The organism is Candidatus Accumulibacter propinquus (genome assembly GCF_056856495.1).
The window spans coordinates 1,665,215-1,722,885 of the sequence record NZ_JBSEHC010000003.1 but is presented as its reverse complement, the minus strand read 5'-3'; the positions used below and the strand labels follow the sequence as shown (position 1 = coordinate 1,722,885).

Here is a 57,671-nt window from a genome sequence, read left to right as displayed (position 1 = left end):
AAACGCCAGTACCGGGGAATCCCTCTGTGGCTGCATCATAGGAGTCGCGCCGCATCGTCAAAATTGATTTTTGGCGTCGATGGCACTTCGCCGCGGGCGACACTTGCCACCACAAACGCCCGCCGCACAGCCTGTGCACCCGCCAGATTGGCGATGGCAAAATCGACCTCTGCCGCCGGATCAGTACTTGCTTTGTCGGCAACGACGTTCATCGTGTTGAGCCGCAACTGCTTCTGTTCGACGTGCAGATAACGCTCGGGGTGCCCGAGGACCTCGGTCAGGCATGCAAACTCCGCTTCCAGTGCCGACTCGCTGCCACCTATTGCCGCCAGTTGTCGCTCGTTTTCGAGCAGTTCCGTTTCCAGCCGGGCCTGCTCGCTGCGCGCCGCCGGAGGTGCGCCGAACATCGAGCCCAAGCCCGGGCCCTGTTGCTGCAGCAGGCGCAGGCGGGCCCTGATCAGTGCCCGGTTGCCCTCCAGTTCCTGCCTTTCGACGCGTTCCTCGCCAATTTCCGCCAGGGCCTGGGCCAACAGATATTCGAAGGCCTGAGTCCCCACCACACGGCGCAAGCGCGACTCGTCACGGCCGCAGATATGCGCACGATGATCCGAGAAACTGACACTGGTCTGCACCACATCGCGCTGTACCATGTCGCCGTGCAGGGCCATGCCGAACACGCGCTGCTCGTTGTAGGCCATTCCCAGGATCAGGCAAGCCTCGTCCAGCTCCGGGAACTTGTCAAACAAGGTACGCAGGTTGTCCGAACGTCCGAGCACGGCAGGAATATCCGTGGGGGCAACGAAAAACGCTCGCAAGGCGGGGTCTCTGGACCATGTTGCCGGCGACAGGGCGCGCGCGCCGGGCAACGACTGGACCATCGCGCGCAGAAACTCGACGGCCGTCTCGACCGCCGGCGCAAGGCGCCGTTGGCAACCCGGCAGCACGTTCAAACGCGGATTGGTGAGGGTGATCGCCTTGTCTGCAGCCGCGCGAATCATTTCGTCCGAAACCCGATCCGGATCAAACTGAGCCGGACGGTTCTTGAACCAGTCAAGAATGCCCATGTGTCCACCTCCCACGTTAAAGCCCGCACAGCACCCTTCGCGCCAACCCCCATGGTGCCTCCGCGCGACAGATCAGGGCCCTCCGAAGGCCCTGAACGTCGTTTCGCAGCCGTCCCGACGGTTATTGGCGACCAACCGGTCGTGGCGGGCAGTGGCGTGACCTGGATCTTTCCCGATCACCCCAAGGGGTGGCGACGGACTACCGTCTCTCCGCGTTCTGGTCCCGTCGAGACGATGTCGACGGGAATCCCGCACAGTTCCTCGATACGCTCCAGATAAGCACGCGCCGCTGCCGGCAATCCCTGCATCGTACTGACACCGACCGTAGACTCGTCCCAACCCGGCCAGGTTTCCAGCACCGGCTCGCAAGCGGCAACCTCGTCGGCCCCCATCGGCAGCAGGTCGATAGTCTTACCATCCAGCAGATAGGCCCTGCAGATCTTCAACTCCGGCAAACCATCGAGAACGTCGAGCTTGGTGATGCACAGACCGGTGACGCCGTTGATCTGGATCGAACGCTTGAGCGCTGCCGCATCGAGCCAGCCGCAGCGACGCTTGCGCCCGGTAACGGTACCGAATTCACGCCCCTTTTGCGACATCTGATAGCCCGGCAGTCCTGCCGTCTCGATATCGAGTTCACTCGGGAAAGGTCCGCCACCGACGCGCGTACAGTACGCCTTGGTAATTCCCAGCACGTAATGCAGCATCCCCGGACCAATGCCCGAACCGGCTGCGGCCTGACCCGCGACACAGTTCGAGGAGGTGACAAATGGGTACGTGCCGTGATCGATGTCGAGCAGCGCGCCCTGTGCCCCCTCGAACAGCAGACTGTGTCCGGCCTGATTGATCGCATGCAGTGCCGCTGAAACATCGGCCACCAGGGGTTTGATCTCTTCGGCATCGGCCATCGCCCTGGCCAGGACAGAGTCGAAATCGACCGCTTCGGCGCCCAGATAGCGGGTCAGCACGAAGTTGTGGTAGTCGAGGTTTTCCTTCAGCTTGTCGGCAAAACGAGTGGGATAGAACAGATCATAGATGCGCAGCGCCCGCCTCGCCACCTTGTCTTCATAGGCTGGGCCGATGCCCTTGCCGGTGGTGCCGATGCGCAAATCCGAGCACTTCGCTGCCTCGCGGGCGTGATCGAGGGCGGCGTGGTAGGGCAGTATGATCGGACAACCCGGACTGATCCTGAGACGCGAGCGGACATCGATGCCACCCGACTCGAGGACCCTGATCTCGCTGATCAAATGATGAATATCCAGCACGACCCCGTTGCCGATGAAACAGGCAACTCCCTCACGAACGATCCCGGAGGGAACCAGATTGAGTTTGTACACCTTGTCGCCGACCACCAGCGTGTGACCGGCATTGTGACCGCCCTGAAAACGAACGACACCCTTGGCATGATCAGTCAGCCAGTCTACGATCTTGCCCTTACCCTCATCGCCCCATTGGGTGCCCACCACCACGACGTTCCTAGCCATTCCTGTGATCCGTTCCTGTGATTGCCTCAATAAGCCACTGCCCGTCACGTTCAAGCAGTTGGCGGTCACACCGCGGCCCTTCGCTATGCGTTTCGGACGGCAGGAGTTCTACGACGACCTCGCCCCGCGCACGCAATATCGCAATCGTGTCTGCCAGAGGGACGCTGTTTGCCGAACAGGGCGCCAGGATCGCCCCTGGCGCCTTGCCATTTGCCGCAAGACCGGCCAGATCCCGCAGATCCATCGAGAAGCCCGTCGCTGGACGGTCGCGACCGAAGGCTCTGCCAACACCGTCATAACGCCCGCCACGTGCAACGGCACTCGAAAAATCAGTGCAGTAAGCTGCAAAAACGACACCGTTGTGATAATGGTAACCGCGCAGGTCAGCGAGGTCGAAAGATAGCGGCAGATCGGGCAACGACGCCTGCAACTGCCGCAAGGTCTCCAAAGCGGCCGTGACCTGCGGCCAGGCGGGCAAAGCCTTCGTCGCCGCTGCAAGTGTTTCGACGCCGCCGTAGAGCGCGGGCAAACTCAGCAGCGCCGAGCGCAGCGGCTCGTCCATCCTGGCGCAAAGCTCGCGCAGACTCGGCACATCCTTGCCCTGCAGCAACAGCAGCAACGACCCTTCGAGTTCGGCATCAAGGCCTGCCGCCGCCGCCAGTGCGCGAAACACGCCGACATGACCGAGGTCGATACGCGCTGCCGGCACGCCGGCTGCACGCAATGCGCCGGCCATCAGGCGGATGACCTCACCGTCCGCGGCCACTCCGGCATACCCATACAACTCCGCACCGAGCTGCATGGGTTCACGACTCGCCGTCAGTGACGCCGGCAGGGTATGCAGTACGCTGCCGCTATAGCAGAGTCGCGTCACCCCCTGGCGGTTGAGCAGGTGGGCATCGATCCGGGCAACCTGCGGCGTGATATCGGGTCGCACGCCGAGGGTGCGACCCGATACCTGATCGACGAGCTTGAAAGTACGCAATCTCAGGTCATGTCCGGAACCGGTAAGCAGCGACTCAAGGTACTCGAGCAGCGGTGGCATGACCAACTCGTAGCCATGCACCCGGAACAGATCGAGCAACCGGCGGCGCAGGGACTCTATCCTTGCGGCTTCAGCGGGCAGTGCATCGGCGAAGTGTTCGGGCAATAGCCAGTTCATCGGAAAATCATCAACAGCACCAACCCGACCAACATCGACGTCAGGCCGATGAAACGAATCTGCCCATCCGAAAAGCGTATCAAACGCCGGAATGTCTCCCGCCAGGCGCTTGGGGCGACGAACGGCAACAGCCCTTCGAGCACCAGCATCAGGGCAAACGCAAGCAACAGGTGATCGATCATTTGCCGGCTTTGTCGCCGCCACCCCGGCCGATGCTCTTCATGTACTTGAAGAAGTCCGAATTGGGTTCGACGACGATCACGTCGGTCTTGCCCTTGAAGCTGCCGCGATAGGCCTCCAGGCTGCGATAGAAGGCATAGAATTCGGCGTTGCTTTCGAAGGCCTGGGCGTAAATGGCGGTGGCCCTGGCGTCGCCCTCACCCTTCATCTTCTGTGCGTCGCGATAGGCTTCGGCGACGATCACCTCGCGCTGCTTGTCGGCGTCGGCGCGAATCTTCTCGGCATCGGCTGCGCCCTGCGAGCGCAGCTCGTTGGCCACCCGCTTGCGTTCCGCGTCCATGCGGCGATACACCGACTCACTGACGTCATTGGGCAGCTCGACACGCTTGACCCGCACGTCGACAATCTGCACGCCGATCTTGCGGGCGTCAAGGTCAGCCTTCTCGCGCATCTGCTCCATCACCTTGTCGCGCTCGCCCGAAACCACATCGTGCACGGTGCGCTTGCCGAACTCCTCGCGCAGGCCGGCATTCACGGTCTGCGTGAGGCGCGTCTTGGCACGCGATTCGTCGCCGGCCACCGAGATGTAGTACAGCTTCGGATCAATGATCCGCCACTTGGTGAATGAGTCGACCAGCACGTTCTTCTTCTCGGAAGTGATGAAACGTTCCGGCTCGGCGCTATCCAGGGTCAGAATCCGCTTGTCGAAATAACGAACGTTCTGGATCAGCGGCCACTTGAGGTACAGGCCCGGCTCCTCGATGACACTTCGCACCTCACCGAGCTGGAAGACGATCGCGTATTGACGCTGATCAACCGTAAAGATCGTTGCCCCAAGCACCACCAGCACGGCCACGAAAACCGCGGCAAAGACATTCATCCCCGCTCTCATCAGCGTGCCTCCCGATCACGCTGTCGCAGCGTCTCGCGCGAACGCGCCTCGTTCTTCTCGACCACCTGCGGCGGCACCTCGTTCGAGATCGCCGCTGCCGGCCGGGCGGCGACCGGCACCTCGGGGCTACCGGCAGCCGGTGCCGCCGCTACCGCACCAGCGGCCTGCAACAGCTTGTCCAGCGGCAGATAGAGCAAGTTCCCCTGCCCCTTGGTATCGACCAGCACCTTGCTGGTATTCGAATAGACCTGCTGCATGGTTTCGAGATACATGCGACTGCGTGTCACTTCAGGCGCCTTGGCGTATTCGGTATAGATCTGCTTGAAACGACTGGCGTCACCCTCGGAAGTGGCGATCACTCGTTTCTTGTAGCCCTCGGCCTCCTCGATCAGGCGCGCGGCCGTGCCGCGTGCTTTCGGGATCACATCGTTGGCGTACGCCTGCCCCTCGTTCTTCTGGCGCTCGCGATCCTGCGAGGCCTTGACGGCGTCGTCGAACGCCGCCTGCACCTGTTCCGGCGGCTGTGCGTTCTGCATCGTGACCTTGGAGATCAGAATGCCGGTCTTGTAACGATCGAGAATATCCTGCATCAGCTTCGAGGCATCGACCGCGATCTGCTCCCGACCTTCGTAGAGTACGAAGTCCATCTTGTTCTTGCCGACGATCTGGCGAATCGCCGTCTCGGCGACCTGCATCACGGCGTCGTCCGGATGCCGGTTATTGAAGATGTATTCCACCGGATCCTTGAGGATGTACTGCACGGCAAACTGGATGTTGATGATGTTCTCGTCATCAGTCAGCATCAGCGCTTCCTTGAGGACCTTGTTCTTCTCGCTGCCGCGATAACCGATCTCCAGGGTACGCACACCGGAGACGTTGACCAGTTCGTGAGCCTGGATCGGGTATGGCAGTCGCCAGCGCAAACCCGAGTCGGTGCTCTCCTTGTAGCGCCCGAACTGGAGCACGAGGCCCACCTGCGAAGCGTCGACGATATAGAAACCACTGGCCAGCCAGACCACGACGACCAACGCCAGCAACAGGCCAATGCCACCACCGAGAAACCTGCTGTTGAACTGTACCGGCGGCCGGTCGCCGCCGCGGTCGCCGCCGCCACCCTTCTTGTCGAAAATGCTGGAGAGTCGACGATTGAGATCGCGCCACAACTGTTCGAGGTCAGGCGGCCCCTGATTGGGCCGTCTGCCACCGCCGTCATCGTTGCCGCGATTGCCCCATTGTGGGTCATTGAGCGACATAAGTACTCCAAGGCTTGAAATCATGGGGAGCAATCTGAATCAAAAACCATATCGTTATCCGGCGAATCCACCGCGCCCGACGAGCGTTCGCGCAGGTTGGCTGTCTTCGCCAGAGCCATCTCGGCCAGGGCCTCGCGCAGCAGGGGCAAACCATCACCACACCTGGCGCTCAGTCGAACGCGCGAGATTCTACCATACTCGTCCCGCTCGACTGCCGGCGGCAGGCCGGTAAGATCGAGCTTGTTGAGGACCACAAGCTGCGGAACCGCTGCTGCGCCGATCTCGGCCAACACCTTGTTGACGTCAGCGACCTGATCCGCGCGCGCCGAACTCGCCGAATCGACGACGTGCAGCAGCACGTCCGCCTCGGCCGTGGCTTCGAGCGTGGCATGGAAGGCGGCCACCAGCGAATGCGGCAGATCGCGGATGAAACCCACGGTATCGGAAAGCACGATATGGCCGGCATCCGGCAGCCACAACTTGCGCGTGGTGGTATCCAGGGTCGCGAACAACTGGTCGGCAGCAAAAACGCCGGCATGGGTCAAGGCGTTGAAAAGCGTCGACTTGCCGGCATTGGTGTAACCCACCAGCGAAACGTTCAGCAACTCCCCGCGTCCACGCGCCTTGCGCTGCACGCCGCGCTGGCGTTCGAGTCGGCTCAGGCGCGCTTTCAGCAACTTGACACGGATACCCAGCAGGCGGCGGTCGGTCTCGAGCTGTGTCTCCCCGGGCCCTCGCAGGCCGATACCGCCCTTCTGCCGTTCGAGGTGCGTCCAGCCGCGAACCAACCGCGTGGCCAGGTGTTCGAGTTGCGCCAGTTCGACCTGCAGCTTGCCCTCGGAACTCTGCGCCCGCTGCGCAAAGATGTCGAGGATCAAACTGGTTCGGTCTATCACCCGACACTGCAATGCCCGCTCCAGATTGCGCTCCTGGCCGGCGCTCAATTCGTGGTTGAAGATCACCAGATCCGCCTCGTGCGCAGCGACCTCGGCGGCCACTTCCTGCACCTTGCCTTTGCCGGCGAACGTCGCGGCATCAGGGCTGTGGCGGCGCCCCTGGACCACGGCGCAGATTTCCGCTCCAGCCGATCCGGTCAGCAGACGCACCTCTTCAAGCTGCTCGTTGAGATCCTGGCATCCGAAGTCGAGCTGCACGATCACGGCGCGCTCCTCGTAGGACACGCGCTCAGCCATGTCGATGAACTAGGAGAAGTTGCAGCAAGCTGGCGCAGTCAGGGTCGGGCAGCCAGCGATGCCTGACGCGCGGCGGACCTGCAGCATCGCCACGCGCGAGAAACCAACGATGCGCATCATCCCTCGCCGCCGACTTCCTGTTGTATTGTGACCGGACGCGATGGCACCACCGTCGAGATGGCGTGTTTGTATACCATCTGGGTGACAGAGTTCTTGAGCAGCACGACATACTGGTCGAATGAGTCGATCTGACCCTGGAGCTTGATGCCGTTCACCAGATAGATCGACACCGGCACGCGCTCGCGCCGCAACGTATTGAGAAACGGGTCTTGTAAGAGTTGCCCTTTGTTGGTCATCCGTCAAACTCCATCATTGGTTATGTTTTTGCCATGAAAGTCGCGTCATTGGCTCCCGCGCCTCCCCTCGCTCGACTGCTGGGGAGAGGCAATGGGCGAAGAAAACGGTCATGCCTTTCATCACCGGCTGCGCCTGGACCGCCATGACCGTCTGGATCCCTGAGGATAATTGATTTTTCTGTCGTGTGCCACATCAAGGCAGCAGATCGCGCGCCAGTCGAACAGAAGTAACGCATTATTTACGCTTGGTGAACCTTTGGTTTGGTATTCACGCCTGGATTTCGAACGCACCGAGTCGGTCCGCCGGGATCGACCCATCGACATGCGATAATCAGCGCTGGCCAACACGCATCACTGGTCTGCACATCATCGCGTCGATCGGATGCGGCCCCGTCGCTGGTTCCGGGCCCTCTTCCGCATCAGCGAAGGGATTTTTCATGGGTCGCGGCTGCGACCTCAACGCCGACCACAAGCCCCCGGAATGTTTCGGCTCACACTCTCCAACCGCTTCGAGTTCCTTCTCGAACATCTCCTCGAACGTCTCGCGAGCGAGAACTGCTCCCCGTTGACCGCGCAACAGGTGATCATTCCGAGTGCCGCGGTCAGGCGCCGCGTCGAGCTCGCCGGTGCCGACCGCCACGGCATCTTTGCCCATATCGATTTTTCCTATCTTGGGCAATGGCTGTGGACGCAGATCGGCCGACTGGTCGACGTCCAGGACGTGTCGCCGTTTTCGCCGGCGCTGCTGACCTGGCGGGTGTTCGAGATTATTGGCGACGCCTCCTTCACGGGCGAATACGCACGCCTCGCCGGCTACCTGCGCAACGCCGATCCGGTGATGCGTCTCGATCTCGCCGAGCGCAGCGCGCAGTTGATCGAGCACTACATCACCTACCGCCCGCAGTGGCTGGCCGCGTGGTCGGATGGCAAGCGCGCCGGCATCCCGGCGCTGGGCGCGGCAGGCGCCGCGGACGAACTCTGGCAGGCAGCGCTCTGGCGGCGCATCACTGGCGAACTCGGCACCGGCCGGCAACACCCGGCAGCGGTCTTCTTCCAGAGAATCGCACAACTCGGCGCCGATGCCCCGGCACAAGCCGGCCTGCCCGCGCAGGTGAGCATCTTCTGCCTGTCGACCCTGCCACCGTTGTACCTGGACATCCTGCGGCAGTTGTCGCGCTGGATCGACATCCAGGCCTACACGCTCAATCCGTGCCGCGAGTACTGGTTCGAGATTGTCGACCGCAAGCGCCTGAGCTACCTCGCGGCACGCGCCCGTGACGCGCATCACGAGGTCGGCAACGCGCTGCTTGCCGCCTGGGGAAAGCAGACCCAGGCGCAAATCGACCTGCTGCTCTCTGATGCCGGCGCGATCGTCGAGGAAGACAGTCTGTTCCTGCCGGCGGCCGGCCAGCACCTGCTGGCTCGCGTCCAGAATGCCATCCTCGACCTCGATGAACTCGCACCGGGTAGTATCACGCTGGCCGCCGACGACCGCAGCATCGAAGTGCATGTCTGCCACTCGCCGACGCGCGAACTGGAAGTCCTGCATGACCAGTTGTTGGCAGAGCTTGCGGGCGCAGACCCGGTGACCCCGGACCAGATCCTGGTGCTGCTTCCCGACCTCCCTGCGGCGGCACCGTTGATCGACGCGGTGTTTGGCACGGCGCCGGCGGAACGCCGCATTCCTTACCAGATCAAGGGCCTGCCGCAGATCAGGATCAATCCGATCGCCCGCGTGCTCGATCTGCTGCTCGCCATCTGCAGCAGCCGCTTCACCGCCAGCGCCGTCTTCGACCTGCTGCAACAGCCGCCGGTGGCGGCCAGGTTCGCCCTTGGCAACGACGAACTGGCGTGCGTCCGCGACTGGATCCACGACGCCGGTATCCGCTGGGGACTCGATGCCGGTAGCCGAAGCAGCGAAGACCTGCCGCCAACCGACCGCAACAGCTTTGCCGACGGCATGCACCGGTTGTTCCTCGCTTACGCCCTCGGCGATGAACTGCAGGCACGCAACACCGTCATCGCCGGACGCATCGCCGCCGGCAATCCCGCAGGCGGCGACGCCGCCACGCTGGGCCGCGCCTGGCGCTTCCTGGAAGCACTGCGGGAACAGCGTGACGAGTGGTCGCAAGCGCGCGACGCCAGCGCCTGGCAGCGCTCGCTCGGTGACGCACTGGACCGCTTCACCCGCGCCGACGACGATTTGGTCGACGATCTGCGCGCGCTGCAGGCGACGATCGGGGAACTGCACCACAACATGCTGCGCGGCGGCAGTCGCTCGCCGCTGCCGCTGGCGGTGGTCCACCGGGCCCTGACCGCCTTGCTCGACGACCCCAGTCGCGGCGGCGTCCCTGGCGGCGGCATCACCTTTGCCTCGCTGAGCAGCCTGCGCGCCCTGCCCTATCGGATGGTCTGCGTGCTCGGAATGAGCGATGGCGCATTTCCGAGCGTCAACCCGCAGGCCGAGTTCGACCTGATGGCCCTGCGGCCGCAGCCGGGCGACCGGCAACGCCGCCTTGACGAGCGCAACCTGTTTCTCGACCTGCTGCTCGCTGCCCGGCAACGCCTGTATCTGAGCTACAGCGGGCGCAACATTCGTGACAACAGCATCATTCCGGCGTCGGTGCTGCTCGCCGAATTGCTCGATTACGTCACTACCGCCTGTGCGCAGGACCCTGCTGATCCCGCCAGCGTGCGTGCCGTGCGGCGCCGGCTGACGGTCGAGCATCCGCTGCAGGCCTTCTCCCCGGACTACTTCCTGGACGACGGCGATGTCCGCCGCCGCAGCTTCAACGCCGAGTACTGCCAGGCCCTGCGGAATGCGCTGACCACGCCCGCCGCTCTGCCCGCGCAACCCTGGTCAGAGGATCCGGACAGTGACGATGAAAGCTTCCGCGACCCCAGCCCTGTTTTCTTTACCCAGGCACTGGTACCGCCCGCGGCGGAATGGCGTCAGGTCAACATCGATCAGCTGCTGCAGTTTTTCAGTAACCCTTGCCGAACCCTGCTCGTCAGGCGGCTGAACGTGGCGCTGACGGTCGCTGCGCAGGAATTGCAGGACGACGAGCCCTTTCTGCCCGACTACCCGGGTCGACAGGCGTTCTGCCGGCGCCTCCTGCCCAGCGTGCTGGCCGGTGCAGCAGAAAGCGAACTCCTGCACCTCGGCCTGGCGGGCAACGAGTTCCCCTCCGGTCCGCTGGGCGAGCGGCTGATCGCCGAAGAGGTGACGCAACTGAGGAGCTTCGCCGCGGCACTCGGCCGACAACTCACAGTCGCCCCCTTGCCGGCAGTACAGGGCCATTTCGATTACCCGCTGGCCGATGGAACCTGGCAATTCAGCGGCGTGTTCGGCGACCTGCGCCCGGACGGACTGCTGCGTTATCGCTACGACGACGTGCGCGCGACCGACTACCTCGCCGGCTGGATCAACCACCTGTTCCTTTGCGCCGTCGCACCTGCCGGCGTCCAGCGGCAAACCACCTGGCACTCGCGCGACGGCAGCTACCGCCTGGCCCCCTGTGAACCGGTGGCCGCCCGTGCACACCTCGGCCGGCTGATGGAATTTTACCGACATGGCCTGTCGGCGCCGCTTCACTTCTTCCCGAAAAGCGCCTGGGCGTACGTCAAGCATCGGAACAGTCTTGCCGAGGCGCGTGCCCGCTGGACCAACAACCGCAATCCGGCCTGGGGCGAGGCCGCCGATCCGGCATACCGGCTGGCGCTGCGCGGCCTCGCCGATCCGCTTGACGGCGATTTCGAACACTGCGCGAGCACCATCCTCGGTCCCATGCTCGATTACCTCGAAGACCCCCGGTCATGAACACGCCGACAGCGTCCAGCACAGACGAAGCGAGCGACCTCGACGTATTCGCCTGCCCACTCGACGGCCGGCATCTGATCGAAGCGTCCGCCGGCACCGGCAAGACCTGGAACATCTGTGGCCTGTACCTGCGCCTGCTGCTCGAAGGCGAGTTCACCGTCCAACAGATCCTGGTGGTCACGTTTACCAATGCCGCTACCGCCGAGTTGCGCGAGCGTATCCGCAGCCGGATCGTCGATGTCCTCGGCTTTCTGCAGCGCGACATCGCCGCGAGTGACCCGTTCGCCGCCCGTCTGGTCGCTGCCGTCGAGAGCCATGGCGGAGGGGATCGTGAGCGCATGCGCGCCTGCCTCGACGCGGCGCTGCACACCTTCGACGAGGCCGCGGTATTCACCATTCACGGCTTCTGTCAACGCGCGCTGTCGGATACCCCGTTTGCCGCCGGGCAGCCGTTCAAGCTCGAATTGCTGCACGATGACCAGCCGCTGCGGCTGCAGGCTGTCAGCGATTTCTGGCGACGACACGTCGCCGGCGGGCGAATCTCGCCAATGCTCGCCAACCACCTGTGCACCGGCATGGATTCGCCGGAAAGCTGGGCCAGGCTGCTCGCGCGCCGGCTGGCCAAGTCGCACGCGCGCCTCATCTGGCCGGAAGGCATGTGCAGCGACCCGCAACAACTCGACGACAATGCCCTGACCAGCGCCTTCGAACTGGCGCGGCGGCTATGGGGAGGCGATGGCGCCCGGCCCACCGCAAACTTGCTGGAGGGTCTGGCGGCGCTGAACGCCAACTCGTACAAGGAGGAAAGTATCCGGGTGGCGGCCAGGAGCTGGAACAGCTGGCTCGCCGGCGACGATGCCCTGCACGCTCCCGATCCTGAGGACAGCAAGGCACGACTGTTTTCGGCCGAGTTCATCGCCGGCAAGACCAAAAAAAACCAGACGCCGCCGGTGCATCCTTTCTTCGACGCCGCCGCTGCACTGCTGGCGGCGCACGCTTCGGCAACACGAGCGCTGCGGCTCGCGCGGCTGTGCCTGCTGCGGCAGATGTTCGACGAAGCCGGCGCCGGCTTGCGCGAACAGAAACGCCGCCAGCGTCTGCTGTCCTTCGACGACATACTCAACGACGTCGAAGTCGCTTTGACGTCGGGCAAAGCCCCCTGGCTCGCCGGATCACTGCGCAGCCGTTATCCGGTAGCGCTGATCGACGAGTTCCAGGATACCGACCCCGTGCAGTTCGCCATTTTCAACGCCATCTACGGCAGCACGGCTGAACTGCCCGGCGGCCCACTGTTCCTCGTCGGTGATCCCAAGCAGGCCATCTACAGCTTCCGCAACGCCGACCTGCAGACCTACCTCGCCGCGCGACGCCAGACGGGCAGACCCTACACGCTGCGCCATAACCAGCGTTCGAGCCCGGCCCTGATCGAAGCCTGCAATCGCCTGTTCGCGATCAATCCCGAGGCCTTCATCCTCGAAGGGCTGCGCTACGTCCCGGTGACCCTCGGCGACAAGCCGCGTGAGCCGTTGATCGACAGCGGCGACGAGAGCGCGGCGGCGCTGCGCATCTGGCAACTGCCCGGCGACGGCCAACACCTGCTGCGCGCGCAAGCGCTGCATGCGGTCGTGCGGGCGACCGCCGGCGAGGTCGCGCGCCTCCTGCGCGCGGCGCAGGCTGGTCTGATCACGATCGGCGAGCGAGCATTGGCCCCAGGCGACATCGCCATCCTGGTCAGGAGTCACGCCCAGGGCCGCCGGACCAGGGATGCCCTGCTGCAATTCGGCGTCGGCTGCGTCGAACTGTCGCAGCAAAACATCTTCCATACTCCCGACGCCGACGATCTCGAACGTGTGCTGCTGGCCATTCTCGAACCCGGTCGGCCACCGCTGCTCTTCAGTGCCTTGGCGACCGGGCTGATGGGCTTCGATGCCGACGCCGTCGCGACGCTGGCAGGACAGGAAACACGCCTGCTGCAGACCATGTCTCGTTTCAGCGCCTACCGCGAGAGCTGGCTACGGCGCGGCTTCGGCGTCATGTTCCGCAGTTGGCTGGACAACGAGTCGGTTGCCTGCCGCCTGCTCGCGCGCGCTGACGGCGAGCGACGGCTGACCAATCTGCTCCACTTGGGCGAATTGCTGCAGCAGGCCGACGCCGAGTATCCGGCGCCGGATGCGCTGCTGCGCTGGTTGACCAGCAAACGCCGTGCGGATGGCGCCGATGAGGTCGCCCAGTTGCGGCTCGAGTCCGACCGCAACCTGGTACAGATCGTCACCATCCACAAGGCCAAGGGCCTCGAGTATGGCATCGTGTTCTGCCCCTTTCTATGGGATGGACACCCGTCGGCCGCGACCGACCTCGAAGGCTGCGAGTATCACGACGACAGCGGCCAGACGGTGATCGACTTCCGGCCCGAGGTCAGCGACGGCGAACGCGCGGCGATCAAGTGGCGGCGGCGGCAGGAGCAGGACGCCGAGTTCATGCGCCTGATCTATGTCGCCCTGACCCGCGCGGTATACCGCTGTTACCTCGTCGCCGGCTGTTACGCGACACAGGCTTTCGGCAATCGTTCGCTGACGCAGAGCAGCCACAGCCTGCTCAACTGGCTCGTCGCCGGCAGCGGAATCAGCCACGGCGCGTGGCACGGCCAGCGGCGGACGGCTGAGGAAATCGAGGTGGCCTGGCGCGCCCTGGCCGAGGCGGCTGGCCCGATCCTGTCGCTGAGCGACCTGCCCGCAGCAGTCGGAGTGCCATTCACCGCCGCCATCCCCCCGGTCGAGAGTCTCCGGGCGCTCACCCCACCGGTGAGGATGCCTGTCGGCTGGCGCCTCGGCAGCTTCAGCAGCCTGCAACAGGGCGCCGACAGCGAAGGCTCGGCCAGCGACCACGACGGCCACAGCGCCATAGCGCTGCGCCCGGCCGGGCGCAGCGTCACCCCGCCGCCCGACATCGCCGCCGACGATATCCTGCGCTTCCCACGCGGGCCAGCCGCCGGCGACTGCGTACATGCGCTTTTCGAGAGCATTGACTTCACCGACTCCAGGGAGTGGCCCGGCAGCATCGAACAGGTGCTGCAGACGCACCCGCTAACGCTGCCCGGGCAGCCGGCAGCCGACGCGGCCAGCCGTCTGGCGCGCATGCTGCGCAGCATGCTCGACGATGTGCTGGCGACGCCGCTGCCAGGCGGCATCGTCCTGCGCCGCATCGCTCGCCGGCAACGCCTGGTGGAACTCGGCTTCACCCTGCCCAGCGCAGGAATCACGCCGCAGGCGCTCAACAACTGGCTGCAGGCACACGGCTACCGCATGCCGGGACTCGCCTTCCCGCCGCTGGCAGGCTACCTCAGGGGTTTCATCGACCTGGTCTTCTGCCACGCGGATCGTTTTCACGTGCTCGACTGGAAATCCAACCATCTCGGTTACACGCCAGCCGACTATGGCCACACGCCAATGGCGGTGGCCATGAGCGAACACGGCTACCACCTGCAATACCTGCTGTACTGCGTCGCGGTGCACCGCTACCTGCGGCGCCGGCTCGTCGACTACGACTACGATCGCCATTTCGGCGGCGTTTACTACCTGTTCGTGCGCGGTGTCCGTCCCGAATGGCTGTACCCTGCCGCGGAGGGCCAGCCAGGCGCCTGTGGAGTCCATTTTCATCGGCCACTCAAGAGCAGCATCGTCTCCCTGGACGCGCTGCTTGGCGGCGACCCGGACGGAGATACCCGATGAACGCACGCCCCGCGGCAGCAGAACCATGGGCGGCGAGCGAAGCCGCCGGCGACCTCGCCAACGGCTTCGCCAGGCACATCGTCGAATGGGCCGAGCACGCCCGCGCGCCAGCCGACAGCCTGGCGGTACTGGCTGCCGCCGCACGCCACGCCAGCCTGGCGACGCAGGACGGCCATGTCTGCGCCCGACTGGAGGATCTCGCCACAGACTTTCCCGATTGCCCGGCCGACGAGTTGTCGCGGCGACTGCTCAGCAGTGGGATGGTGGCCACGGCAGTCGAGCCACGCGTCCTGCCGCTGGTTCTCGATCTCGAAGGGCGGCTGTACCTGTACCGCTACTTCGCTTACGAACGCCGCCTGGCCACCTGTCTGAACCGGCGCGCGAAATACGTACCGCCGACGCCGAGCGCCGCCCTGTTTCGCCAACTCGAACGACTTTTCGCCAGCCCTGCACAGCGGCCAGGGGGCCGGCCTGACTGGCAGAAACTCGCCACGGCTCTGGCCTGGCGGAGCAAACTGACGATCATCAGTGGCGGCCCGGGGACCGGCAAGACGACCACCGTCGTCGCACTGCTGGCCTGCCTGTTGAGCGAGAATCCCCAGTTGCGCATCGCCCTCGCCGCGCCAACCGGCAAGGCCGCGGCACGCATGCTCGAAGCCCTGCGCCGACGTGCCGGCGACCTGCCGACAGAACTGCAGGCACTGCTGCCGCGCGAGTCGCACACCCTGCACCGCTTGCTCGGCGTCACGCAGGATGCGGGCCGCTTCCGCCACCATGCCGAAAACCCGCTGCCGGTCGACGCGCTGGTCGTCGACGAGGCCTCGATGCTCGACCTGGCGCTGGCCTGCCATTTGGTCGACGCGATGCCGCCCGATGCCCGCCTGATCCTGCTCGGTGACAAAGACCAGTTGGCGGCAGTCGAGGCGGGTGCGGTATTTGCCGAGATCTCGGCCGACCCGACCTTGAGCAGTGCGTGCGCCGCCGAACTGGCGGCACTGACCGCGACACCGCTGCCGCAGATTCGGCCAGCGGCGCCGGTTACCGAGACGCCGCTCCGGGATTGTGTGGTCTGGCTCTCCGAAAGCCATCGCTTTGCGACGACATCCGGTATCGGCAGACTGGCCGCCGAGGTCAATGCCGGCCGTGCTGCCGAAGTCTGCGCAGGCCTGGCCAGTGCCGAGGATCCCTCGATCGACTGGTTGCCGGACTCCATCGCGGAGCAGACTACCCGGATTCGGGAGGCGATCCTGGACGGCTACCGTCCGTATGTCGAGGCACTCGCCCGCGACCATGACGACCCTGCCGCAAAGTGTCGCGAGATCTTTGCCGCTTTCGATCGCTTCCGCGTGCTCTGCGCGCTGCGCGATACGGCGCGCGGCGTCGACGCCGTCAACAAAATGGTCGAACAATCGCTGCAGGCCCTGGCCGGAATCCCGCTGGCGCCCGTCCGTTCGGTGTGGTACGCCGGCCGGCCGGTGATGGTCCTCAAGAACGATTACGTACTCCGGCTGTTCAACGGCGACATCGGCATCTGTCTGCCCGACGCAACCGGCGAACTCCTGGTCTGGTTCCCCGAGCAGGGTTCCTTTCGGCCGATCGCACCCATCCGCCTGCCCGAGCACGATACGGCTTTCGCCATCACCGTGCACAAGTCACAGGGCTCCGAATTCGAGTCGGTGCTGTTGCTGCTCCCAGAGAAACCACACCGCGTACTCACCCGCGAACTCCTGTACACTGGCCTTACGCGGGCATCGAAAAAGGTCGGTGTCGTCGGCAGTGGCGAGGTCCTGGCGGCGGCCTGCGCCAACCCGACCCAACGCCATTCAGGTCTGATTGCACGGCTGCGCGAGAGCGCCGGGAGCTAGCTCCACGAAACCCGCAGGCATGCCCGCCCGGGCAATGGCATAATAGGAACGGACTTGCACAGGGGAAACCGATGAACACCGGATCACTGGCCACTACCGACTGGAGCGCTGTGGCCCTGTTCGTCGTCGTCGCGGGAGCGATGCTGTGGGGACTCGTCTTCTTTCTGCGACAGAACCGAAGCGACCTCGACAGCCTGCAGGAAACGCTTCGATCAGAGCGCGATGAAGACGATGCGGAGGAGAAACCCCGATGAGGCCGGCGTCCCGCCATCGCCGCCGTCCGCAAGGACGGCGCTTGGCCGACAACGCGACCGGGCAAGGATGGCCACGCATTCGGCCCTTGCGCGGCGTCCCGGCCCGCACGGCGAGCAGTGTCTACTGAGGTGGCTGGTTCCCGCGCAACACCGTGAAACGGTTGGCGATCTGCATCGACCACTTGTCGAACGCGTCCCGAGCATACGACCAGCTCTGGAATGAGCTCATGTAGCCCTTGATCCAGGTATCCGTGGCGCCCGCTGCACCGGCATCGACATCGGCGGCATACTTCCGCCCGATCTGAGTATCGGCGCATTCAGCAAGTACCACATTGCTGGAGCCATCGAGAAACTGGAGTTCGATGCCGGTCTCGCCGAGATACGGCGTCGAACCGGCCGGCCGACCCGATGCCGGCCCCGAAGCCGCCTCCGCCACAAAACCGTAGGGCACCGCCGTGCCGACCAGACTCCGGCTGACCTGCGTCGGAACCAGGTTGCTGAGTTCGATGCGCAACACCAGGACCCCGGGTCCGGGCTGACCGACCACCTGCATCTGCGGCTTCAGGGCCTTGACCAGCGAGCTATGGAAGTAATCGACGAGCGTCTTGAGATCGGTCGGATCCACCGACGCCTGCTGATCAGACTTGAGGGTCACCATGATCCGATTGATCAGCACCTTGTCATAGCGCCGCATGTCGAGCTCAGGGTTCCGCCAGCACAACGCGCCGTCGCCACCGGGGGCACGCGTCAGCCGGCTGTAGTCGCTGAGAAAACCGGTATGAGTGATCCGTGTCGGATCGCTGACGGTAACGTTGGTCCCCGCTCCCATCATGTCGGCACATCCGACCAGCAACAACGCCCCGGCCATGCCGCAGATGCCGATGAGGTGACGGGCAAGTGCCCCTGGCGTACCGACACGCATGGCAGTTGTGCCGTCAAATCCATCGTCGCGTTTCCTTGTCGCAGTCATTCTCGCCCCTTTCTGGTTGGAAAGGCGCATTGTACGCCGTTGCTAAATTTGCGCCGCATTCAGTGTTCGCCCGCACCAGAAGCGGCCGCCGGGTCAACGTGCCACATGCTGCGTGGCAGCAGGATCACCATTTCGCTGCCTTGCTCCGGCACGCTGAACACCTGCAGATGCCCCTCATAAAGATGGGTCAGGCCGTGCACCACCGCGAGCCCCATCCCCGAACCAGCTCCCACTTCTCTGGTCGTGAAGAACGGCTCGAAAATGCGGTCGCGGATCGCCTCCGGGATACCACGCCCCTGGTCGCTGACCGAGAGACGCAGGAACTCACCGGAAAACTCCCCATGGCAGGAGGCACATACGGCTGCCGTCTGCTGGCAGACGAGCCGCGCCGAAATCACCACTGCGCCCGGACCTTCCATCGCGTCGCGGGCGTTCAGGCAGAGATTGACCAGCAGGCGATGCAGGTGGGAACGATCGACATCGAGCAACGGCAGGTCATCGTCAATGTCGGTACGCAGGGTCACCGAATTGGGCAGGGATGGGGCGAGCAGAGCCAGCACTTCGCCCGCCACCGCGGCCACTGACACCACGGCCAGCTTGAGCGCGCCACCGCGCGAGAAGACCAGCAATTGCTGCACCAGGGCTCGGGCTCGCTCGCCGGCGGCTTCGATCTCCTCGAAATACGACACCAGGCGCTCGGCACCACCAGTAGCCCGCAGCACGGTCTTGCCCAGCCCCGAAAAGCCGAGAATCGCCACCAGGATGTTGTTGAAGTCATGCGCGACGCCACCGGCCATCACCCCCAGCACATCCATGCGCGCAACCCGCCCCAGACGGGTCTTCAGCTCGTCCTGGAGGCGCTCGGCCTCGACCCGCGCCGAGACATCCTCCTGGATGGAAACAAAATGTGTCATTTGTCCCGCCCGATCATACACGGGCGAAATCGAAACCGCCTCGTGGATCAGGCTACCGTCACGCCGGCGGTTGGCCAACTCGCCACGCCAGGCTTTGCCGGCGAGAATCGTCGACCACATCGCCTGATAAGTCGAGATCGGGGTCAATCCCGACCCAAGGAGCCGTGGGTTGGCGCCCAACAGTTCCGCGCTGCTGTAACCATAGGCCTCGCAGGCTGCCGGATTGACGTATTCGATGATGCCATCAATGTCGGTGATCAACACCGCCGCAGCTGATTGCTCCACCGCCCGCGAGAGCTGGCGCAACTCGGCTTCGTTGCGGCGCGCAGCGCCGACATCGACGCAGGCAATCACCACCCCTCCAGATTCCCGACCACATTCAGTCGCCAACTCGCCACCGGCGGCCGCGCGGCCGCGCGGGCAAGCGGCGATAGGCACGGCGCTCACCGACAACCAGTGTCCCCCTGTCGGCATCTCCACGAGCAAATCCTGATCGAACACCGCGACACCACTCGCCAGAGCGCGTACCCAGGCATACTGTTCCCTGGGCATGACGCTGCCGTCGGAGCGCCGGACGGTCCAGACTGGCGAATCCGAACTGTCGGGGAACGGCTGCTCGCGGCTCACACCCAGCAATCGCTCGGCGGTGGCATTGCAGTCAACGATGCGGCCCGTCTGGTCCAGCACCGATATGCCGATCGGAACCACGTCGAAAATCGCTTTCAGGTAAGCTTCGCTGGCCAGTGCCGCAGCCTCGGCTTGCCAGCGCTCGGTCACGTCCTGATTGATGCCCACAACGCGTACCGTCGACCCGTCCGCTGGAAGAAGTGGCCGCGCCAGCGCGCTGATCATGCGGATCTGCCCGTCGCCGCGACGAATGCGAAAATCGCCACGGAACTGCTTGCGCTCGCGAATCGCCGCTTGCAACGCCGCTTCCACCGCCGGCAGATCCTCCGGGAGGACCGCTCCCCTCCACTCGTCGTAGGTCGTCACCGGTGGCAGGGTGTCGACGCCGTACAGCGCGTACATCGACGCATCCCAATGCACACGCCTACCGGCGGGTTCGTACTCCCAGATGCCCAACCCTGCCGTATCGGCCGCCAGGCGAAGACGCTCGGTGGCCGCCCGCAGCTCGGCGGTGCGCGCAGCGCGCAGGGCATCGAGGCGTCGCCGGCGTTGCTGTACCGCCTGCAGGGCAACCACCGACGACAGCAGCGTGGCCAGAAACAAACCACCATGCCAGGCCTCTTCGCGACGCCACTGGGCATGCACCAGCGCCCGCTCTCTGGCAACGGCCAGCAGGAGATCGGCATCGGCAGCGCTGCTGTCGGCGTGCAACGCATGTACCGCGACCACCAGGTCTTCGCCACGCGCAGGAGTCGCGCGATTCAACAACGAAACCCGCTGCCCACTTTCACGATGCAGGGCGAACAGGGATGCCGCTGCGGTGACGTCCCATGCCTGGGCATTGTGGGGTGCCGCCACATACGGCCTGCCGTCAGCGTGGGCCAGCAACAGCCGGACGTCCGGCGCGTAGCGCCCGGACTCCATCAGAGACCCGATGAAATCGCCATCCAGAACTGCCGCGACAACTCCGGCGAAGCCCCCACGACTATCGACGATCGCTCTCGAAACACCCAGGCGATACGGCGCGTGCCCGTTGTCGGCCTCGGCATCAAGTTCCAGCCATCGGGCACCGGGTTGCTCGCGTGCGCCAATGAAGAATTTTCGTGCGCCAAAATCCTGACCAATCAGATCCGCCCGGCTGGCGGCGACCACCCGCCCTTCTGCGTCGAGGACCAGCAAGGTGTGAATACCATCGAGCACACTGGCCAACGCCTGCAAGCGGGACACACGCTCAGCACCGCCGCGCCAGTAGCCGACATCGCCGGCCACGGCCGCCAAAGCGTGCTCGGCGGCGCCCAGCCGGTGACCGATGGCGTCGCCCAGGGTCATCGCAATGGCCTGCAGGCGATCGCTTTCCTCCTGCGCCAGGCGCTGGTAGGGCAGCCACAGAGACCACCAGACCATGGCGCCCCCCAGGAGCAGCAGCGCGGCACTCAGCAGCAGCCACTCGAAGCCGAAGCGACGCGCTGGCGACAACGACGACGCCGGCATCAGGCGAGCGCCGGCTGGGCGACGTGCCCTTGCCGGCTGGTGCTGCCGAGCGCCCCGGAAGGGTGGCAGGTACTGAATGGCTCCATCGACTGCTCCATGGTTTCGAGCACGCCGGCGTACGCTGGATGACGTTCCGGCCGTGGCATCGCGATTTTCCCGTCATTCTCCGTATTTTTACCGATCACCGGTAGAATATGCTGTTGCGGATTGTCGGCACTGGCCGAACCGGCTTGAAGGAAGCGTATGGCCTTACCCACGAACCAGAGCGTTTGCATCGTCGATGACGACGTACAGGTTCGCCGTTTCCTGGTTGAGGTGCTGGCCAGCATCGGCCTCGCTGCCGAGGAGTATCCCTCCGGAGAGGACTTCATGCGCCGCTGGCGAGCCGGGAATACCGGCTGCGTGCTGCTCGACATCCGCATGCCACGCGTTACCGGGCCCGAGGTGCACGACTGGTTGCGGCAGCGAAATCCCGAGGTACCGGTGATCTTTCTCTCCGGCTATGCCGACGTGCCAACGGCCGTACGCGCCATGCGGCTCGGCGCTTTCGACTTTCTGGAAAAGCCTTTCAATGTGCAACAGCTCCTTGAACGGGTCAACGCCGCCTTGCAGCTTGCCGACGAAAGACGTAACGCCACTACCGGACTCGCCTCCGAAGACGACTGGCGACAGGCGCTGACTCCGCGCGAACTGGAAATCCTCGGTGCCATCGTCGATGGCAAACGCAACAAGGTCATTGCCGCTGACCTAGGCATCAGCGAGCGCACAGTCGAAACCCACCGCGCCCACATCATGGCCAAGGCCGGCGCCGGCAGCGTCATCGAACTGGTGGGGATGGTCATCGGCAGGAAATAGGCCACCCAGCGCGCCTCAAGCCACACCCAGCCCCTGTTCCGCGAACCCCGCGGCCGTCCGTCCTCAGTATTTCCACGTAGAGACACGTGGATTACCGGATAGCGCCATGCCATCCGGGCCGCTACTCTCTCTCCTGTCAGATTGTCATCTGTGCAATTAGCGTGCCGGCCGGCGCGATGCATGCCGAACAGGAGAAGTCTCAACATGGCAAAAACAATTTTTCTGGTCGATGATTCGGCGACCATTCTACTCAGTGTTTCGAGCATTCTCGGCAAGGCGGGATTCGCCGTCGAAAAGGCTTCCAATGCCGACGAGGCGCTCAGGAAGTTCAAGGCCGGGGTCAAGGTCGATCTGCTGATCACCGACCTCAACATGCCCGGAATGAACGGCATCGAACTCATCAAACAGGTGCGCACGCTCGCTGCCTACCGCTTCCTGCCGATTCTCTTTCTGACCACCGAATCGCAGCAGAGCCGCAAGCTGGAAGCGAAAGCCGCCGGCGCCTCGGGCTGGATCGTCAAGCCTGCCACTGCCGACGACCTGCTCAACACCATCAAGCTGGTTATTCGCTAGGACGACCTCATGGCCACCGCACTCCGCCAGCCGTACCAGCAGTATCGCCAGCGCACGCTGATCACCGGCATCGCCGCGGCAGTCGTCCTGGTCATCGTGATCTTCCTGGTACATGATTTCTTCGACGAATTCCTGGAGTCCCGTTTCGGACTCGGCGACCGCAGTGCCGACACCCTGATCACGCTGTTCGGTCTGCTGCTCTTCGTCGCCATTCAACATACCGTCTCGCGCGTCCTCTACCATGATGTGCATATGGGCATCGAAACCGGTCTCAAGGACGTACGCCAGCGTTGTCCGTCGAACAAGGTCTGCCAGCGCGTGGCGATGCCCGAACTGCGGGAAATTCCGCGCTTCAACAAGGTCCTCGTCGGGCAATTGCGCAGCGTCGTCGAGCAGACCGAAAAAGCCGCCTACGACGTCACTTCGCGCCTGCAAACCATCGACGAGGTGGTCACCGACCTCAATCATTTCGTCGCCGGCGCGGCCGCCGAGTCGGAAACGATGGCCCTCGATTCCGAAGCCAAGATCGGCGGCAATCGCCAGTTGATCAGCAAGCTCGAAGCCTTCATCGCCCAGCGCATTACCGAAACACAGCAGGACCAGGCGCGTAGCGCCGAGGCGGTGCGCGAAGCCAAGTCCTTGCAGACCCTGGTCGACCTGATCAAGCACATCGCCGGACAGACCAATCTGCTGGCGCTCAACGCGGCGATCGAGGCCGCGCGCGCCGGCGAGGCGGGGCGCGGTTTCGCAGTGGTCGCCGACGAAGTCCGCAAGCTGTCGCACGAAACCGAAAACGCGGTCAAGAAAATCAACGACGGCATCATTGCCGTCGCCAATATCATCGAGACGCAGTTCAGGGACAAGCTGGCGCACTCGCACATCAACGAGGAGCGCGACAGCCTCGAATGCTTTGCGCAGCAACTCGCCTCGCTCGGCGCCAGCTACGAGAGCCTCACCGCACGCGAGCGCACCATTCTCGAAACGATTACCGCCAGCAGCGGCAAACTCGGCACCATGTTCATGGATACGCTGGCCAGCGTGCAATTCCAGGACGTCACACGCCAGCAGATCGAACACGTCATCAGCGGCATTGAGCGGGTCGACAGCCACGCCAGTTCTCTGGCCGGAGTGCTCGAGCGCGCCGAGGACGTCCGCCGCGAGGATGCCGTCGAACCGCTGGCCGCGCAGATCGAGCAGGTTTACTCGACCTATGTGATGGCGCAGCAGCGTGACGCCCATACGCAGGCGATGGCAGGTTCAAACGCCGCGCCGCGCGGACCAGCTGCCACCAAGGCCAAGGGGCGAGCGGCAGCCCACACCGCGCCACCGGCAGCCCCCAAAAAGCCGTCGAACGTCGAACTCTTCTGACCTGCCGCCTCAACCCACCCACAGGTGTCACGATGAACGCTACTACCGCCAACCGCCTCGCCATTCGTGAGGACATGACTATTTATCAGGCACAGGCGCAGAAGGAACAGTTGCTGGCCGCCCTGGCGGCCACCGAGGACCTCGAACTCGACCTCTCGGGAGTCGGCGAAATGGACACCGCCGGCCTGCAACTGCTGCTGCTGCTCAAACGCGAAGTCCTGCAGCAGGGCAAGCAACTGAAGATCATCAGCCATAGCCCGAGCGTCCAGCGCCTCTTCGACTTCTGCAATCTGGTCGGCGTCTTCGGCGACCCGATGCTGATCTCCGCGAAACCCTGAACCCAACGCCAGCGAGGAAGTCCGATGGACGAACTGACCAGCACCTTCGTCAATGAAAGCCGCGACCAGTTGATCGCGATGGAAGACGGCCTGCTGCGACTCGAACAGAACCCCGACGACGCCGACAACCTCGGTGCCATCTTCCGCGCCGCGCATACCATCAAGGGCGGCTCCGGGGTCGTCGAGTGCCACTTCATCGAAGCCTTCACGCACAAGGTCGAGAACGTTCTCGACAAGCTGCGCAACGGCGAGATCCCGGTCAGCGGTGAGTTGTCGACGGTGATGCTCGAATGTTGCGATCACCTCGGCGCCTTGCTCGATGTGCTCGCCGCCGGCTCGCCGCACCCCGACCCAGAGGTGCAGGCGCGTGGCGATGCGCTGTTGGCGACGCTGACCGAGCAGTTCCTCGGCGGCAGCGCCAGGGAAGACGCGCTCCCGGTCGAGCACAGCAGCGAACTGGAGGCGTCCGGTGGCGGCGTCGTCAATACCGACGCCTGGCATATTTCGGTCCGCTTTGGCCCCGGCGTGCTGCGGAAGGGCATGGACCCCCTGTCCTTCCTCAATTTCCTCGCCTCACTCGGAGAGATCACGGCGATCAACACGCTCGCCGACGCCATGCCGGCGGCGGCGGAGATGGACCCCGAATCCTGCTACCTCGGTTTCGAGATCCACTTCCAGACGCGGGCCTCCAAAGCCCAGATCGAGCAGGTCTTCGAGTTCGTCCGTGACGAGTGCACGCTGTACATCCTGCCGCCGCACTCGAAGATCAATGAATACATCACACTGATCAACGAGTCACCCGAAGGCCCGATGCGCCTGGGCGAGATCCTGGTCCGCTCGGGAGCCCTGACGCAGGCCGAGCTCGAAGAGGGTCTCGCCGTACAGAGCCGTAGCGCCGGCGTGGAAGTCGAGGGCACCAGCCCGGCGCAGACACCGATCGGCGAGATCCTGGTCGAGCAGAAGGTGGTGCACAAGGAACTTGTCGAGGCCGCGGCCAGCCGCCAGAGCGTGCTCAGCGACAAGAAGGCGCTCGATGCGCGCATGATCCGTGTGCAGGCCGACAAACTCGACCAGTTGATCGATCTGGTCGGCGAGATGGTGATCGCCGGTGCCGGCGCCAACCTGCTCGCGCAGCGCAGCGGCCAGTCGGACCTGATGGAATCGACCTCGGTACTGCTGCGCCTGGTCGAGGACATCCGTGATTCGGCGCTGCAACTGCGCATGGTGCAGATCGGCGAGACCTTCAACCGCTTCAACCGGGTGGTGCGCGACAACGCGCGCGAGATGGGCAAGGCCATCGACCTGGTGATCACCGGCGCCGAGACCGAACTCGACAAGTCGGTCGTCGAGAAGCTCGGCGATCCGCTGATGCACCTGGTGCGCAACGCCATCGACCACGGCATCGAGTCGGCCGAAGTGCGCGCCGCCCGCGGCAAACCCGAAAACGGGACGCTGCAGCTCAACGCCTACCACGACTCGGGCAGCATCGTCATCGAGGTCATCGACGATGGCGGCGGGCTGCCCCGGGACAAGATTCGTCAGAAGGCGATCGACAAGGGGCTGATCGACGCCGCGGCCACGCTTTCCGACCACGAAATCATCAACCTGATCTTCGAGGCCGGCTTCTCGACTGCCGACCAGGTGACCAACATCTCCGGTCGCGGCGTCGGCATGGATGTCGTCAAACGCAACATCCAGAGCCTGCGCGGCAGCGTCGAGGTGCTCACCGCCGAGGGCGAAGGCTCGACCTTCACCATCCGCCTGCCGCTGACGCTGGCGATCATCGATGGCTTCCTGACCGGTGTCGGCAAGGCGTCCTACGTCGTGCCGCTGGATTCGGTCGTCGAATGCATCGAACTCGCCAACGTTCCGGAACAGCGCAACTACCTCAACCTGCGCGGCGAGGTTCTGCCTTTCGTCCGGCTACGCGAGTTGTTCGGCATCGGCGGCGAAATCCCCAGCCGTCAGAACGTGGTCATCGTCCAGTACGCCGGCGAGAAGGCCGGCCTGGTCGTCGATGCCCTGCTCGGCGAATTCCAGACGGTGATCAAGCCGCTCGGCGTCCTCTTCAAACACCTGCGCGGCATCGGCGGGTCCACCATCCTCGGCACCGGCGAAGTGGCCCTGATCCTCGACGTGCCGGCGCTCGTCGAGCGCGCCATCAGCGTCGAGGGCGAGCGGCTGGCGCCCGGCGCAGCGGCAACAAACGCCCGCACCGGAGGCGCGCATGAAAGCGTATCGATTCACTGAGCGCCACCGTGAGCAGGATGCGCAGCGCCATGCACCGCCGTGACTCCGACCAGACAGCTCCGCGCCTTGCCAGCCTTTTAGCAGCTCTTTACCAGATCTTCGCCCCTTACCTCAAGAGGTCACCCCATGCTTTCCAATCTCAAGATCGGCATCCGCCTCGGCATTGGCTTCGCCATTGCTCTGTTGCTGCTGCTCGTGGTCACGATCATCGGCATCGCCCGCGTCGGTGAACTGCAGACCGACATCAACGACCTGGTCAAGGACAAGAACGTCAAGACCAAGCTGGCGAACGACATCATCGACAACGTCAATTCGGTCGGCCGCTTTCACCGCAACATGCTGATCGTCAGGAACGAGGAAGCGACGAACCGGGAAATGGCCCGGATCGTTGAAACGCGCGAGGGGGTCACCAAGGGCTTCGAGGCCCTCGACAAGTTCAGCTACAGCGACAAGGGCAAGGCTGCCCTCGACGCCTGCAAGAACGCACGCAAGACCTTCGTCGCCGCCTCGGGCAAGCTTGAGGAGCAGATCAAGGCCAAACAATGGGACGAGGCGCTGAAACACTTCGACGGCGCCTACCGTCCGGCCTTCACCGACTACACCAAAGTTGTCAGTGCGTTCATCGACTTCCAGACGGATCTGGCCGAAAAGGCCGGCGCCGATGCCGAGGCACTGGCCACTTCGACGCGCACGCTGCTGATCGGCCTGGCCGTCGCCGCAGTGCTGATCCTCGTGGTGCTCGCCTTCCTGATCACCCGCTCGATCACCGGTCCGACCAGCAAGCTGGTTGCCGCCACCAACAAGATGGCCACCGGCGACTTCAACTTTCAGCTCGACATCGACAGCAAGGATGAAGTCGGCCAACTGGCGAAGGGGGTCGAAGCGGTCCAGGCAGCGGTGCAGCGCATGATCAACGACGCCGACCTGCTGGCCCGGGCCGCCGTCGATGGCAAGCTGGCGACGCGCGCCGATGCCACGAAGCATCAAGGGGACTTCCAGAAGGTGGTCACCGGGGTCAACAACACCCTCGACGCGGTCATCAACCCGCTCAACGTCACTGCCCGCTACGTGGACGACATCGCCAAGGGCGTCATCCCGCCGGTCATCACCGACAGCTACAACGGTGACTTCAACATCATCAAGAACAACCTCAACAACATGGTCAGGATGATGAGCGATCTGCTCACCCAGACCGACATCATCATCCGGGGCGCCGCCAACGGCGAACTCGACAAGCGCGCCAACGCCGATCTCTTCGTCGGTGGCTGGAACCAGCTCGTCAGGGGAGTCAATGAAGCGATTACCAACATCGTCGATCCGATGAACGTCACCGCCGACTACGTCGACAAGGTCGCCAAGGGAATCATCCCGCCGGTGATCACCACCGAGTACAAGGGCCAGTACAACATCATCAAGAACAACCTCAACAACATGGTCAGGATGATGAGCGACCTGCTCACCCAGACCGACATCATCATCCGGGGCGCCGCCGACGGACAACTCGACAAGCGCGCCAACGCCGACCTCTTCGTCGGTGGCTGGAACCAGCTCGTCAAGGGCGTCAATGAAGCGATCACCAACATCGTCGATCCGATGAACGTCACCGCCGACTACGTCGACAAGGTCGCCAAGGGAATCATCCCGCCGGTGATCACCACCGAGTACAAGGGCCAGTACAACATCATCAAGAACAACCTCAACAACATGGTCAGGATGATGAGCGACCTGCTCGCCCAGACCGACATCATCATCAGGGCGGCGGCCGAGGGACAACTCGGCAAGCGCGCCAACGCCGATCTCTTCGTCGGTGGCTGGAACCAGCTCGTCAAGGGGGTCAATGAAGCGATCACCAACATCGTCAACCCGCTCAACGTCACCGCCAATTACGTCGACCGCATCTCCAAGGGCGACATCCCGCCGAAGATCACCGACAGCTACAGCGGCGATTACAACATCATCAAGAACAACCTCAACGCTTGCGTCGACGCGGTCAATGCGCTCGTCACCGACGCCGCGATGCTGTCGACGGCAGCCGTCGCCGGCAAGCTCGAAACGCGCGCCGACGCCAGTCGCCACCAGGGCGATTTCCGCAAGGTCGTCGCCGGCGTCAATGACACCCTCGACAACGTCGTCGACCCGATCAACGAAGTGCGACGGATCATGGGAGCGATGGCCGGCGGCGACCTCACGCAGACCATCACCACTTCCTACCAGGGCGATTTCGACGAGTTGAAGAACGCCATCAACCAGACCGTGGCCAAGCTCGTCGAAACCATCGGGGAAGTACGCACCGCCGCCGACAATCTCTCGAATGCCTCGGGCCAGATTTCGGCCACCGCCCAGTCGCTGTCGCAGTCGTCCAGCGAACAGGCCGCTTCGGTCGAGGAAACGACTTCGAGCATGGAGCAGATGAGCGCCTCGATCATGCAGAACACCGAAAACGCCAAGGTCACCGACGGCATGGCTTCGGCGGCAGCCCGGCAGGCCGTCGAAGGTGGCGAGGCGGTCGCCAAGACCGTCGAGGCGATGAAGAGCATCGCCGACAAGATCGGCATCATCGACGACATCGCCTACCAGACCAATCTGCTGGCCTTGAACGCAGCGATCGAAGCCGCGCGCGCCGGTGAGCACGGCAAGGGCTTCGCCGTCGTCGCCGCCGAAGTCCGCAAGCTCGCCGAACGTTCGCAGGTCGCCGCCCAGGAAATCGGCAACGTCGCCAAGGATTCGGTCAAACTCGCCGAGCGCGCCGGCTCTCTGCTCACCGAAATGGTACCGTCGATCAAGAAGACCTCCGACCTCGTCCAGGAAATCACTTCCGCCTCGCAGGAACAGAGCTCCGGCGTCGGCCAGATCAACGGCGCGATGGGCCAACTCAACCAGGCAACGCAGCAGAACGCCTCGGCGTCCGAAGAACTCGCCGCCACCGCCGAAGAAATGGGCAGTCAGGCGGAGCAACTGCAACAGTTGATGACCTTCTTCGAACTCGCCGACAGCGGTCACGCCAAGGCGCAGGTCAGGAAGGTCGGCGGCCCGGCGGCCCGGCGACCGGCGGCCACGGCCACGCCACGCGCCAAGGGATCGGCACGCGTGCCGGCAACGGCGTCTGCCGACCACGATTTCGAGCGCTTCTGAACGGGGACGGTGATGACACAGATCGCTCAAGCCCGGCCCGCCGGCGGCGCCGTCAATGCGGTGGCCAGGAAAGCGGCGGCCGCCCTGCAGGCGCAACAGGCGGCCGCCGAAGGCCCGCAGCAATACCTCACCTTCCTGCTCGGAAGCGAGATGTTCGCGGTCGGCATCCTCAACGTCAAGGAGATCATCGAATACGGCAATCTCACCGCGATTCCGATGATGCCACCCTTCATCCGTGGGGTCATCAACCTGCGCGGTTGCGTGGTGCCGGTGATCGACCTTGCGGCCCGCTTCGGACATGCCCAGAGCCAGGTCGGCAAGCGCAGCTGCATCGTCATCGTCGAAGTCGGCGAGAACGATTTCAGACACGACATTGGCATCATGGTCGATGCGGTATCGGAAGTGATCGAGATTCCACGCAGCGAAATCGAACCGGCGCCGTCCTTCGGTGCCCGCATCCGCGCCGACTTCATCGACGGCATGGGCAAGGTTGCCGGCAAGTTCGTCATCCTGCTGAACATCGCCCGCGTCCTGTCGACCGACGAAATCGTGCTCCTTGCAGGAATCGCTGCAGAATCCGGAGCCCCTCCATGAACGCCGTTCATCGATTCTGAAACCGACTACTGGAGAGTGCAATCGTGTTCAAGAACCTGGGTATAGGCACCCGCCTCGGCGTCGGTTTCGCCATCGTTCTCGTGCTGATGGTGGTTCAGGCGGTGATCTCCTACAGCCGCATGGCGACACTCCAAACCGAGATAGACGACATGGTGCGCGACAAGTTTCCGAAGACCGTCTGGGCCAACGAAATCGTCGACAACGTGAACGTCATCGCGCGCGCCTTGCGTAATGTGCTGTTGTTGAAGAACCCGGATGCTGCCAGCAAGGAACTCGACAGGGTCATCGAGGCGCGCAGGAACATCAACGAACTGCTGGCCAGGCTCGACAAGAGCATCACCTCCGAAAGAGGCCGCAAGCTGATTTCGGACTCGCTTGCCAAACGCCAGGAATATGTCGCGCGGACCGACACGTTTATCGAGATGGCGAAAGCCGACAAGGCTGACGAAGCGACACACTTCCTGCTCAGTGACGTGCGCAAGACGCAAACCGCCTACATGTCCTCCATCGAGACGCTGATCGACTTTCAGGCCGAACTGATGAACAAGGCTGGAGAGCAAGCGGACAAGACCGCCGAGCAGGCCGCGACGCTGATCCTCACCCTGGCCATCGCCGCGCTCGTCCTTGGCGCCGCCTTCGCGCTCTGGATCACCCGCTCGATCACGCAACCGGTCAATGCGGCCGTAGCCGCCGCCAATGCGCTCGCCGAAGGCGACCTGACGGTGAGGATCGACGTCCAGGGCAAGGACGAAGTCGGGCAGTTGATGGCGGCGATGCAGGCGATGGTCGGCAAGCTCGGCGAGATCATCGGCGAGGTCCGCTCCACTGCCGACAACCTCTCGAACGCCTCCGGCCAGGTCTCGGCCACCGCCCAGTCGCTGTCACAGTCGTCCAGTGAGCAGGCGGCTTCGGTCGAGGAAACGACTTCGAGCATGGAACAGATGAGCGCCTCGATCCTGCAGAACACCGAGAACGCCAAGGTCACCGACGGCATGGCCTCGACCGCCGCCCGGCAGGCCGTCGAAGGCGGCGACGCGGTCGCCAAGACCGTCGAAGCGATGAAGAGCATCGCCGACAAGATCGGCATCATCGACGACATCGCCTACCAGACCAACCTGCTGGCACTCAACGCGGCGATCGAAGCCGCGCGCGCCGGCGAGCACGGCAAGGGCTTCGCCGTCGTCGCCGCCGAAGTCCGCAAGCTTGCCGAACGTTCGCAGGTCGCCGCGCAGGAGATCAGCAGCGTCGCCAGGGATTCGGTCAGGCTCGCCGAGCGCGCCGGTGCCCTGCTCGGCGAAATGGTGCCGTCGATCAAGAAGACTTCCGACCTCGTCCAGGAAATTGCTTCGTCCTCGCAGGAACAGTCCTCGGGCGTCGGCCAGATCAACGGCGCGATGGGCCAACTCAACCAGGCGACGCAGCAGAACGCCTCGGCATCCGAGGAACTCGCCGCGACCGCCGAGGAAATGGGCGGGCAGGCGCAGCAACTGCAGGATCTGATGACTTTCTTCCACCTCGCCGATGCTGATCATGGCAGCGCGCCAGTCAGAGCGAAGGGCGGCAGCGCCGCCACTCGCCGGGAAGCGCCTGCCGCTGTACCGCGCACGCCGGCGCCGCGGCAGAGCGCCGGCAGGGCGACTGTCAGCAACGACTTCGAACGTTTCTGAGCCGGAGCATGTAATGCCCCCCGTTTCCTCAACGCAAGGGTGCACCGGGCTCAGGGGCAATCTGGCCGCTCACGTCCGCCGCGCTCTTGCGTTGACCCTTCTGCCACTCGCCGCGTCGTGCCGATCATGAAGCTGGCTCAGATCTCGATCCGCACCCGTCTGATCCTTTTCGCGCTGCTCGCCCAGGTGATGCTGGCCGCTAGTTCAGGATATTCATTGATCATTCAGCGCGCGGAGATGATCGCCATTCATCGCGACCAGATGCAGGGAATCGTCGATATCGGACAGACGCTGATCATGCACTACGGCGATCTGGCCAGCAGCGGCGAACTGACCAACACCTCCGCGCAGATCGACGCGCGCGAAGCGATCAAGCGGCTGCGCTTCGATGGTGACAACAGCTTGATGATCTACGACACACAATACCGGCTGGTGGAGGATCCGAAGCAGGCACAGGCGACCGGCCAGGATCTCGCCAGCCTCAAGGACAGCCACGGCAAGGCGTTCGTGAAGGAGATAGTCGATCACGCCAAGGCTGGCGAGAAAGTGTTCACCAACTATTTCTCGCTGCAGCCCGGCTACGATGCGCCGACCGAGAAGCTCGCCACCGGTCAGTTGTATGCGCCATGGGGCTGGGTCGTCTCCGGCGGCATCTATATCGACGACATCGACAGCGAAATGTGGCGGCAAACGAGACGGATGGCCATCGGGCTGATCATCGCCATGTTCATCCTGCAATTGATCGCCTGGCGCGTCACACGCTCGATCACGCAGCCGATCGACGAGGCCCTCGCCGCCGCCAACGCGCTCGCCGAAGGAGATCTCGGCGCCCAGGTCGACACTTCCAGCCACGACGAAGTAGGCCAGCTCATGGCAGCGACACAGCGGATGATCGCCACACTCTCGCAGATCATCGGCCAGGTCCGGGCGACGGCCGACAGACTCAGCGATTCCTCGGCGCAAGTCTCGGCAACCGCGCATTCGCTCTCGGAATCGTCTTCCGGACAAGCGATCTCGGTCGAGGAAACCACCACCAGCATGGCCCAGATGAGCGCCGCGATCGTCAGCAACACCGACAACGCCAGGGTCACCCAGGCCATGGCAGCGACCGCCGCCAGCCAGGCGGTCGAAGGCGGCACAGCGGTCTGCAGGACCGTCGAGGCGATGAAGATCATCGCCGAAAAAATCGGCATCATCGACGACATCGCCTACCAGACCAACCTGCTGGCACTCAACGCGGCGATCGAAGCCGCGCGTGCCGGCGAGCACGGCAAGGGTTTTGCCGTCGTCGCTGCCGAAGTCCGCAAGCTCGCCGAACGTTCGCAGGTCGCCGCGCAGGAGATCAGCAGTGTCGCCAGGGATTCGGTCAAGCTCGCCGAGCGCGCCGGTTCTCTGCTCAACGAAATGGTGCCGTCGATCCGCAAGACCGCCGACCTCGTCCAGGAAATCGCTGCGTCCTCGCAGGAACAGTCCTCCGGCGTCGGCCAGATCAACAGTGCGATGGGCCAGCTCAACCAGGCGACACAGCAGAATGCTTCAGCATCCGAGGAACTCGCCGCAACTGCCGAGGAAATGGGCGGGCTGGCGCAGCAACTGCAGGAACTGATGGGCTTCTTCCGTATTGCCGACAGCGACCACGTGGAAGAAGTAATCGGCCAGTTGGACGGTGCCGATCGCCGATCAGCCACTGCCGAGCCGGGCATCAGGAAAGCACAGCGCAACATTCAATTCGAGCGTCTCTGAGTGGAAGCCAAAGATGCCTCTGATCGCGCGAACCCAAGACCGAACTGGTTCTCACCCTTGGCTGACAGGTAAACCCATGCCATCACTTTCGATTCGGAAGACTTTGGTCGTTGCCGGCACGCTCCTGCTGATCCTCTTCAGTGTCGCCATGGGCATCGCATTGAATAGTATCAGCGGTGCCCACCAGGCCTTCTCGCACTATGTGAATCAGGAGCAGGCCCTGCTGACCGCCTACAGCGAAATGTCAGCTCAAGGACTCCAGATGGGCCAGGCGATCCGCAACATCATCCTGGATCCCGCCAATCGCAAGGCCTATGACAACCTCGAACAGGCCAACAAGGATTTCCACGCGGCACTGGAGAGCGCAATTCAACTGTCCAAGGGCTCCACAGCGACCACTGATCTGCTCAAGATCGAAACCTTGGTCAGAGCCCGCGACCAACGACTCAAGGCCATTGTCGAACTGGCTGCAACCGATTCGAAGAGCGCCAGAACGCTCCTGAACAAGGAGGAAACGCCAATCTGGCGCGACCTCAAGCAACAGATACTCGATCAGAAAAAGCGGGTTGGCGAGGGTACGCAAGCGGCTGCCGAACAGGCACTGGCAGCGATGAGTCGTCTGCGCAACATTGCCCTTTTCCTGGCCATTGGCGCTGCCCTGATCGGCGCCACCCTATTTGCCCTGGCCCTGCGCCGCCTCACCCACAGGCTGGGTGGTGACCCCGAAGAAGCAACCGCAATCGCGCAACGTGCCGCGCGCGGAGACTTCACGATAGTTATCCGTACCCGGCACAAGAGCAGCTTGATGGCTGCCATGCAGACCATGATTGACAAACTCGGGGAGATCATCAGCGAAGTGCGCACCGCCGCCGACAGGATCTCGAATGTTGCGGAACAGGTTTCGGCCACCGCCCAGTCGCTGTCGCAGTCATCGAACAACCAGACATCCACGGTCGAGGAAACGACTTCGAGCATGGAGCAAATGGGTGCCTCGATCATGCAGAACACGGCGAACGCCAAGGTCACCGACGGCATGGCTTCGGCGGCAGCCCGGCAGGCCGTCGAAGGTGGCGAGGCGGTCGGCAAGACCGTCGCAGCGATGCAGAGCATCGCCGACAAGATCGGCATCATCGACGACATCGCTTACCAGACCAACCTGCTGGCCTTGAACGCGGCGATCGAAGCTGCGCGCGCCGGCGAGCACGGCAAGGGCTTCGCCGTCGTCGCCGCCGAAGTCCGCAAGCTTGCCGAGCGTTCGCAGGTCGCCGCGCAGGAGATCAGCAGCGTCGCCAGGGATTCGGTCAAGCTCGCCGAGCGCGCCGGTTCCCTGCTCGGCGAAATGGTACCGTCGATCCGCAAGACTTCCGACCTCGTTCAGGAAATCGCCGCGGCCTCGCGGGAACAGTCCTCCGGCGTCGGCCAGATCAACAGGGCGATGGGCCAGCTCAACCAGGCGACGCAGCAGAACGCTTCGGTATCCGAGGAACTTGCCGCGACCGCCGAGGAAATGGGCGGGCAGGCGCAGCAACTGCAGGAGCTGATGGGTTTCTTCCGACTTGCCGACAGCGCTCTCCCGGCGGGTTCGCGATGACGCCATTTGCCATGCCGATCTGGCTACGGCTGACGGTAGCGATCTGGCTGATGCTCGCATTGGCGCTCGGCGGCATGATCGCCTGGGAAACTCGCGTCAATCGCGAGACCATCCTTGCGCAGGCCGGGGACTTCGCCAACAGCATCCACGAAATGACGATGGCCGGTCTGACCGGCATGATGATTACCGGCACGGTGGGACAGCGCGAAGTCTTCCTCGACCAGATCAAGGAACTTTCGGTCATCAAGGATCTGGTGGTCATTCGCAGCCCGGCCGTGATCAGCCAGTTTGGCGATGGTGGCCGCCCTCCTCCTGCACTCGATGAACTGGAGAAGGAGGTGCTGGCCAACCAGCGGGAGATCCTGCGTATTGAGCAGGACGCCCGGCAAGCGCCCTATCTGCGAGCGGTGAAACCGGTCCTGGCCTCGAAGAGCTATCTCGGCAAGGACTGCACGGGCTGCCATCTGGTCGAAGTCGGGACTCCCCTCGGGCTGGTCAGCATGCAGATCTCGCTGGACAAGGTCGATGCCGCGGTCAGCGCCTTCATGTGGAAGAGCGTCGCCATGGCGATCCTGCTCTCATTGCCGCTGATTGCCTGCTTTGCTTTCTTCATTCGTCGCTTCGTGCTCCGGGTTCTGGGGGGCGAGCCGAGCTACGTCGCGAGCGTGGTCAAGGAACTCGCCGGCGGCAATCTGGCGGTCACCGTCGCCACCCCGGCCGGGGACACCACCAGCATGCTGCTGGCCATCAGAAGCCTGATCGGCAAGTTCAGGGAGATCATCGGCGAAGTGCGTACCGCCGCCGACAATCTCTCGAACGCCTCCGGCCAGGTTTCCTCGACCGCACAATCCCTGTCGCAGTCTTCAAGTGAGCAGGCGGCCTCGGTAGAGGAAACCACCGCGAGCATGCAGCAGATGAGCGCCTCGATCGCGCGGAATACCGACAACGCCAGGGTCACCGGCGACATCGCGGCAAGCGCGGCACGGCAGGCCGTCGAAGGCGGCGAGGCGGTCGGCAAGACCGTCGAGGCCATGCAGAGCATCGCCGACAGGATAGCCATCATCGATGACATCGCCTACCAGACCAACCTGCTGGCACTGAACGCGGCCATCGAAGCCGCGCGTGCCGGCGAGCATGGCAAGGGCTTCGCCGTCGTCGCCGCCGAAGTCCGCAAACTTGCCGAGCGCTCGCAGGTCGCCGCCCAGGGAATCGGCAAGCTTGCCAACGATTCGGTCGGACTCGCCGAACGCGCGGGGACCTTGCTGGGTGAAATGCTCCCGCCGATCAGGAAGACCTCCGAGCTGGTCCACGAAATTGCCTCGGTCTCGCAGGAACAGACAGAGGGAGTCGGCCAGATCAACGCCGCGATGGGTCAACTGAACCAGGCGACACAGCAGAACGCCTCGGCATCCGAAGAACTCGCCGCGACCTCGGCGGAAATGGACAGCCAGGCGCGGCAACTGCAGGAACTCATGAGCTTCTTCCGTCTGGCCGACGAAAACCATTTTGCTCTGACTCAAGACACTCATCAACGCAGCATCACTGGAGGTAATACATCGTGTTCAAGAACCTGAAAATCGGCATGCGCCTCGGCCTCGGTTTCGGCATCGTTCTCCTGCTGTTGGCCATACTGTCGGTATTCGCCTACGGCCGCGTACAGATGCTCAACCAAGAGATGGACGACATGGTCAAGGACAAGTTTCCGAAGACGATCTGGGCCAATGACATCATCGAAAACGTGAACGTCGTCGCGCGCGCGGCACGCAACGTCCTGTTGATGAAGAACCCGGACGAGGTGAAAAAGGAATTCGAGCGCATCAACGAGGCGCGGAAGGTTGTCAGCGAACGCTTCGCACAACTCGAAAAGACGGTCACCTCGGAAGCCGGCAAGAAACTGATCGCCGACGCGATCAACCTGCGCAAGGAATTCATCGCCGACCTCGACAAGTTCGTCGACATCGCCAGGAGCGGCAAGACCGAAGAGGCCACCACGCACCTGCTGAGCGAAGTGCGCAAGTCGCAACTCGATTACATGACGTCGATCAACAAGCTGACCGACTTCCAGACCGAGCTGATGAAGCAGGCCGGTGAGCAGGCGGACAAGGCTGCCGACCAGGCCGCGACGTTGATCCTCACGCTGGCGCTGACGGCTTTCGTCATCGGCATCGGCTTCGCGATCTGGGTCACCCGCTCGATCACCCAACCGATCAATGAAGCCGTCGCCGCCGCCAACGCGCTCGCCGAAGGCGACCTGACGGTCAGGATCGACGTCCAGGGTAAGGACGAAGTCGGGCAGTTGATGGCGGCGATGCAGGCGATGGTCAGCAAGCTCGGCGAGATCATCGGCGAGGTCCGTTCCGCTGCCGACAACCTCTCGAACGCCTCCGGCCAGGTCTCGGCCACCGCCCAGTCGCTGTCGCAGTCGTCCAGTGAGCAGGCGGCTTCGGTCGAGGAAACGACTTCGAGCATGGAACAGATGAGCGCTTCGATCCTGCAGAACACCGAGAACGCCAAGGTCACCGACGGCATGGCGTCGACCGCCGCCCGGCAGGCCGTCGAAGGCGGCGACGCGGTCGGCAAGACCGTCGAAGCGATGAAGAGCATCGCCGACAAGATCGGCATCATCGACGACATCGCCTACCAGACCAATCTGCTGGCACTCAACGCGGCGATCGAAGCCGCGCGCGCCGGCGAGCACGGCAAAGGCTTTGCCGTCGTCGCCGCCGAAGTCCGCAAGCTCGCCGAACGTTCGCAGGTCGCCGCGCAGGAGATCAGCAGCGTCGCCAGGGATTCGGTCAAGCTCGCCGAGCGCGCTGGTTCCCTGCTCGGAGAAATGGTACCGTCGATCCGCAAGACTTCCGACCTCGTCCAGGAAATTGCTTCGTCCTCGCAGGAACAGTCCTCGGGCGTCGGCCAGATCAACGGCGCAATGGGCCAACTCAACCAGGCGACACAGCAGAACGCTTCGGCATCCGAGGAACTCGCCGCGACCTCCGAAGAAATGGGCGGGCAGGCACAACAGTTGCAGGAACTGATGACCTTCTTCCGCCTTGCCGACGGCGGTCATGCCGTGGCTGCGCAACGCAAGGCCGTCACTGCCAAGCGCCCGCCAGCAGGCACCAGCACCTCATCGCCACGCACCAAGCGACCGGTGCGCAGCACCGCCGTAGCGGCGTCCGAAAACGACTTCGAACGTTTCTGAACAGGAGTCTTCGATGACCCAGATCGCCCAAACCCGACCCGCAGGAGGCACCGCCAACGCGGTCGCCAGGTCGACGAAAGCCGCCGTCCAGGTAACCCAGGCGGCTGAAGCCCCCCAGCAATACCTCACGTTCCTGCTCGGCGGCGAAATGTTTGCCGTCGGCATTCTCAACGTCAAGGAAATCATCGAGTACGGCAACCTCACCGAGATCCCGATGATGCCGCCCTTCATCCGCGGCGTCATCAATCTGCGCGGCAGCGTCGTCCCGGTGGTCGACCTCTCGGCACGCTTCGGCCACGCCCAGAGCGAAGTCGGCAAACGCAGTTGCATCGTCATCGTCGAAGTCAGCGAGAGCGACTTCCGGCACGACATCGGAATCATGGTCGATGCGGTATCGGAGGTACTGGAGATCCCCGCCAGCGAGATTGAGCCGCCACCATCGTTCGGCGCCAGGATCCGCGCCGACTTCATCCAGGGCATGGGCAAGGTCGCCGGCAAGTTCGTGATCCTGCTGAACATCGCGCGGGTCCTGTCGGTCGAGGAAATCGCCATGCTCGCCAAGGTCAGTAGCGGCGATGGTTCCCCGAGCGTCTGATGCGTCCTGGTCGGCAGCAATGACAGCCAGGTGGGCACACGTGGCGGAACTGACGCCCCCGCTTGCCGAGTACGCCATTGCCGCCGGACAGGAAGTGCAGCAACGCTGATGAACGTCATGCTCACCGCCCACAACCCGCTCGACCGCCAACTCCTTGGCGACCTCGATACCGCTTCGCCGTGGGCTGCGATCCTTGATCAACTGGGTCTGGCGATCGCCGTGCTGAACGCCGATCTGGGCTTTCTGCGCGTCACTCGACAATTCGCCGCGGCAACCGGCGCGACACCCGATTTCTTTCTCGGTCGCCAGTATTTCGAAGTCTTTCCGCAGCCCGCCGTCGAGGCCATTTTTCGGCAGGTGCGCGACTCCGGCGTCGCGCATGTCCACACCGCGCGCCCCTTCCTCCCGAAGCTCAGTCCGATTCTCGGAATCAGCTACTGGAACTGGTCCCTGACCCCGTTCTCCGACGGCGACGGCGCACACCCCCGCCACACCCAATACCTGGTGCTGACGATGCAGGATGTCAGCGCGCCGCTGAACTCGGAGATCCGCGCCCGCCGCGGTGAAGCCGAGCTGAGAACACTGCTCGACCACCTGCCCGGCATGACCTATCGCGCAGCGGCCGACTGGTCGAGCGACATCCTGCTCAATTGCGAAGCCTTGACCGGTTACACCGCGGCCGAAATCAACGCTCTGCCGGAGAAATGGCTGAGCCTGATCCACCCGGACGATGTCGCGTCAGTCGTGGTCGACTGCGAGCGTCTGCGCGGTGGTCCGCAGCAGACCACACTCAGCTACCGCATCATCGACCGCAACGGCAACTCGCGCTGGATCGAGGATCGAAAGATCTCGCTCTTCGCCGGCGACGGCAGCTTTCTGGGCGTCGAAGGCATCGTTGTCGACTCGGCTGCGGCCACGGCTCGCGAACAAGGCCGCGGATTCAGCGACCCGCATTACCGCAGCCTGATCGAAGCCGCGTTTGACGAGCTTACCGCCAGAAAACAGGCCGAAACCAGCCTGCGCGCCAGCGAAAGCCGCTTTCGCCGCCTGTTCGAGTCGATGACCTCCGGATTCGCGCTGCACGAGATCGTTCTTGATGCCGAAGGCAAGCCTTGCGATTACCGCTTCATCGATGTCAACCCGGCATTCGAGGCGATCACCGGACTGGCCAGGGCGGATACCGTCGGACGCTGCGTCCGCGAGTTGCTGCCAAACATCGAGCCGCACTGGATCGAGCGCTATGGCGCCGTTGCCCTGACCGGCGACGGTCAACAGTTCGACGATTTCAGCAGCGACCTCGACCGCCAGTACCGGGTCACCGTTTACCGACCGGAACCGCAGCAGTTCGCCGTGATCGTCGACGACATCACCGCCTTGCGCCGCCAGGAGGAGTCCCTGCGGCAGGCTGCAACGGTATTCGAACAGACCCGCGACGGGGTGGCGATCACCGATGCCTCGGCCCGGATCATTGCCGTCAATCGCGCCTTCAGCAAGATTACCGGCTACAGCAGCGAAGAAGTTGTCGGTCGCAATACCAGCCTCCTCAAATCCGGCCATCATGACACGGCGTTCTACGCCGCCATGTGGTCGCAGTTGACGGGCAAGGGCTTCTGGGAAGGAGAGGTGTGCAACCGCCGCAAGAACGGCGAACACTATCCGCAGTGGCTGACGATCAGCGCCGTGCTCAATGAGCGAAATGAGATCGAACGCTACATCGGCGTGTTTACGGACATCAGCCGCATCCGGAACGCCGAGGCCCATGCCGAGTTCATCGCTTATCACGACGCCCTGACACGCCTGCCCAACCGCAGCCTGCTGAACATCCGCTACCAGCACGCACTCGATCGCGCACGCCGTCACGACCACAAGCTGGCCTTGCTGATCCTCGACCTCGACCTCTTCAGAAATATCAACGACTCGCTGGGACATGAATTCGGCGACCGTCTGCTGGTGGCGATCACCGAACGCTTCAAGTCGCGTCTGCGCGATGAGGACACCCTGGCGCGCCTGCACGGCGACGAGTTCGCGGTGCTGATGGAAGACGTCGAGGTGTCCGCCGACGCCGCCGTCGTCGCGCGCGACCTGCTCAAGGCGCTCGAAGCGCCCTTCCGGATCGGTAGCGCAGAGGACATCTACATCGGGGCCAGCATCGGGATCAGCATCTCTCCAGACGACGGCTGCGACCCGGCGCTGCTGATGCGCAACGCCGACACCGCGGTGAACCTGGCCAAGGCGCAGGGGCGCAAGACCTTCTGCTTCTATACCGAATCGCTGACCACACTGGCGCTCGAACGCATGCGGCTGGAATCCAGCCTGCGCAAAGCCATCGAACTCGAGCATCTGGTCCTGCATTATCAACCACTGATCGAGGCCAGGACCGGCGCGGTGATCGGCTCGGAAGCGCTGGTACGCTGGCCTGACCCGGAACAGGGAATGATTGCGCCGATGCGATTCATTCCGGTGGCCGAGGACTGCGGGCTGATCGCACCGCTTGGTGCCTGGGTTCTGCTGACTGCCTGTCGGCAGATGAAAGCCTGGCTCGATGCCGGGCGACCCTTGCGGACCATCGCCGTCAATGTCTCGCCGCGCCAGTTCTTCCTGCAGGACGTCCCAGAACTCGTCCGACAGACGCTCGCGGACACCGGCCTCGACGCGCGCTTCCTTGAACTGGAAATCACCGAGGGGATCCTGATCGAGCATGGCGAACGCGCCGTGGCAATCCTCAAGCGCCTTCGTGAACTGGGCGTACGGCTGTCGATCGACGATTTCGGCACCGGCTACTCCTCGCTGAGCTATCTCAAACGCTTCCCGATCGACAAGCTGAAGATCGACCGCAGTTTTGTCCGCGACATCACCAGCGACGCCAATGCCGCCGAAATCGCCTCGACGATCATCGCCATGGCCCGTTCACTGCAACTCTCGGTGCTCGCCGAAGGCGTCGAGACGCCCGCTCAACTGGCTTTTCTCGATCAGCACGGCTGCGAGTACTATCAAGGCTATTTCTTCTGCCGGCCGGTCGCGGCGGCGCAGTTTCCCGAATCTTGCCCGGTAACCTTGCCATGAACAGTCCACGCGATCTCGAACGCCTGGCGCGCAACGTCAATCCGGGCGGTTGGGCGATCGAGAACCAACGCCCGATTGCCACCCTCCTCGGCTCGTGTGTCGCGGTCTGCCTGTGGGATCCGCAACTCCGGATCGGTGGCTTGAACCATTTCATGCTGCCGAAATTCGAGAAGACCGCCAACAAGGACCTCGACGTGCTGCTCTGCGGCAATTTCTGCATGGAAGCGCTGCTCAACGGCATGCTCGCCCGCGGCGCGCAAAAGAAGCGTCTCCAGGGCAAGGCCTTCGGTGGCGGCAACGTCGTTTCTTCGCTCACCGGTGTCAGTATCGGCCAGCGCAACGCCGAGTTCGCGCGCGAATGGCTGGCGCGCGAGGGCGTGCCACTGCTCGCCTCGGATTTGATGGGCCCGTGGTCGCGCAAGGTCCTCCTCGATCCGCAGACCGGCGACGCCTTCTGCAAGCGGGGCCACACCAACCAGAGCATCGCCGAAGCCGAAAAAGCTTACGCCAGCACCCTCCTGGTCGCGCCGAAGAAGGCCGACATCGAGCTTTTCTAGCGGCCCAGGAATGGCCCACACGCAAGGAGAATCGTCATGAATATTCCCCCACATCCGCTACGCTCGCAGCCGCAGCCGCAACTGCGAACTGCCGAGGCCCGCCGATGAACGACCTCGCTGCCCCGATTACCGGCCAGGAGTTCGCGCTCTTTCAACGCCTGATCTACCGACTCGCCGGCATCAGCCTATCGGATGCCAAACGTGTGCTGCTCGTCGGCCGCCTCGGTCGCCGCCTCAAGCACTACGGCTTCGATACCTACACCCAGTATTACCGGCTACTGGCCTCCGGCGAGCATCCCGACGAGGTGCAACAGATGATCGATCTGCTGACCACCAACGAAACCTATTTCTTTCGCGAGCCGCAGCATTTCGACTTCCTGCGCGACGTGGCGATCAAGGAGCGGCGCGGGCCGGGAACCTTCCGTATCTGGAGCGGCGCCAGTTCGAGTGGCGAAGAGGCCTATTCGATGGCCATGGTACTCGCCGAGCATCGCAGTGACGGTCCATGGGAGGTTTTTGGGTCGGATATCAGCATGACGGTGCTGGCCAGGGCCAGGGCCGGCATCTACACGCAGGAGCGGATTTCCGGAATCCCGCCGGCTTACCTGCGCAAGTATTGCCTCAAGGGCGTGCGCTCGCATGAAGGCAAGCTCCTGATTGACAACGCGCTCAAGCAGCGGGTCAGCTTCGCACAGGTCAACCTGACCTTGCCGATCACCGGCGTCGGGCAGTTTGACGTCATCTTCCTGCGCAACGTGATGATCTATTTCGACGCCGAAACCAAGCGCAAGGTCGTCGAAAACATGCTGCCGAGTCTCAAGCCAGGCGGCTATTTCATCGTCGGCCATTCGGAATCGCTGAACGGCATCACTACCCGGCTGAAAACCTTGAAGCCCACGATCTATCAGCAGGCACTTTGAACTTCGAGGATCACGACATGGTGCATCTTGAATGGACGGCAGCGCTGGAAGTCGGGCACCCCGAGATCGACGCAGACCATCGCGCCATGGTCAGCCTGCTCAACCGCCTGCACGCCGCCAGCAGCCGCTCGGACCAGGCCGCAGTCAGAATCGAGCTGGCGACGCTCGAAGCGCTGACCAGGGATCATTTCGCGCGTGAGGAAAGATTGATGCTGGACATCCGTTACCCACTCGCGGCCCGGCACCAGAAGGAACATGTGCACTTGTTCGACGAGATCGGCGCCCAGATCGACGACTTCAACGAGGGACTGCTGCGTGCCGCGGCAATTGCCCAGTTCATCCGCCGCTGGTTGATGGACCACGTCGAAACCTCCGACCGGCAACTGTGTGCCGCGCTGGCACGCCGCTGCCAGAGGTCGTATTGAGCATGCCGTTCGTGCCCGATGGCTGCCTGTGGGCACGCATTCCATGACCTGGCTGGCCGCGACGGCAAAGCTGCAACGCCGTTTTCTGCTCCAGATCGGGGTGCTCCTGATCGTCGCCGGCCTGGCTGCCATCGGCCTTGAACTGGCGAACCATCAGGCCACCGTCGAAGAGTTCGTGCTCGCGCGTGCGCGCGCGCATTTTCGCGACATCGTCCTGACCCGGCGCTGGGCTGCCGGGTACGGCGGTGTCTATGTCGAGAAACGCGCAGGCATAGAAGCCAACCCGTACCTGGAAAACCCGGATATCGTCGCAGATAACGGCAAGACTTACACCCTGCGCAATCCGGCCCTGATGACCCGTGAGGTCTCGGAACTGGCCGCCCGCGAGGGCGACTACCGTTTTCATATCACCAGCCTGAAGCTCAAGAACCCGGCCAATGCTGCCGACGACTGGGAACGTGCGGCGCTCGAAGGCTTCGCCGGCGGCGACAAGGAACGCTTTACCACGGTCCACAACGAGAGTCTCAGCGAGTTCCGCTACATGGCGCCGCTGCTGGTCGAGCAATCCTGCATGAAGTGCCACCAGGGCATGGGTTACCGGGTTGGCGACGTGCGTGGCGGCATCAGCGTCCGCTTCGACATCACGCCGCTGATGCAGCGCCGACAACAGCACGCCTGGATCATCGGCCTTGCCGCCGTGTTGATGCTGGCCGGGCTGTTCTCGCTCGCCAGTGTCTTTGCCACGCGCATGATCCGCCGCCTGCAAATCCTCAGCAAGCGTCATGAGGACCTCGTCCAGTCGATCGACGGCATCGTCTGGGAGGCCGACGCGAAGACCTTCCAATTCACCTTCGTCAGTGCCCAGGCCGAACGCCTGCTGGGATTCCCGCTCGCCGACTGGGAGCAGGCGGACTTCTGGGTTAACCATCTGCACCCCGACGAACGCACCTGGGCACCCGCCTATCGCGCAAGCTGTACCGACCGCCAGGCGTCCTATGACCTCGATTATCGCTTCGTCGACAGCGACGGCAAGCTCCTCTGGCTGCGCGACCGGGTCAGGGTGATCGCCGAGAATGACGAGGCGAAGGTATTGCGCGGCCTGACCTTCGATGTCACCCGCGAGCATGCGCAGAACGAGCAGACACAGCAGCTGCTGGTCGAACGCGAGACGATCCTGGACAATGCCCTGGTCGGCATCACCTACCTGAAGCACCGGCGAGTGGTGTCGTGCAATCGCCGGCTCGAGGAGATCTTTGGCTACGACCCCGGCGAGTTGCTGGGGCAGTCGACCGAGCGCCTCTATCCCTCGCGCGCGGCCTTCGAAGCGATCGGCGAACGCGCCTACGCCAACTGCGGCGCGGGCAGAAACCATTGCGAAGAACTGTTGCTGCGGCGCAAGAGCGGCGAGATATTCTGGGGCGCACTGAACGGCCAGGCCATCGATCCCGCCCACCCACAGGAAGGCAGCATCTGGATCTACACGGACATTTCCGAACGTCGCGCTGCCGAAGAGGAAGCCCACAAACTTCTGCGGGCGGTGGAGCAAAGCCCGGTATCGATCGTCATCACCGATCGCGATGGGCTGATCGAGTACGTCAATCCGCGTTTCAGCCAGGTCACCGGTTACCGTGCGAACGAGGCCATCGGCCAGAACCCGCGCCTGCTGCAATCGGGCTGCACCAGCCCGGAAACCTATCAGGAAATGTGGGACGCGCTGCTCGCGGGTCGCGAATGGCGCGGCATCCTGTGCAACCGGCGGAAAAACGGGGAACTGTTCTGGGAAGAAGCTTCGCTCTCGCCGATCATCGACGAGCACGAAAACATCACGCACTTTCTTGGCGTCAAGGAAGACATTACCGAGCGCAAGCGTCGCGACGATGAACTGCGCCGCTCGCACGCGCTCCTCGACCTGACCGGCCGGATCGGCCGGATCGGTGGCTGGGCATGGGATGTGGCCTCCGAGACCCTCACCTGGACCGACGAGGTGTTCCGGATTCGTGACCTTGAACCGGGCCGGATGCCCGGTTTGGCCGAGGCACTCAGCTATTACGCACCCGGCTCCAGGCCGCTGATCGAGGCCGCGATCGATTCGGCCCTGCGCGAGGGCAGCGCCTGGGATCTCGAACTGGAGATGATCACCGCCACCGGCCGGTCGATCTGGGTGCACTCCCAGGGTCGAGCCGAACGCGTGCATGGCAAGACCGTGCGGCTCGACGGAGCCTTCCAGGAAATCACCGAACAGCGACGCGTCAAACTGCAGCTCGAAGAATACCAGCAGCATCTGGAGGAGGTGGTCGAACGGCGGACTGCCGACCTGGCCCGCGCCCTGGAAGCGGCGAAGGTTGCGGACCGGGTAAAGGATTCGTTTCTGGCCAACGTCAGCCACGAATTGCGGACGCCGCTGAATGCGGTCATCGGGCTATCGGCGCTGGCCCTGAACAGCAGCACCGAGCCACGCCAGCGCGAGTACCTGGAGAAAGTCAGCGACGCCGGCCAGACCTTGCTGGCGATCATCAACGACCTGCTCGACCTGACCAAGATCGCGGCCGGCGAGATGACGTTCGAAGCCACCCCCTTCAGCCTGCGCAAGACCGCCGCACGCGCCCTCTCGGTGCTCGGCCACCACGCCGCCGAAAAGGGACTGCCGCTCAGCGTGCACATCGACGAGCGAATTCCCGAAGTGCTCATCGGCGATCCGCTGCGGATCGAGCAGATCCTGCTCAACCTGCTCAACAATGCGATCAAGTTCACCGACAGCGGCCACATCGTCGTGCGCATCACCCTGGAGAGCTGCGACGAACAGCGCGCCCGCCTGCTGCTCGAAGTCGAGGATTCGGGGATCGGCATGAGCGACGACGAGATCGCCCATATCTACCAGCCTTTCGTCCAGGCCGACCCGTCGATTACCCGCAAGCACGGCGGCACCGGCCTGGGCCTGGCGATCTGCAGGCAACTCGCCGAGGGCATGCACGGATCGATCGAGGTCAGCAGCCGGCCCGGCGAGGGCACCGTGTTCCGTGTGCGCCTGACGCTCGGATGCGCGCCAGCCGGCGCGTTGCCGTCCGGGGAGGAAACTGCGGACGGCGAGTCCCTGCCGAACCATTATCGCGAGGCCCAGGTGCTGGTGGTCGACGATCAGGCGCTCAACCGCGAGATCGTCTTCGACCTGCTGGGCACGGTCGGCATCGTTCCGCGTCTCGCCGAGAACGGCCAGGCGGCGATCGACATCCTCACCGCGGCCGGCGCGCCGGCTTTCGACCTCGTTCTGATGGACATTCAGATGCCGGTCCTCGACGGGCTCGCGGCTACCCGCAGGATCCGGGCGCTGCCCGGCTTCGCGACCCTGCCGATCGTCGCCATGACCGCGCACACCATGGTGCACGAAAAGCAGGTGTACTTCGCCGAGGGCATGAACGACCACCTCGGCAAGCCGTTCTCGCTGCCGAATTTTTTCGCGCTGCTGGCCCGCTGGCTGGCACACCGCGTCGCGCCCCTGCCGACCATCGCCGCCCCATCCTGCGCCGCCAGCGACGGCGGCGACCTGCCGAACATCGTCGGCCTCGACAGCCGCGCCGCGATGCAACGCTTTGCCGGCAACCAGGCGCGTTACCGGCACTGGCTGGGAGAATTCGTCGGCGAATCGGCGAGCTTCGTGGCCACCCTCGAAGCGCTGCTGGCGAGTGGGGCGCACGAGGCGGCGAGGCAGGCCACGCACGCCTTCAGGGGCCGTGTCGGCGTGCTCGGGATGCGCGAACTGCATCGCCAGGCGACGGCACTCGAGCAGGCGATCCGCACCGGCACGCCCTGTGACGAACTCCGGCAACAGCTCGCGGGCTCGATCGTCACCATGTGCGGCCAGGTGCAAGCGGCGCTGCAGCCGTCACCCCGCCCGGCGTTGCGCGGGCCGGCGCTGACGCTGTCGGCGCCACGACCGGCGTCGCCGCCGCCGGTGTCGATCACGGCGCTGTTGCAGTTGCTCGATACCGCCGACGGCAACAGTGCCGCTGCCATCCAGCGCTGCCTCGACGAATTCTCCGACAGCCCCTGGCAGCCTCTGCTGCTGGCCGCCTTGACCGAGGTCCAGCGCTTCGATTTCGAAGCCGCCAGACAATGCCTCGCCGACCCCGGCAACGGACCGATACAATGAATACCGGAAGGGTAATGTTCGATACCTCAGATCCCTGTCAGGGTCACCGGCAGCAGTCGGACCCGATGCACGGCATACCAGGAGAGCAAACACCATGAAACTCGGGTCGAAACTCGTCCTGCAGACCGTCCTGCCGGCCGTGGCTGCCGTTGCGATCTTGCTGGCCATCGTTACCCAGGTCACCAGCAGTGCCCTCAGGGACGCAGCCGAACGAGGCCTGGCGGCGGTTGCCGAGGCGCGGCGCGAAGACCTGCAGAACCATCTCGAACGCATGCGCGACGACATCGTCGCGATGGGCAACGCGCCGGCGGTAATCGAGGCAACGCGCCAGTTCTCCGCCGCTTTCGCGGCCTGCGGCACCGCTGCCGACACCCAACTCCAGCAGTTCTACGACAACGACGTGCAGGCTGCCGGCAGCAATCCGGGCGTGGACCTGCAGCGCGCCTCTGGCAATGCCTGCCGCAGCGGCTACGCCCAGGCGCATGCCGAGAACGACGGATTTTTCCGCAAGCGCCACGCCGCCTACGGCTGGTACGACATGCTGCTCGTCGACAGCAAGGGAAATGTCGTCTATTCGCTGCGCAAGGACAACGATTTCGCCACCAACCTGCTGCACGGACCGTGGAAAGACACCGGCCTGGCACGCGCGGCGACGCTTGCCCTGAACCGGAGCGTGAGCGGCGTGCCCGCGTTTTCCGACGCCGAACACTACCCGGCGATGGGCAACCGCCCGGCGATGTTCCTGGCGATCCCGGTCCTCGAGCCCGGCAGCGGCCGGCCGCTGGGCGCTTTGGCCGTGCAGATCGCCTTCGAACCGCTCGACCGGCACATGCACTTCAAGGCCGGGCTCGGCGAGAGCGGCGAAGCCTTCGTCGTCGGCAGCGGTGGCTGGTTGATGACCAACAGCTTCTTCGACAAGGAGCTCACGGTGCTCAACCGGCAACTCAAGACTGAGGCCGTCAGGCGCGTGCTTGCCGGCGACGACGGCAGCGACGAACTGATCGATTACCGGGGTCAGACCTCGTTCATCGCCTATCGGCAGATCCAGCCCTTTGCCGGCGCCCTCGGTGACCAGCCGCGCTGGGGGGTGATCGCCAAGATCAGCCGCGACGAGGCGCTGGCCAGCCTCCATTCGCTGCAGTGGCTGATGCTCGGCAACGGGCTGCTGATTGCCCTGGCGGCGAGCGTGCTCGGCGTCGTCGTCGGGCGACGCCTGTTCCAGCCGGTGGTGGCGATGCAGGGTGCGCTGATGCGACTGGCCAATGGCGAGAAAACCACGATTCCCGGCCTCGAGCGCAGCGACGAGATCGGCGACATGGCCCAGGCCGCGGAGAAATTCCGCGAACTGTCCGAGGCTGTCGCACGCGACCGCTGGATCCACGAGCATGTCGCAGCGCTGACCACCGCCGTCAGCCAGGAAAGCAGGCTCGCCGATGTCGCCGACACCATCCTGAGCAATTTGCGGCAACAGATCGACGTGCCGGTGGCCTCACTCTTTCTGCGCGACGCCAACGGCCACTACCAGCGTGCCGGGGCGCAGGGCCTGGCGCGGCGCAGCCAGTCGCAGGACTGTTTTGCTCCTGGCGAGTCACTGGTCGGCCAGTGCGCCCGCGATGGTCAACCGGTGATCCTGTCACCCGTTCCCGGCGGTTTGATGCTGATTGCCACCGGGCTCGCCGAATTTCCGCCGCAGGAACTTGTGCTGTACCCGATCGCCCATCAGCACCGCACGCTGGCGGTCGTCGAACTGGCATCGACACGCCGTCTGTCGCCCGACGAGCACGCTTTTCTGACCGCCCTCGTCGGCCCGCTGGGGCTGCATCTGGCAAACATCGAGGCTGCCGAACGCAATCTCGCGCTGCTTGAGGACAGTCGCCGGCAAACCGAGAACCTCAGCCGACAGAAATCAGAACTCGCCCAGAGAAACGCCGAAATGCAGGCGCTGAGCGACGAAATGCGTGGTCAGTCCGAAGAGCTCAAGGTCCAGAACAGCGAACTTCTGGCCACCCAGGAGGAGCTGCGGGTACAGCGCGAAGAACTGGAACAGAAAAACCGCAGCCTCGAAGCGCAGGGACGACAACTCGAACTCGGCCGCAGCGAGGCCGAGGCGCGCGCACGCGAACTCGCCCAGGCCAACAGCTACAAGTCGCAGTTCCTGGCCAACATGTCGCACGAACTGCGCACGCCGCTCAACAGCATCCTTATCCTGGCCAGGCACCTCGCCGAGAACGCCGCCGGCCACCTCGACAGCGACGAAGTCGAATCGGCGGGCGTCATCCATGAGAGCGGCAGCCAGCTCCTGTCGCTGATCAACGACATCCTCGACCTGTCGAAAATCGAGGCCGGCAAGATCGAGACGCTGCTTGAGGACTTCCCGGTTTCCGAGATGCTGCTCTACCTGCACCGCCTCTTCGAGCCACTGGCGGCGAAGAAATCGATCGCCCTTTCAATCGATGCCGATGCGGCTGCGACGCTGATGATTCACAGCGACCGCCGCCTGCTGACGCAGGTATTGACCAACCTGCTGTCGAACGCGATCAAGTTCACCGACCGCGGTTCGGTCTGTCTCAGCGTGCGTGCCGAGGACCAGGGCTTGCGTTTCGACGTCACCGACAGCGGCATCGGCATCCCGGCCGACCAGGTCGGACGCCTGTTCAACGCCTTCCAGCAGCTCGACGCCGAAACCACGCGCAAATACGGAGGCTCCGGCCTCGGCCTGGCGATCAGCCGCAAGCTCGTGGGACTCCTGGGCGGCCAGATCGAAGTCGACAGCGCGCTCGGCCGCGGCAGCCGCTTCTCGGTGCGGCTGCCGGGAGTTGCCGCCGGCGCAGGCGCGCCCACCGCTAGCGTGCCGTCACCAGCGAGCACCGCCGCCACGGTGGCCGGGCGCGGCACACTGATTCTGGTCGTCGAAGACGATGGCCGGCTGGTGCCGATCGTCACGCGCCTGATCGAAACCCTGGGTTACGCCGTACTGGCGGTCGACAGCGGCGAAAAAGCGCTCGAACTGATCGGCGCAGAACGCCCGGCCGGGGTTCTGCTCGACCTCGGACTACCCGGGATCTCGGGTTTCGAAGTGCTGCGCCGAATGAAAGCCGATCCGGCCAGCGCCGACATCCCGGTGTACATCATCTCCGGCACACCAGACAACGGCGAGGCGAAGGCCCTCGGCGCTGTCGGCTACATCCGCAAACCGATCACTCGCAACGCGGTGCTGGCGGCCATCCGCGACATGCTCGACAGATCGCCACGCGTGGCAGCCGGCGCCCCGCCCACCGGCAGGCCGCAAGTGCTGCTGGTCGAAGACGACGAGGCGAGCAGCCTGGCGGTACGCGTCCTGTTCAAGGATACCGACATCGAATTCAGCCAGCAACGGAACGGCAGTGCGGCCCTGGCGGCACTCAGGTCCACGCGCTTCGATGCGGTCATCCTGGACCTGACGCTGCCCGACATGAGCGGCTTCGAATGGCTCGATCGCGCCGCCGTGGAAATGCCGCAGCCACCACCGGTGGTGGTTTACTCGGCGCGCGACCTCGACGACGCCGAACTCCTGCGCCTGCACACGCATGCCGACGCGGTGATCTCCAAGGGACGACTCAACGGCCAGGCAAGCGCACGCCTGCGCGAGGAAGTCTTGCTGGCCATCACCCGTCAGGCACGCGGAAAAGGGGAGGCACCGGCTGCCGCAGGCGCACGGCACGGTGCGCTGCTGGTCGTCGATGACGATGTACGCAATCAGGCGGCGCTGTCGAAGGCGCTGCGCAGCCGCGGCTACGCCGTCAGCGTCGCGGGCAGTGGCGCGCAGGCGCTCGACATGCTCGTCGCCGGCAATTTCGCGGCGGTCCTCACCGACATCATGATGCCCGAGATGGACGGCTACGAACTGATTCGCCGGATGCGTGCAGGTACTGCCGGCCAGATACCGATCATCGCGGTAACCGCCAAAGCGATGCCCGGCGACATCGAACTCTGCCTCGCCGCCGGCGCCACCGACTACCTGGCCAAACCGGTCGACATCGACCACTTGCTGGCACTGCTCGAAAAATGGCTCTGAAACGGACACGCGGGGGCGAACTCGAGGAGATCGAGGCCGACCTGCTGCTGTTTGCCTTGCGCGAGCGTTACGGTTACGACTTCAGCGGTTACGGTCGCCCCTCGTTGCTGCGTCGCCTGCGTCAGTTGGTCGAGTTCTTCAGCGTCGTCAGCCTGGTCGACCTGCTGCCGGCACTGCTCCGCGACGAGCAGGTGGCGCAAACGGTCATCAACTATCTGTCAGTCCCGGTTTCCGAGTTCTTTCGCGACCCGCCGGTGTGGAAGTACCTCCGCGAACAGGTCATCCCGGAGCTCGAAAGCTTCCCGCGCATCAACGTCTGGCAAGTCGGCTGCGGCTACGGTCAGGAAACCTACTCCGTCGCCATCCTGCTGCACGAGAGCGGCCTGGCCTACAAGGCACGCATGATCACCACCGACATCAGCCTCGATCTGCTCGCCGCGGCGCGGCGCGGCCGCTGGCCGGTGCAGCAGTTCGCGCCGTGGCAGTCCAACTACCTCGCGGCCGGCGGCAGCGCGCGCTTCGCCGATTATTTCGATTTTCAGGACGGCGAGATGGCCATTCGCGCCGACCGGTTGCAGCCCATGGAGTTCGTCGAGCACAATCTGGTCACCGATGATGCTTTCCTGGAAACGCAGTTGCTGATCTGCCGCAACGTCCTGATCTACTTCGGCGAAGCCCTGCAGAAGCGAACCCTCGGGGTTTTCGAACGCAGCCTGCAACGCGGCGGCTTCCTGGTTCTCGGGAGTTCCGAGTCGATGCTCGACAGCGACGCCACCTGGGCACCCGTGCAGACCGAGCTGCGGATTTTCCGCAAGACCATGGCCGGCGCGCGATGAACCAGCGTCCGAAGATCCTCGTGGTCGACGACCTGGCGACCAACCGCCTGGCGATACGGATGGCGCTGAGGGGCATCGACGCGACGATCGTCGAGGCCAGCAACGGCTTCGACGCCCTGTCGATCGCCATCGACGAGGAGTTCGCGCTGATCCTCCTCGACGTCCAGATGCCCGAGATGGACGGCTTCGAGGTTTGCGAGCGGCTGGCGGTCAATCCACAAACCGCCGAGACGCCGGTGATCTTCGTCACCGCCGCGCACAACGCCAATGAGGATCGTCTGCACGGCTATCTGCGTGGCGCCACCGATTATCTTTCGAAGCCGATCAACGACCAGATCCTGCGCGCGAAGACACTGGTCTTCCTGCGCCTCTACCAGCAGAACCGCGCCTTGCAGGCGGCGCTGGAAGCGGCGAAGGTTGCGGACCGGGTAAAGGATTCGTTTCTGGCCAACGTCAGCCACGAATTGCGGACGCCGCTGAATGCGGTCATCGGGCTATCGGCGCTGGCCCTGAACAGCAGCACCGAGCCACGCCAGCGCGAGTACCTGGAGAAAGTCAGCGACGCCGGCCAGACCTTGCTGGCGATCATCAACGACCTGCTCGACCTGACCAAGATCGCGGCCGGCGAGATGACGTTCGAAGCCACCCCCTTCAGCCTGCGCAAGACCGCCGCACGCGCCCTCTCGGTGCTCGGCCACCACGCCGCCGAAAAGGGACTGCCGCTCAGCGTGCACATCGACGAGCGAATTCCCGAAGTGCTCATCGGCGATCCGCTGCGGATCGAGCAGATCCTGCTCAACCTGCTCAACAATGCGATCAAGTTCACCGACAGCGGCCACATCGTCGTGCGCATCACCCTGGAGAGCTGCGACGAACAGCGCGCCCGCCTGCTGCTCGAAGTCGAGGATTCGGGGATCGGCATGAGCGACGACGAGATCGCCCATATCTACCAGCCTTTCGTCCAGGCCGACCCGTCGATTACCCGCAAGCACGGCGGCACCGGCCTGGGCCTGGCGATCTGCAGGCAACTCGCCGAGGGCATGCACGGATCGATCGAGGTCAGCAGCCGGCCCGGCGAGGGCACCGTGTTCCGTGTGCGCCTGACGCTCGGATGCGCGCCAGCCGGCGCGTTGCCGTCCGGGGAGGAAACTGCGGACGGCGAGTCCCTGCCGAACCATTATCGCGAGGCCCAGGTGCTGGTGGTCGACGATCAGGCGCTCAACCGCGAGATCGTCTTCGACCTGCTGGGCACGGTCGGCATCGTTCCGCGTCTCGCCGAGAACGGCCAGGCGGCGATCGACATCCTCACCGCGGCCGGCGCGCCGGCTTTCGACCTCGTTCTGATGGACATTCAGATGCCGGTCCTCGACGGGCTCGCGGCTACCCGCAGGATCCGGGCGCTGCCCGGCTTCGCGACCCTGCCGATCGTCGCCATGACCGCGCACACCATGGTGCACGAAAAGCAGGTGTACTTCGCCGAGGGCATGAACGACCACCTCGGCAAGCCGTTCTCGCTGCCGAATTTTTTCGCGCTGCTGGCCCGCTGGCTGGCACACCGCGTCGCGCCCCTGCCGACCATCGCCGCCCCATCCTGCGCCGCCAGCGACGGCGGCGACCTGCCGAACATCGTCGGCCTCGACAGCCGCGCCGCGATGCAACGCTTTGCCGGCAACCAGGCGCGTTACCGGCACTGGCTGGGAGAATTCGTCGGCGAATCGGCGAGCTTCGTGGCCACCCTCGAAGCGCTGCTGGCGAGTGGTGCGCACGAGGCGGCGAGGCAGGCCACGCATGCCTTCAGGGGCCGTGTCGGTGTGCTCGGGATGCGCGAACTGCATCGCCAGGCGACGGCACTCGAGCAGGCGATCCGCACCGGCAGGGACTGTGACGCACTCCGGCAACAGCTCGCGCGGTCGATCGTCGACATGTGCGGCCAGGTGCAAGCGGCGCTGCAGCCGTCACCCCGCCCGGCGATGCGCTGGCCGACGACGCCGCTGCCACGACCGGCGTCGCCGCCCCCGGCGTCGATCACGGCGCTGCTGCAGTTGCTCGATACCGCCGACGGCAACAGTGCCGCTGCCATCCAGCGCTGCCTCGACGAATTCCCCGACAGCCCCTGGCAGCCTCTGCTGCTGGCCGCCTTGACCGAGGTCCAGCGCTTCGATTTCGAAGCCGCCAGACAATGCCTCGCCGACCACGGCAACGGACCGATACAATGAACCCGCGCGCACGCCTACCGACAGCGGTACGGCTTCTCCTCTTCTGCCTGCCACTGGTTACCGAGCCCATGACCGCGCACTCCATGGAACACGAGAAGGAAGTCAGTCGCCCGGACAGGAAATCATGAAAACCATACTCCTGATCGATGACGACCCGGCGACGCTCGAAGTCATCAACGAATGCCTGCGCCACCACTTTCGCACGCGCATTGCGACCCGCGGCAAAAAAGGCATGCAACTGGCGCAGATGTCGCCGGCACCGGATCTGGTGCTGCTCGACCTCGAACTGCCGGACATGAATGGCTATCAGATCTGCTCGGCGCTCAAGCGCGACCCCGGCACCGCCGACATCCCGGTCATCTTTCTCTCCAGCCACTCGGACATCGCCGACATCACGCGTGGTCTCGAACTCGGTGCCGTCGATTATGTTCCCAAGCCGGTGGCACCGCCGATCCTGCTAGCGCGCGTGCGCACCCAACTGCGTCTGCGCGAGGCACAGATTCATCTCGCCGACCGCAACCTGCATCTCGAATCGCTGGTCCGCGAACGCACTCGCGATCTCGAAGCCAGGACGCTGGATCTGCAACGCAATCAGGAACTGACCATCGTCGCCCTCGGGGCGATCGCTGAAACCCGCGACAACGAAACCGGCAACCATATTCGCCGCACGCGCGCCTACGTTCGCACCTTGATCGAATACCTGTTGCTGCAGCCTGCGCAGCGCGATCGCATGCCGCCGGAGGAATGGGCGCTGATCGCGAAATGCGCGCCGCTGCACGATATCGGCAAGGTCGGCATTCCCGACCAGATCCTGCTCAAGCAGGGGCCGCTCGATGCCGGCGAATTCGCCATCATGAAGCAGCATACGACGCTTGGCCGCGACGCCCTGCGCACCGCAGAGTTGCGCGTCGATGCGCACGATCCCTTCCTGCGCATCGCCAGCGAGATTGTCTATTCGCATCACGAGCGCTGGGATGGCACGGGCTATCCGCAGGGCCTGTACGGCGAGGCCATACCGCTGGCCGCGCGGCTGATGGCCATCGCCGACGTATACGACGCTTTGATCAGCAAACGTGTCTATAAACCGGCCTTTCCCCATAACAAGGCAGTGGAGATCATCACCGAGGGACGCGGCAGGCACTTCGACCCGCTGCTCGTCGACTGCTTCCTGGTTTGCGCCGAGACCTTCAACGAGATCGCGGTGCTGCACTCCGACATGCCTTCGCCGGAGGAAAACGCGTGAACGAAACGCCGATCCAGGTGCTGATCGTCGGCGATTCGGCGGTGGTCCGGCAAGGCCTCTCGCAGGCGCTGGCCCGGCAACCGGGCATCGAAGTCATGAGCACCGCCGCCGATCAACTCGTCGCTCTGGACCGGATGCGCAGAAACTGGCCGGACGTGCTCATCCTCGACATCGACACGCCGCGCATGGACAGCCTCGCCTTCCTGCGCAAACTGATGGCCGAAAGGCCCACGCCGGTGATCATCTGCTCCTCGCTCTCAGTGACCGGCAGCGACACCCTCATGCAGGCGCTCGCCGCAGGCGCGGTGAGCATCATGAGCAAACCGCAATTCGGGCCCAGGGGCATCCTCGATGACCCGGCGAACAACATCGTCGCGGCGATTCGCGCGGCTTTCCGCACCAACGTGCGTCTTCGTCGCCCGCTACCCGGCACCAGCACGGTGACCCCCGCGAAACCACCGGAGCTGGACAGACTGGCGCGCAACACCGCCGACGCGATCCTGGCCGCAGGCACCGGGCCGGTGCTCAAGACCGTCGACAAAGTGATCGCCATCGGCACGTCGACGGGTGGAACGCAAGCGCTAGAGGCGGTGTTGACCCGCCTGCCGCTGACGATGGCGGGCATTGTCGTCGTCCAGCACATGCCGGAACAGTTCACGGCGATGTTCGCCGAACGCCTCAATTCACTGTGCATGATCGAGGTGCGCGAGGGCAGGAGCAACGATCGCGTGCTGCCGGGCCGCGCCCTGATCGCCCCCGGCGGCAAGCACATGCTGCTGAAGCGAAGCGGCGCGCAATATTTCGTCGAGGTCGTCGACGGACCGCTGGTCAACCGCCACAAGCCCTCGGTCGACGTGCTCTTTCGCTCGGTGGCCCGCTTTGCCGGCAGCAATGCAATCGGGGTAATCATGACCGGCATGGGCGACGACGGCGCGCGCGGCCTCAAGGAAATGAACGATGCCGGCGCCGCGACGATCGCCCAGGACGAAGCTTCGTGTGTGGTTTTCGGGATGCCCAAGGAAGCGATC

General features: G+C 64.1%; 38 protein-coding genes (1 of these 38 cut by a window edge). 27 read left to right on the top strand and 11 right to left on the bottom strand.

The features are described 5' to 3' along the window. Positions 1 to 35: 35 nt before the first annotated feature. The 8 genes from AC15MQ_RS13670 to hfq all read right to left on the bottom strand — a co-directional run bounded on the left by AC15MQ_RS13670 (position 36) and on the right by hfq (position 7,584). A complete protein-coding gene (locus AC15MQ_RS13670; RefSeq protein ID WP_287670079.1) occupies positions 36 to 1,064 on the bottom strand; it encodes a hypothetical protein in 1,029 nt (342 codons plus the stop codon). Positions 1,065 to 1,240: 176 nt separating this feature from the next. Next, positions 1,241 to 2,548 carry an adenylosuccinate synthase gene (locus AC15MQ_RS13665; RefSeq protein ID WP_483080400.1) on the bottom strand — a complete coding sequence of 436 codons (1,308 nt, stop codon included), beginning with the start codon at positions 2,546 to 2,548 and terminating at the stop codon, positions 1,241 to 1,243. Then, on the bottom strand, positions 2,541 to 3,710 hold the full coding sequence (locus AC15MQ_RS13660; protein WP_483080399.1) for an ATP phosphoribosyltransferase regulatory subunit: 1,170 nt from the start codon (positions 3,708 to 3,710) through the stop codon (positions 2,541 to 2,543). The genes AC15MQ_RS13665 and AC15MQ_RS13660 overlap by 8 nt, the downstream gene beginning before the upstream one ends. Further along, the gene (locus AC15MQ_RS13655) at positions 3,707 to 3,892 is read right to left on the bottom strand and encodes a DUF2065 domain-containing protein (RefSeq protein WP_287652654.1); all 186 of its coding nucleotides are present in this window, start codon (positions 3,890 to 3,892) and stop codon (positions 3,707 to 3,709) included. The genes AC15MQ_RS13660 and AC15MQ_RS13655 overlap by 4 nt, the downstream gene beginning before the upstream one ends. Further along, on the bottom strand, positions 3,889 to 4,770 hold the full coding sequence (gene hflC, locus AC15MQ_RS13650) for a protease modulator HflC (RefSeq protein ID WP_434735617.1): 882 nt from the start codon (positions 4,768 to 4,770) through the stop codon (positions 3,889 to 3,891). Before hflC ends, AC15MQ_RS13655 begins: the two co-directional genes overlap by 4 nt. Positions 4,771 to 4,781: 11 nt before the next feature. After that, positions 4,782 to 6,035, bottom strand: coding sequence for an FtsH protease activity modulator HflK (gene hflK, locus AC15MQ_RS13645; protein WP_287670081.1), 1,254 nt, complete (start codon positions 6,033 to 6,035; stop codon positions 4,782 to 4,784). A 20-nt stretch (positions 6,036 to 6,055) separates the two neighbouring features. Then, positions 6,056 to 7,228, bottom strand: a complete 1,173-nt coding sequence (gene hflX, locus AC15MQ_RS13640; RefSeq protein WP_350495495.1) for a GTPase HflX — start codon at positions 7,226 to 7,228, stop codon at positions 6,056 to 6,058. 116 nt (positions 7,229 to 7,344) lie between these two features. After that, complete coding sequence (gene hfq / locus AC15MQ_RS13635; protein WP_287652649.1) at positions 7,345 to 7,584, bottom strand: RNA chaperone Hfq; 240 nt, start codon at positions 7,582 to 7,584, stop codon at positions 7,345 to 7,347. Between the two features lie 481 nt (positions 7,585 to 8,065). Between hfq and recC the strand changes: the two genes are divergently transcribed. From recC to AC15MQ_RS13615, 4 genes are all read left to right on the top strand, one after another. After that, positions 8,066 to 11,404, top strand: a complete 3,339-nt coding sequence (gene recC / locus AC15MQ_RS13630; RefSeq protein ID WP_483080398.1) for an exodeoxyribonuclease V subunit gamma — start codon at positions 8,066 to 8,068, stop codon at positions 11,402 to 11,404. Next, positions 11,401 to 15,132: an exodeoxyribonuclease V subunit beta gene (gene recB / locus AC15MQ_RS13625; protein ID WP_483080397.1), complete on the top strand. Its 3,732-nt coding sequence runs from the start codon at positions 11,401 to 11,403 to the stop codon at positions 15,130 to 15,132. Before recC ends, recB begins: the two co-directional genes overlap by 4 nt. Then, entirely contained in the window at positions 15,129 to 16,997 is a 1,869-nt protein-coding gene (gene recD / locus AC15MQ_RS13620) for an exodeoxyribonuclease V subunit alpha (RefSeq protein ID WP_483080396.1), read from the top strand. Before recB ends, recD begins: the two co-directional genes overlap by 4 nt. Positions 16,998 to 17,068: 71 nt before the next feature. Continuing rightward, complete coding sequence (locus AC15MQ_RS13615) at positions 17,069 to 17,251, top strand: hypothetical protein (protein WP_287652645.1); 183 nt, start codon at positions 17,069 to 17,071, stop codon at positions 17,249 to 17,251. Positions 17,252 to 17,372: 121 nt separating this feature from the next. Here AC15MQ_RS13615 and AC15MQ_RS13610 read toward each other — a convergent pair whose 3' ends face one another. The 3 genes from AC15MQ_RS13610 to AC15MQ_RS13600 are packed head-to-tail and all read right to left on the bottom strand — an operon-like array spanning position 17,373 to position 21,399. Continuing rightward, a complete protein-coding gene (locus AC15MQ_RS13610) occupies positions 17,373 to 18,221 on the bottom strand; it encodes a DUF3313 domain-containing protein (RefSeq protein ID WP_287670091.1) in 849 nt (282 codons plus the stop codon). Positions 18,222 to 18,280: 59 nt separating this feature from the next. Further along, positions 18,281 to 21,238: a sensor histidine kinase gene (locus AC15MQ_RS13605; protein ID WP_483080395.1), complete on the bottom strand. Its 2,958-nt coding sequence runs from the start codon at positions 21,236 to 21,238 to the stop codon at positions 18,281 to 18,283. Positions 21,239 to 21,252: 14 nt separating this feature from the next. Then, a complete protein-coding gene (locus AC15MQ_RS13600; protein ID WP_287652642.1) occupies positions 21,253 to 21,399 on the bottom strand; it encodes a hypothetical protein in 147 nt (48 codons plus the stop codon). Positions 21,400 to 21,496: 97 nt separating this feature from the next. On the opposite strand from AC15MQ_RS13600, the gene AC15MQ_RS13595 reads away from it, so the two are divergent. From AC15MQ_RS13595 to AC15MQ_RS13485, 23 genes are all read left to right on the top strand, one after another. Further along, positions 21,497 to 22,108, top strand: a complete 612-nt coding sequence (locus AC15MQ_RS13595) for a response regulator transcription factor (protein ID WP_287652641.1) — start codon at positions 21,497 to 21,499, stop codon at positions 22,106 to 22,108. A 204-nt stretch (positions 22,109 to 22,312) separates the two neighbouring features. Next, positions 22,313 to 22,681 (top strand): response regulator, encoded by a 369-nt coding sequence (locus tag AC15MQ_RS13590; RefSeq protein ID WP_287652640.1) that lies wholly within the window; start codon positions 22,313 to 22,315, stop codon positions 22,679 to 22,681. Positions 22,682 to 22,690: 9 nt separating this feature from the next. Continuing rightward, on the top strand, positions 22,691 to 24,049 hold the full coding sequence (locus AC15MQ_RS13585; RefSeq protein WP_483080394.1) for a methyl-accepting chemotaxis protein: 1,359 nt from the start codon (positions 22,691 to 22,693) through the stop codon (positions 24,047 to 24,049). Positions 24,050 to 24,081: 32 nt separating this feature from the next. After that, on the top strand, positions 24,082 to 24,387 hold the full coding sequence (locus tag AC15MQ_RS13580; RefSeq protein ID WP_483080393.1) for an STAS domain-containing protein: 306 nt from the start codon (positions 24,082 to 24,084) through the stop codon (positions 24,385 to 24,387). Positions 24,388 to 24,411: 24 nt separating this feature from the next. Next, a complete protein-coding gene (locus tag AC15MQ_RS13575) occupies positions 24,412 to 26,637 on the top strand; it encodes a chemotaxis protein CheA (protein WP_483080392.1) in 2,226 nt (741 codons plus the stop codon). Between the two features lie 126 nt (positions 26,638 to 26,763). Next, positions 26,764 to 29,769, top strand: a complete 3,006-nt coding sequence (locus AC15MQ_RS13570) for a methyl-accepting chemotaxis protein (RefSeq protein WP_483080391.1) — start codon at positions 26,764 to 26,766, stop codon at positions 29,767 to 29,769. Positions 29,770 to 29,781: 12 nt separating this feature from the next. Further along, positions 29,782 to 30,363, top strand: a complete 582-nt coding sequence (locus AC15MQ_RS13565) for a chemotaxis protein CheW (RefSeq protein ID WP_483080390.1) — start codon at positions 29,782 to 29,784, stop codon at positions 30,361 to 30,363. A 44-nt stretch (positions 30,364 to 30,407) separates the two neighbouring features. After that, entirely contained in the window at positions 30,408 to 32,051 is a 1,644-nt protein-coding gene (locus AC15MQ_RS13560) for a methyl-accepting chemotaxis protein (RefSeq protein ID WP_483080389.1), read from the top strand. Positions 32,052 to 32,177: 126 nt separating this feature from the next. Then, positions 32,178 to 33,794 carry a methyl-accepting chemotaxis protein gene (locus AC15MQ_RS13555; protein ID WP_483080388.1) on the top strand — a complete coding sequence of 539 codons (1,617 nt, stop codon included), beginning with the start codon at positions 32,178 to 32,180 and terminating at the stop codon, positions 33,792 to 33,794. A gap of 76 nt (positions 33,795 to 33,870) precedes the next feature. Further along, positions 33,871 to 35,385 (top strand): methyl-accepting chemotaxis protein, encoded by a 1,515-nt coding sequence (locus AC15MQ_RS13550; RefSeq protein WP_483080387.1) that lies wholly within the window; start codon positions 33,871 to 33,873, stop codon positions 35,383 to 35,385. Continuing rightward, positions 35,382 to 36,959, top strand: a complete 1,578-nt coding sequence (locus AC15MQ_RS13545) for a methyl-accepting chemotaxis protein (protein ID WP_483080386.1) — start codon at positions 35,382 to 35,384, stop codon at positions 36,957 to 36,959. Before AC15MQ_RS13550 ends, AC15MQ_RS13545 begins: the two co-directional genes overlap by 4 nt. Beyond that, the gene (locus AC15MQ_RS13540; protein ID WP_483080385.1) at positions 36,944 to 38,587 is read left to right on the top strand and encodes a methyl-accepting chemotaxis protein; all 1,644 of its coding nucleotides are present in this window, start codon (positions 36,944 to 36,946) and stop codon (positions 38,585 to 38,587) included. Before AC15MQ_RS13545 ends, AC15MQ_RS13540 begins: the two co-directional genes overlap by 16 nt. Positions 38,588 to 38,600: 13 nt before the next feature. Next, complete coding sequence (locus AC15MQ_RS13535) at positions 38,601 to 39,182, top strand: chemotaxis protein CheW (RefSeq protein WP_350496350.1); 582 nt, start codon at positions 38,601 to 38,603, stop codon at positions 39,180 to 39,182. A 108-nt stretch (positions 39,183 to 39,290) separates the two neighbouring features. Then, positions 39,291 to 42,245 (top strand): sensor domain-containing protein, encoded by a 2,955-nt coding sequence (locus tag AC15MQ_RS13530; RefSeq protein ID WP_483080384.1) that lies wholly within the window; start codon positions 39,291 to 39,293, stop codon positions 42,243 to 42,245. After that, on the top strand, positions 42,242 to 42,802 hold the full coding sequence (locus tag AC15MQ_RS13525) for a chemotaxis protein CheD (protein ID WP_287670118.1): 561 nt from the start codon (positions 42,242 to 42,244) through the stop codon (positions 42,800 to 42,802). Before AC15MQ_RS13530 ends, AC15MQ_RS13525 begins: the two co-directional genes overlap by 4 nt. Before the next feature lie 104 nt (positions 42,803 to 42,906). Continuing rightward, complete coding sequence (locus tag AC15MQ_RS13520; protein WP_287651993.1) at positions 42,907 to 43,722, top strand: CheR family methyltransferase; 816 nt, start codon at positions 42,907 to 42,909, stop codon at positions 43,720 to 43,722. 17 nt (positions 43,723 to 43,739) lie between these two features. After that, positions 43,740 to 44,147: a bacteriohemerythrin gene (locus AC15MQ_RS13515; protein WP_483080383.1), complete on the top strand. Its 408-nt coding sequence runs from the start codon at positions 43,740 to 43,742 to the stop codon at positions 44,145 to 44,147. Positions 44,148 to 44,190: 43 nt separating this feature from the next. Next, positions 44,191 to 48,294, top strand: a complete 4,104-nt coding sequence (locus tag AC15MQ_RS13510; protein ID WP_483080382.1) for a PAS domain S-box protein — start codon at positions 44,191 to 44,193, stop codon at positions 48,292 to 48,294. A gap of 94 nt (positions 48,295 to 48,388) precedes the next feature. Beyond that, positions 48,389 to 52,348 (top strand): response regulator, encoded by a 3,960-nt coding sequence (locus AC15MQ_RS13505; RefSeq protein WP_483080381.1) that lies wholly within the window; start codon positions 48,389 to 48,391, stop codon positions 52,346 to 52,348. Continuing rightward, positions 52,339 to 53,184 carry a CheR family methyltransferase gene (locus tag AC15MQ_RS13500; RefSeq protein ID WP_483080380.1) on the top strand — a complete coding sequence of 282 codons (846 nt, stop codon included), beginning with the start codon at positions 52,339 to 52,341 and terminating at the stop codon, positions 53,182 to 53,184. The genes AC15MQ_RS13505 and AC15MQ_RS13500 overlap by 10 nt, the downstream gene beginning before the upstream one ends. Next, complete coding sequence (locus AC15MQ_RS13495) at positions 53,181 to 55,400, top strand: response regulator (RefSeq protein ID WP_483080379.1); 2,220 nt, start codon at positions 53,181 to 53,183, stop codon at positions 55,398 to 55,400. The genes AC15MQ_RS13500 and AC15MQ_RS13495 overlap by 4 nt, the downstream gene beginning before the upstream one ends. 124 nt (positions 55,401 to 55,524) lie before the next feature. After that, positions 55,525 to 56,643, top strand: a complete 1,119-nt coding sequence (locus AC15MQ_RS13490; protein ID WP_287670123.1) for an HD domain-containing phosphohydrolase — start codon at positions 55,525 to 55,527, stop codon at positions 56,641 to 56,643. Beyond that, on the top strand, positions 56,640 to 57,671 hold the 5' portion of the coding sequence (locus AC15MQ_RS13485) for a protein-glutamate methylesterase/protein-glutamine glutaminase (protein ID WP_483080378.1). Its footprint extends 75 nt past the window's final position; only the first 1,032 of its 1,107 coding nucleotides appear in the window; its start codon is at positions 56,640 to 56,642; its stop codon lies beyond the right edge, outside the window. Before AC15MQ_RS13490 ends, AC15MQ_RS13485 begins: the two co-directional genes overlap by 4 nt.

Bases quoted from the DNA above. Each gene is read 5' to 3' on its own strand.
- AC15MQ_RS13490 (WP_287670123.1), top strand. From the start codon at position 55,525: ATGAAAACCATACTCCTGATCGATGACGACCCGGCGACGCTCGAAGTC.
- AC15MQ_RS13505 (WP_483080381.1), top strand. From the start codon at position 48,389: ATGAAACTCGGGTCGAAACTCGTCCTGCAGACCGTCCTGCCGGCCGTG.
- AC15MQ_RS13510 (WP_483080382.1), top strand. From the start codon at position 44,191: ATGACCTGGCTGGCCGCGACGGCAAAGCTGCAACGCCGTTTTCTGCTC.
- AC15MQ_RS13500 (WP_483080380.1), top strand. From the start codon at position 52,339: ATGGCTCTGAAACGGACACGCGGGGGCGAACTCGAGGAGATCGAGGCC.
- AC15MQ_RS13515 (WP_483080383.1), top strand. From the start codon at position 43,740: ATGGTGCATCTTGAATGGACGGCAGCGCTGGAAGTCGGGCACCCCGAG.
- AC15MQ_RS13610 (WP_287670091.1), bottom strand. From the start codon at position 18,221: ATGACTGCGACAAGGAAACGCGACGATGGATTTGACGGCACAACTGCC.
- AC15MQ_RS13495 (WP_483080379.1), top strand. From the start codon at position 53,181: ATGAACCAGCGTCCGAAGATCCTCGTGGTCGACGACCTGGCGACCAAC.
- recB (WP_483080397.1), top strand. From the start codon at position 11,401: ATGAACACGCCGACAGCGTCCAGCACAGACGAAGCGAGCGACCTCGAC.
- AC15MQ_RS13595 (WP_287652641.1), top strand. From the start codon at position 21,497: ATGGCCTTACCCACGAACCAGAGCGTTTGCATCGTCGATGACGACGTA.
- AC15MQ_RS13520 (WP_287651993.1), top strand. From the start codon at position 42,907: ATGAACGACCTCGCTGCCCCGATTACCGGCCAGGAGTTCGCGCTCTTT.
- AC15MQ_RS13660 (WP_483080399.1), bottom strand. From the start codon at position 3,710: ATGAACTGGCTATTGCCCGAACACTTCGCCGATGCACTGCCCGCTGAA.
- AC15MQ_RS13600 (WP_287652642.1), bottom strand. From the start codon at position 21,399: ATGCCACGGCCGGAACGTCATCCAGCGTACGCCGGCGTGCTCGAAACC.
- AC15MQ_RS13535 (WP_350496350.1), top strand. From the start codon at position 38,601: ATGACCCAGATCGCCCAAACCCGACCCGCAGGAGGCACCGCCAACGCG.
- AC15MQ_RS13670 (WP_287670079.1), bottom strand. From the start codon at position 1,064: ATGGGCATTCTTGACTGGTTCAAGAACCGTCCGGCTCAGTTTGATCCG.
- AC15MQ_RS13565 (WP_483080390.1), top strand. From the start codon at position 29,782: ATGACACAGATCGCTCAAGCCCGGCCCGCCGGCGGCGCCGTCAATGCG.
- hflX (WP_350495495.1), bottom strand. From the start codon at position 7,228: ATGGCTGAGCGCGTGTCCTACGAGGAGCGCGCCGTGATCGTGCAGCTC.
- AC15MQ_RS13555 (WP_483080388.1), top strand. From the start codon at position 32,178: ATGAAGCTGGCTCAGATCTCGATCCGCACCCGTCTGATCCTTTTCGCG.
- hflK (WP_287670081.1), bottom strand. From the start codon at position 6,035: ATGTCGCTCAATGACCCACAATGGGGCAATCGCGGCAACGATGACGGC.
- AC15MQ_RS13570 (WP_483080391.1), top strand. From the start codon at position 26,764: ATGCTTTCCAATCTCAAGATCGGCATCCGCCTCGGCATTGGCTTCGCC.
- hflC (WP_434735617.1), bottom strand. From the start codon at position 4,770: ATGAATGTCTTTGCCGCGGTTTTCGTGGCCGTGCTGGTGGTGCTTGGG.
- AC15MQ_RS13580 (WP_483080393.1), top strand. From the start codon at position 24,082: ATGAACGCTACTACCGCCAACCGCCTCGCCATTCGTGAGGACATGACT.
- AC15MQ_RS13655 (WP_287652654.1), bottom strand. From the start codon at position 3,892: ATGATCGATCACCTGTTGCTTGCGTTTGCCCTGATGCTGGTGCTCGAA.
- AC15MQ_RS13575 (WP_483080392.1), top strand. From the start codon at position 24,412: ATGGACGAACTGACCAGCACCTTCGTCAATGAAAGCCGCGACCAGTTG.
- recC (WP_483080398.1), top strand. From the start codon at position 8,066: ATGTTTCGGCTCACACTCTCCAACCGCTTCGAGTTCCTTCTCGAACAT.
- hfq (WP_287652649.1), bottom strand. From the start codon at position 7,584: ATGACCAACAAAGGGCAACTCTTACAAGACCCGTTTCTCAATACGTTG.
- AC15MQ_RS13530 (WP_483080384.1), top strand. From the start codon at position 39,291: ATGAACGTCATGCTCACCGCCCACAACCCGCTCGACCGCCAACTCCTT.
- AC15MQ_RS13615 (WP_287652645.1), top strand. From the start codon at position 17,069: ATGAACACCGGATCACTGGCCACTACCGACTGGAGCGCTGTGGCCCTG.
- AC15MQ_RS13550 (WP_483080387.1), top strand. From the start codon at position 33,871: ATGCCATCACTTTCGATTCGGAAGACTTTGGTCGTTGCCGGCACGCTC.
- AC15MQ_RS13545 (WP_483080386.1), top strand. From the start codon at position 35,382: ATGACGCCATTTGCCATGCCGATCTGGCTACGGCTGACGGTAGCGATC.
- AC15MQ_RS13590 (WP_287652640.1), top strand. From the start codon at position 22,313: ATGGCAAAAACAATTTTTCTGGTCGATGATTCGGCGACCATTCTACTC.
- AC15MQ_RS13585 (WP_483080394.1), top strand. From the start codon at position 22,691: ATGGCCACCGCACTCCGCCAGCCGTACCAGCAGTATCGCCAGCGCACG.
- AC15MQ_RS13525 (WP_287670118.1), top strand. From the start codon at position 42,242: ATGAACAGTCCACGCGATCTCGAACGCCTGGCGCGCAACGTCAATCCG.
- recD (WP_483080396.1), top strand. From the start codon at position 15,129: ATGAACGCACGCCCCGCGGCAGCAGAACCATGGGCGGCGAGCGAAGCC.
- AC15MQ_RS13665 (WP_483080400.1), bottom strand. From the start codon at position 2,548: ATGGCTAGGAACGTCGTGGTGGTGGGCACCCAATGGGGCGATGAGGGT.